The following is a 57,671-nucleotide window of genomic DNA, read 5'->3' as shown; positions in this document are numbered from 1 at the left end:
GGGCGACCGACAGAACAGAAGGAGGCAATGCCAATGAGCCAATCTCTCGCTGGCAAGCGCGTGGCAATACTGGTGACCGACGGCTTCGAGCAGGTCGAGCTGACCGGGCCGAAGGAGGCGTTGGAAAATGCCGGAGCGACCGCGGAGATCGTTTCTGCCAAGAATGGCGAAGTCACCGGTTGGAATCACACCACACCGGCCAGCAAATTTCACGTGGACAAGACCTTCGACGACCTCGTTATGAATGACTATGACGCCGTGCTGCTGCCCGGTGGCGTGGTCAATTCCGATACCATTCGTACCGACGAAACCGCGCAGCAGCTGGTGCGCGATGCCGCTGCAGCGAACAAGCCGATCGCGGTGATCTGCCATGGCGGCTGGCTGCTGATCTCGGCCGGGCTGGCCAAGGGCAAGCGCATGACCAGCTGGCCCTCGCTCACCGACGACCTGAAGAACGCCGGCGCCGACTGGGTGGACCAGGAGGTGGTGGTAGACGGTCAGTTGATCAGCAGCCGCAAACCGGATGACATCCCGGCGTTCAACCAGGCGCTGATCAAGGCCCTGTCCGCCTGACCGGACGATGCGTGGCGGGCGCTGCGAGATTTTCCGGCAGCGCCGGCGCGCGTGGCCTGCCGCTCGTTTAGAATGCCCGTCTTTTTCCCGGAGCCCCGCCGATGTCCCTGCCCAGCCTGCGCCTCAAAGCCAATGCCGATCGCCGCCTGCGCGCCGGCCATCTGTGGGTCTACAGCAACGAGGTGGACACCGCGGCCACGCCGCTGACCGGCTTCGTCGCAGGGGACCAGGCCGTGCTCGAAGCGGCCGGTGGCAAGCCGCTGGGCATCGTCGGGATTTCGCCGAACAACCTGATCTGCGCGCGGCTGCTGTCGCGCGATCTCAAGCACAGCCTGGACAAGTCGCTGCTGGTGCATCGCATCCAGGTCGCGCTGTCGCTGCGTGATCGCCTGTTCGATCAGCCCTGCTATCGCCTGATCTACGGTGATTCCGACCTGCTGCCGGGCCTGGTGGTGGACCGCTTCCATGATCACCTGGTGGTGCAGCTGGCTTCGGCCACCATGGAGCGCAACAAGGATGCCGTGCTCGAGGCGCTGGTACAGGTACTCAAGCCCCGCGGCGTACTGTGGAAGAACGACTCCAGTGCCCGCGATGCCGAAGGCCTTGAGCGCTACGTCGATACCGCCTTCGGCGTGGTGCCGGAATGGGTCGCGCTGGAGGAGAACGGCGTGAAGTTCGAGGCGCCGGTCATGCAGGGCCAGAAGACCGGCTGGTTCTACGACCACCGCATGAACCGCGCGCGCCTGGCGCCCTACGTGAAGAGCAAGCGCGTGCTCGACCTGTTCAGCTACATCGGCGGCTGGGGCGTGCAGGCGGCGGCCTTCGGTGCCAGCGAGGTGTTCTGCGTCGACGCCTCGGCCTTCGCGCTGGACGGTGTCGAGCGTAACGCCGCGCTCAATGGCGTCGCCGAGAAGATGACCTGCGTCGAGGGTGATGCCTTCGAGGCAATGAAGGAACTGAAGAACGCCGAGGAGCGCTTCGATGTGGTCATCACCGACCCGCCGGCCTTTATCAAGCGCAAGAAGGACATCAAGAACGGCGAGGCCGCCTACCGCCGCCTCAACGAAGCCGCGATGCGCCTGCTGAACAAGGACGGCATCCTGGTCAGCGCCAGCTGCTCCATGCACCTGGAAGAAGACCACCTGCAGAACATCCTGCTTGGCAGCGCACGCCATCTGGACCGCAACATCCAGCTGCTCGAACGCGGCGCCCAGGGCCCCGATCACCCGGTACACCCGGCGATCCCGGAGACGCGCTACATCAAGAGCCTGACCTGCCGCATCCTGCCTAATAGCTGATCGCCCCCCGGTTACGCAGGGCGGCGAGCCGCCCTGCGTTCCCCCGCCTTATTCGATGCCCTTGCGCTCCACACTCCAGAGCAGACTGCTGCACAACCGGCAGAGGCGCCCGTAGAAGGTACCTCGCGCGCTCTGGTCGTCCATCAGGTGATAACGGAACCACGCGGTAGTCGGTCCACGGTATTCGCCGCCGCTACCCACCGGCTCGAAATGGCTGACATAGCGCCGCTCGCCCCAGAACACCGGAACGTTGGCGCGGGTATAGACCGGCTGGGCGTTCAGGTAGGGCACGGCGATGGTGTCCGCGCCGCCGGACATGAGGAACATCGGTCCGCGCTGGTTGCGCTGTGAAGACGAGTTATGCCCGAGTCCGATGGTGTAAGGCTGGATTGGCGCAGTAACCCGCACGCGGTCGTCCTGTCCGGCCATGATCGATCCGCCGCCACCCTGGGAATGGCCCGATGTAGCGACCCGTCCGGTATTCAGCACGCCGACGTAGGTGCCGTACGTGCGATTGCTCTCCTGCACGAGATAATCCAGACAGGCCAGCATTTCCCGGCCGGTGCCGGCGTTGGAGGTTTCTGCCGCGGCGACCACGAAGCCATGGCTGGCCCAATGGGTCAGCAGCCCGGAGTAGGTCGTCGGCCCGGTACCGGTGCCATTGCCCCAGAGGATGATCGGGTGCCTGACACCGTTCTGGCCCAGCGTGCGCGGCCGGTAGACCCGGCAGCTCGGCCCTTCGCTCTGACTGCTGACGGCATAAGGGCCGGCGTTGTCGAAGCTCGAAACCGCGGGGAATGCCGTCCCGGGTGTATCCGGCAATGGCGCAGCCATGGCGGAAGCGGAGAGGACCAGCAGAGCGGCAGCCCCGAGGTATCCACGTGCGAATGTGTGCATCTGTCTTCCTCATTCTTGTCATTGGTATCAGGATTCAACGCCAGCAAGCATTAACCGCTACCTCCGCAAAACGGGTGCTCGTGGCGAGTGACCACGCGCCGGTGACTGCGCAACCCAAAAGGCACGGCAGCCGGCGGCACGGTCGAAAATGGACTCTAGCGAGCGATCCCTGACCCGCCAGCCAAGCGGACCGGCGGTCATGGACCGGAAAAAAGGTACTGAACGGCAGCAGCAACGGCGCCCGGGCAGCGCCGGCCGGCTAGCACGCGGGCTGGCGCGAGACCGGCAATCGACCCGCCTGGCTCGCGCACGGGAACGTGCGTAGAATCGGTGATATCTCGCCATTCACCACACGGCGGACTCTGAGCCCAGGCCCTACGAGCGTCTACCCGCCTCGACCCGGCCCCTTCCGAACGCACGGTCATCCTCCGTTGCATCCGGCACAGGCGTTGCTCACCATACGCATACCTCCGATTACCTGATTAGCCGCAGGAACCGTCATGCCTGATTACCGTTCGAAAACCTCCACGCACGGCCGCAACATGGCCGGTGCCCGCGCGCTGTGGCGTGCCACCGGGATGAAGGACGAAGACTTCAAGAAGCCGATCATCGCCATCGCCAACTCCTTCACCCAGTTCGTCCCCGGTCACGTGCACCTGAAAGACATGGGGCAGCTGGTCGCCCGCGAGATCGAGAAGCACGGTGGCGTGGCCAAGGAGTTCAACACCATCGCGGTCGATGACGGCATCGCCATGGGCCACGACGGCATGCTCTATTCGCTGCCATCGCGCGAGATCATCGCCGACTCGGTCGAATACATGGTCAATGCGCACTGCGCCGACGCCATCGTCTGTATCTCCAACTGCGACAAGATCACCCCCGGCATGCTGATGGCCGCGCTGCGCCTGAACATCCCGGTGGTGTTCGTCTCGGGCGGCCCGATGGAAGCCGGCAAGACCAAGCTGGCCAGCCATGGTCTGGACCTGGTCGACGCCATGGTGGTGGCCGCCGACGACTCCTGCTCCGACGAGAAGGTCGCCGAATACGAGCGCAGCGCCTGCCCCACCTGCGGCAGCTGCTCCGGCATGTTCACCGCCAACTCGATGAACTGCCTGACCGAAGCCCTCGGCCTGTCCCTGCCGGGCAACGGCACCACGCTGGCCACCCACGCCGACCGCGAGCAGCTGTTCCTGCGCGCCGGGCGTATCGCCGTCGAGCTGTGCAAGCGCTACTACCAGGACGGCGACGAGTCCGTGCTGCCGCGCAACGTGGCCAGCCGCAAGGCCTTCGAAAACGCCATGACGCTGGACATCGCCATGGGCGGCTCGACCAACACCATCCTGCATCTGCTGGCTGCAGCCCAGGAAGCCGAGGTCGATTTCGACCTGCGCGACATCGACGCGCTGTCGCGCAAGGTGCCGCAGCTGTGCAAGGTCGCGCCGAACATCCAGAAGTACCACATGGAAGACGTGCACCGCGCCGGCGGCATCTTCTCCATCCTCGGCGAGCTGGCCCGTGGTGGCCTGCTGCACACCGATGTTCCCACCGTGCACAGCCCGAGCATGGCCGCTGCCATCGCCGAGTGGGACATCACCCAGACCCAGGACGATGCGGTTCACCACTTCTTCAAGGCTGGCCCGGCCGGCATCCCGACGCAAACCGCCTTCAGCCAGGCGACCCGCTGGGACACCCTCGATCTGGATCGCGCCGAAGGCTGCATCCGCAGCGTCGAGCACGCCTACTCTCAGGAAGGCGGCCTGGCGGTGCTCTACGGCAACATCGCCCTCGATGGCTGCGTGGTGAAGACCGCCGGTGTGGACGAATCCATCCACGTCTTCGAAGGCACGGCGAAGATCTACGAAAGCCAGGACAGCGCCGTGAAGGGCATCCTTGCTGACGAAGTGAAGGCTGGCGACATCGTCATCATTCGCTACGAAGGCCCGAAAGGCGGGCCGGGCATGCAGGAAATGCTCTACCCGACCTCGTATCTGAAGTCCAAGGGGTTGGGCAAGGACTGCGCCCTGCTCACCGACGGCCGCTTCTCCGGCGGTACTTCGGGCCTCTCCATCGGCCATGCCTCGCCGGAAGCGGCTGCAGGCGGCGCCATCGGCCTGGTGCAGGACGGCGACAAGGTGCTAATCGACATCCCCAACCGCAGCATCCAGCTGCAGGTCAGCGATGAAGAGCTGTCCCACCGCCGCATCGAGCAAGACAAGAAAGGCTGGAAACCCGCCCAGCCACGCACCCGCAAGGTGACCACGGCGCTCAAGGCCTACGCCCTGCTCGCCACCAGCGCCGACAAGGGCGCGGTGCGCAACAAGGCGATGCTGGACGGCTGATCACCTGTCGCAGCCGCAACAGAAAAGCCCGACCTTGTGTCGGGCTTTTTCATGGGTGCTATTCGGTAATCGCCGGCTCCAGCCGTATGCCGTCGATCTCCAACGCATTGAAACGCGGCGCCACCACCCGCCAGGCACCGCGCTCGACCTGCTCCTTGAGCGTCTCGCCGTCTAGGGTCTGCTCGTCGGCGCTGCGAAGGTGGCCGATCCAGCGCCAGCTGCCGTTCGCCTCACGCCCCAGCACCGTCACGATCCGCGGCCGCGCACCGCGCAGCAGCAGCACCTCGGGCTGGCTGTCGTCATCCAGATCGACGGCAAACAGGGCGCAGTCCCCGTCACAGCCCTGGGTCGCCATGGCCTGGGCCAGCGCGCCACCGGCATCCCCGAGAGGCTCGCCGATCCATGGCACGGGAGCGGTGTTGGCCATGTCGTGCGCGTGTCGCCAGTTCCAGTAGTTGTCCGCGCCGTCCAGTCGTTGCAGGTCCGCCTGCAGTTGCTCCCGTCGCGCATCAGCGAGGCCCGGTTGGCTCAGGCGCTGGCGCAGTTTTTCGAGATGGTCGCGACCGGGTTGCCCCAGCTGAAAGCGCAGTGCGCCGAGATCGGTGCGTTCTGCCGGCACCTGCTCGTCGAGCAGGCGCTGGTACTGGTTGGCTGCGCTGAGCTGCAACGGGCTCAACGGTGGCAGATGCATGAGCAGCAACAGCGCCACTGAAACCAGCGCCAGCAGCGGGTTGCTCCGGCGCAAGCCCGCCAACCAGCCATCCCGCCGTTGCAGCACCGCTGCCATCAGCGCCAGCGCATGCAGCAGGGCAACCAGCGTCGCACCGACCGCCACCACCCGATCAGGCGTGAGTCCGTACTGACCGATCCGCAGCCACAGTGCGTAAACCGCAAGACCAGCCAGAAGCGGCAGGCACAGGGAGCTGGCGTCGACCAGCACGCGCAGCGCACGCGGGTAATGCACCGCCTGCCGGCCATCCTGAATGACGCCGTTGAGCAGGGCGACATGGGCGAACACCATGGCCAGCAGGATCGGCGTCGCGTGGCGCGTTTCCCACAACGGCTGCAGGCCGGTGAACGGCAGGCAGACCACGAAAATCAGCAGGATCAGCACCGTCAGCGGCAGCAGGAAGCGACACATCGCCTGCAGCACGTTGCGCAGCGCATCGACCACCTGGCCACGCTCGAGACCGATCCACAGTCCGATGGCGACGACTGTCGCGCTGGCCACCCAGATAAAGCCGGACGACTCGAACAGCGTTGCGAAAATCCTGATGCCGACCAGCTTGAACAGGCCGGCCCAGAGCCAGATCAGCAGCCAGAACGCCGCCAGCATCAGCAGCGCCATGAACAGCAGCAGGCCGTTGTTGATGGCATGCCGGTATAGCGCGGCGTAGTCGACACGCCAGCGATGATCGATATCCCGCGCCTGGATGAAGGGTGTCAGCACATAGGCCAGGACAAGGTTGCTCCAGAGCAACAGGGTGCCGACGGGTTCACCCAGGTAATACCAGCGCGGCTGCTCGAACTGCAGCGCGAGACCGCCCGCCAGCACGGCCGGCAGCGCGGCAGCGGCAAGCACCAGGCGCCAGCGTCCGGCCTCGCACAGCCCGCCCCAGAGCAGCTGCACCTGCCAGCCGCCTATCACCGTGAAGGCCAGCAGCGCCGAACACAGAATCCGCCAGCCAGCAGCGTGCGGCCAGGCCTCGCTGGCCGCCCAGAGCGCCAACCCCTGCAGCAATCCGACCGCCAGATAGACTTTCAGCGGGCGGGCTTCGCCTGTCAGTTCCATGCACGTTCCTTTTGCCGGTGATGCGCCGTCCGATCGCGGCGGGTTGCAGTGTGCGGCCCGTCCGCACGGGCCGCAACGCGAGCGCGACAGCCCGTGATCAGGTCGCCAATGCCGTGGGCTCGAGCTGCCCAAGGACGTGTTCGGCAATCGCCAGGCAGGCAGTCAGGCCCGGCGACTCGATGCCGAACAGGTTCACCAGCCCGGCGATGCCGTGCTGCGCCGGGCCATCGATGCGAAAGTCCGCGGCCGCCTCGGCGGGGCCGCTGATCTTCGGGCGGATGCCGGCGTAGGCCGGTTGCAACGAAGCGTCCGGCAACGCCGGCCAATAACGGCGGATCGCGGCGTAGAAGCCCTCGGCCCGTTCCGGCTCGATGCGATAGTCGAGCGCCTCGACCCACTGCACGTCCGGGCCGAAACGCGCCTGGCCGGCCAGATCCAGGGTCAGGTGCACGCCGAGGCCGCCGGGCTCGGGCAGCGGATAGACCAGATGGCGAAACGGCGTGCGCCCGCTCAGGCTGAAGTAGCTGCCCTTGGCGAAGAACTGCCACGGCCGTGCGGCCGGGTCCAACCCGGCGGTGCCCGCGGCGAGGATGGGCGCACCATGCCCGGCGCAATTCACCACTGCGCGGGCCAGCAGCTGCAGCGGGTCGGCGCCGCCCACCTCGACCTGCAAGCCTGCGCTGCCAACCGTGATCGCCGTTACCGGCGCGTTCAGTGCCAGCACCGCGCCGTGGCGCTCGGCATCGCCCAGCAGTGCCAGCATCAGCGCGTGGCTGTCGATGATGCCGGTGCTTGGCGAGAGCAGCCCTGCCACCGCATGTAGCTGCGGTTCCAGCGCCAGCACCTCGTGGCCATCCAGACGCTGCAGATCGTCGACCCCATTGACCTGCGCGTGCCGCTGCAATTGCTCCAGCGCAGCGATCTGGGCCTCGTCGGTGGCGACGATCAGCTTGCCACAGCGGCGATAGGCCACGCCGTGGCTGTCGCAGAAATCGTAGAGCTGGCGACGCCCGGCCACGCACAGCCGGCCCTTGAGCGAGCCCTGCGGGTAGTAGATGCCGGCGTGGATGACTTCGCTGTTGCGCGCGCTGGTGGCGCTGCCAAAGGCCGCCTCGGCTTCCAGTATCAGCACCTCGCGGCCGGCCAGCGCCAGCGCACGTGCCACCGCCAGCCCGACCACTCCCGCACCCACCACCACGCAATCCACCCGATCCATGCCAGACTCCTCGACCCGAACAGCCCAAGCCTGCCGCAACCACAGCGGTCGGCCAAGGGGTCGGCTGACCTAGCGAAGACTTTTCAAGGGAACACCGGCATGCGCATCGGCCTGATCTCCGACACCCACGGCCTGCTCCGCCCCGAGGCAGTAGCGGCACTGCAGGGTTGCGCGCAGATCATCCACGCCGGCGATATCGGCAAACCGCAGGTGCTCGACGGGCTGCGCGTCATCGCGCCGCTGGAGGCGATCCGCGGCAATATCGATACGGCCGACTGGGCGCAGGTGCTGCCCGAACGCCTCGACCTGCGCATCGAGGGTCTAACCCTGCACGTGCTGCACGACCTCAAGCAGCTGGATATCGACCCGCTTGCCGCCGGCGTCGACGTGGTGATCGCCGGCCACTCGCACAAACCGAAGGTCGAGCGGCGCGATGGCGTGCTCTACGTGAACCCGGGCAGCGCCGGTCCGCGACGCTTCAGCCTGCCGATCAGCCTGGCGCTGCTGGAGCTGAACGACGGCCAGGCGCAGGTCGAGCTGATCAGCCTCAGCTGACGCCCATGTAGCGATCGGCGCGGTGATTGATCGCCAGCACCAGATTCAGCGCCACGGCGCCGAGCACCGACAGCAACACCTTGTCCACCGGTACGACGAACACCGCGGCCATGACGATCAGCGCGTCGATGCCCATCTGGAAGGTACCGGCACGTAGCCCGAAGCGCTCCTGCAGAAACAGCGCCAAGATGTTCACCCCGCCAAGACTGGCGCGATGGCGGAACAGGATCAGCAGGCCGACGCCGATGGCAAAACCGCCGAACACCGCCGCGTAGACCACGTTCAGCTCGGCAAAGCGCATCCACTGCGGCGTCAGTTCGGCAAACAGCGAGACAAGGCCCACCGCGCAGACGGTGCGCAGGGTGAACGGCCAGCCCATGCGCCAGATCGCCAGCGCGTAGAACGGCAGGTTGAGCAGGAAGAACACCGGGCCAAACGACCAGCCGGCCAGGTACTTGAGCAGAAAGGCCAGTCCAACGGTGCCGCCGGTGAGCAGCCCGGCGTGGCTGTAGAAGGCAATGCCAAGGGCGACCAGCGCGGTGCCGGTGAGCAGCGCCAGGCCATCCTCCCACAGCGGATGGCGAACGAAGATCGCGGCAACGCGCTCGGCTTCCGGGGCGTCGGATTTGTCAGGTTGCATGAGAGTTCTCGTTACGACAGCGACGGGCCAGCATAGAAGCTGCGGCCCGTTAAGGATTTGGCGCCGATCAAGCGAAGCGGGTGCCGGTCAGCTATGTTTTTGCCAGGTCTCGAAACGATACGCTGGCGCCTCGCCCTCCGCCGCATGTGGCTGACTGTCAACGCACTGCCACTCAGCCTCGTCGAAGGCTGGAAAGAACGCATCGCCTTCGGGAGCAGCATCGATTCGCGTGAGGTACAGCCGCTGCGCCTGCCCCAACGCCTGGGCGTACAGCTGCGCACCGCCGATCAGCATCAGCTCGTCGACGCCCTGCTCACGCGCCCACTGCTCGGCACGCACCAGCGCGGCGTCCAGATCAGTGAAGGTTTCCGCCCCTTCGAGCTGCAGATCCGCCTGGCGACTGACCACCAGGTTGAGACGCCCCGGCAGCGGGCGGCCCAGCGAGTCCCAGGTCTTGCGGCCCATGATGATCGGCTTGCCGAGGGTCATGGCCTTGAAATGCTTGAGATCGGCTGGCAGGTGCCAGGGCATGCGGTTGTCGAGGCCGATCACGCGGTTCTGCGCGAGCGCGGCGATCATGGCGAGGGGAAGGCGGGTCTGATTCATGGCGGCGAGAATAGCAGAGCGATGCAGCTTGCCGAAGCGTCAGCCGTTCGTCGGCTTCATCGCTTTGCAATACAGGCGGCAACGCAGCGTCAACGTCCGGTCATGCAAGTGGCGCAGGCTGTGACATCCAAACCGAGGAGATGCCGAAATGGCCCGCAAGACCACCGCTTCCCTTCGCCGCTGGCTGACCGCCTGCACCCTGTTGCTACCGCTCGCCGGCTTCGCTGCGCCGGATGAACACGCCGCGAAACACCAGGCTGCGCGGGGCGAGCCGACGCCGCTGGTGATCGCTCACCGCGGCGCCAGCGGCTACCTGCCGGAGCACACCCTGGCTGCCTATGCACTGGCCGTTTTCCAGGGCGCCGACTACATCGAGCCGGATCTGGTGATGACCCGTGACGGCCAGATCGTCGCCCGCCACGACAACGAGCTGGGCCTGACCACCGACGTCGCCCAGCGCCCCGAGTTTGCCGATCGCAAGCGCACCCAGCAGGTCGATGGCGTCACCCTCACCGGCTGGTTCAGCGAAGATTTCACCCTCGCCGAGCTGAAGACCCTGCGCGCCATCGAGCGCATCCCGGATATCCGCCCGGGCAACGCACGCGTCGACGGCAGCCTGGAGATTCCGACCCTGCAGGAGATCATCGACCTGGTGAAAACCCTGCAGCTCAGTCAGGGCCGGCGCATCGGTCTGTACCCGGAAACCAAGCATCCGACGCACTTCCAGCAGCTCGGCCTGGCCATGGAGAAGCCGCTGGTGCGCATCCTCACCCGCAACGGCTACGTCGGGCGCCAGGCGCCGGTGTATATCCAGTCGTTCGAAGTGGACAACCTCAAGACCCTCAGCCGCCTGACCCAGCTGCGCCTGGTGCAGCTGTTCAGCTCTGGCCAGCCATATGACCAGCAGGTACGCGGCAGCAAGCTGACCTACGCGCAGATGGCCACGCCGGCCGGGCTCAAGGACATCTCCCGCTACGCCGCCGGCGTCGGCCCGGAGAAGAGCTACATCATTCCGCGTGACGGCAACGGCAACCTTGGCACGCCGACCGGCTTCGTCGCCGCCGCCCACGCCGCGGGGCTCAAGGTCCACCCGTACACTTTCCGCGCGGAGAACGCCTTCCTCCCGGCCAGCCTGCGCAGCAGCGACAAGCGCCACGAACGCGGCGACAGCGAAGCGGAGATCCGCGCCTTCCTCGATGCCGGCATCGATGGCCTGTTCATCGACCAGCCGGATATCGCCGTGCGCCTGCGCAACGCCGACTGACGGCCACAGCGGGGAGCCGCAACGGCTCCCCGTTTCCCCGTTCCGCGCGGCAGCGGTTATCCTCAGGGCTCGACCCGCCAGCGAGAAGCCGCGTGACCGTCCGCCCCTCTCCCGATCTCACTCCGCTCGACCGAATCTGGCTGACCGAAGCCGTGCGCCTGCGCGAAGAGCATGCCGGGCCGCTGGAGGATGACGAGGCCAACCGCCAGGCCCGTACCCAGGGCGGCGATCTGCCGGCGCTGATCGAGCGCCGCGCGCTCTGGCTGGCGCACCGTGACGGGCTCATCGAGGCGCTCCGGCACTGGCGTCAGGGCGCCCGCCTGGGTGCGTTCGTGCTGATCCTGCTGGCGCTCTTCACCGGTGCCGGTCTCGCCTTCGCCGCGCTGGGCGACGGGCAGCGACCGGTCAACGTGTTCTGGGCGCTGGGCAGCCTGCTCGGGCTGAACCTGCTGACCCTGCTCGGCTGGCTGCTCGGCCTGCTGCTGACCGGTGACAGCAGCGGCGCGCTGGGGCGACTGTGGCTCTGGCTGAGCGAAAAGCTCGCCCGTGATGCCCGCGCCGCGCAGCTCGCCCCAGCCCTGCTGAGCGTGCTGCATCAGCGCCGACTCGGCCGCTGGTTGCTGGGAACAGGCGTGCACGCCCTATGGCTGCTGGCGATGGCCAGCGCCCTGCTCACCCTCCTCGCCCTGCTGGCGACCCGCCGCTACGGCTTCGTCTGGGAAACCACCATCCTCGGCGAGAACGCCTTCGTCGGCCTGACCCAGGCCCTCGGCGCGCTGCCGGCCCTGCTCGGCTTCAGCGTGCCGGATGTCGAGCAGATCCGCGCCAGCGGCGCACTCACCGGCGATCTGGACGGCGCCCGGCAACGCTGGGCCGGCTGGCTGGTCGGCGTGCTGCTGGTCTACGGCCTGCTGCCGCGACTGCTGCTGGCGAGCCTCTGCCTGTGGCGCTGGCGGCGTGGGCGGGCTGCGCTGACCCTCGATCTGAACCTGCCGGCCTACCGCCTGCTGCGCGAACGCCTGCAGCCACCCAGCGAGCGCCTCGGCATCCGTGATGCGGCGCCCGCCCAACTGCACGCACCGACTGCCGGCGCTCAGCTCGATGGCAGCGCTGGCGCCGTGCTGGTGGCCATCGAGCTGGACGGCAGCCGCCCCTGGCCGCCGGCTCTGTCCAAGGGTATCGCCGATGCCGGCATCCTCGACGACCGCGAGGGGCGCCGACGGCTGCTCGATCAACTGACCCGCTTTCCGCCGGCACGCCTGGCCGTCGCCTGTGATCCGCGACGCTCACCCGACCGCGGCACGCTGGCGCTGATCGGCGAGCTGTCGCGCTGCGCGGCGGCGACCCGCGTCTGGCTGCTGCAGGCACCACCGGGCGAGGCGCTGGACAGCGCGCGCCTGGAAGACTGGCATCAGGCGCTGGATACCCTGGGGCTGGCGCATTCGAGCGGCGCCCCGCTGCGCTGGCTGAAGACAGGCCATGACTGAAGCGCTGAAACTGGCCGTGGTCGGCCATACCAATGTCGGCAAGACCTCGCTGCTGCGCACCCTGACCCGTGACGCAGGCTTCGGTGAGGTCTCGCACCGGCCGAGCACCACCCGCCACGTCGAGGGTGCGCGGCTGTCGGTGGACGGCGAGCCGCTGCTGGAGCTCTACGACACCCCGGGCCTGGAAGATGCCATCGCCCTGCTCGACTACCTCGAACGGCTGGAGCGTCCCGGTGAGCGCCTCGACGGCCCGGCACGCACCGCGCGCTTTCTCGACGGCAGCGAGGCACGCCAGCGCTTCGAGCAGGAAGCCAAGGTGCTGCGTCAGCTGCTGGCCAGCGACGCCGGGCTCTACGTGATCGACGCCCGTGAGCCGGTGCTGGCCAAGTACAAGGACGAGCTGGCGGTGCTCGCCGGCTGCGGCAAGCCGCTATTGCCGGTGCTCAACTTCGTCGCCCAGCCGGGGCACCGCGACGAGGAATGGCGTCAGGCCCTGGCCCGCCTCGGCCTGCATGCACTGGTGCGCTTCGACAGCGTGGCGCCACCCGTGGATGGTGAGCGCCGGCTGTACGAAAGCCTGGCGCTGCTGCTGGAACAGGCGCGCCCCAAGCTGCAGCGACTGATCGAGGACCATGAAGCCCAGGCTGCCGCACGCCTGGCCAGCGGCCAGCGACTGATCGCCGAACTGCTGGTGGATGTCGCCGCCTGCCGACGCAGCGTGGCCGCACAGCCGGAACTGGAGCGCGGCGCCATTCGTGAATTGCACGATGCCGTGCGCCGCCGCGAGCAGCGCTGCGTCGAGGCGCTGCTGCGCCTGTATGCCTTTCGCCAGGACGATGCAGCGGCCAGTGATCTGCCGCTGCTCGACGGGCGCTGGGGCGACGACCTGTTCAACCCCGAAACCCTCAAGCAGCTGGGCGTGAAGATCGGCGGCGGCATGGCCGCAGGTGCCGCGGCCGGTGCCGGGGTCGACCTGATGGTCGGCGGCATCACCCTCGGCGCCGCGGCGCTGCTCGGCGCCATTGCCGGCGGCGGCGCGCAGACCGCGCGGCACTATGGCAATCGCCTGCTCGGCAAGCTCAAGGGGCAGCGCGAGCTGAGCGTCGACGACGCCGTACTGCGCCTGCTAGCCCTGCGCCAGCGTCAACTGCTGGCCGTGCTCGCGACTCGGGGGCATGCCGCCACCGAGGCGATCCGCCTGGCCACGCCGCAGGATCAGGGCTGGCGCGAGGGCAAGCTGCCCGAAGCCCTGCAACGCTGTCGCGCGCATCCCGAGTGGTCCTCGCTCAACCCCGGCGCCCGCCTGCAGGACGGCGAGCGCCAGGCGACGCTGGACGAGCTGCAGGCCGAACTGCGCCAGAGCTGACCGGCCTGCCGCTTCACCGTGACTGCACGCTAGGCACGGGCCGGCGCCCCACCGCCGGCGGTGCTCGGCGCCGGCTGGCGGCCGATGCCCAGGGTGCACAGCGTTGCCAGCATGATCAGCAACCCGCCCGCCCAGCCCATCGGCCCCAGCCGCTCACCCAGCCAGACACCAGCGATGATCGCGCCGAACAGCGGTTCGGAGCCCATCAGCAGCGACACCCGCGTTGCGCTGCTGCGCCCCAGCGCGCGGTTCTGCGCGAACATGGCGAACAGCGTGGCGAACAGCACCAGATACAGCGTGCCGAACCAGAAGCCCGGCTCCACCGGCAGCGCCGGCAGCCCGCCCGGCAGCGACACGCCGAGCAGGATGCAGCCCGCCGCGACGACTCCACTCTGCACCGCGGTCAGCGCCAGTGCCGGGATTTCCCGGCCGGCCGTCAATCGCCGGGTCAGGCAGACCAGCACCGCGCGCAGCAAGGCGGCAGCGAGCATCAGCGCATCGCCGAGATTGAGCGACAGCTGCGGCCCGCCGGTCAGCAGCCAGACGCCCGCCAGCGACAACGCGCAGGCGAGGAACAGCGTGTTGTGCGGCCGCTGGCGCAGCAGCAACCATTCCATGAACGGTGTAATCACCACGCACAGGCTGATCAGAAACGCCGCATTGCTGGCACTGGTCAGCATCACGCCCCAGGTCTCGCAAAGAAAGATCGCCAGCATCACCAGCCCCAGCGGCAGGCCGGGGCGCAGCGCCCGGCGACCGGCGCCACGCAGTTGCGGCAGCAGCAGGACAAAGGTCAGGCCGAAGCGGATCGCCAGAAAACCCAGCACCGGATAGAACAGCAGCGCCTGCTTGGCCACCGCATAGCTGCTGCCCCAGATCAGCGCCACCGTCAGCAGCATGCCATCGGCCAGCCACAGCCCCTGTTTCAACGTACCTTTCATGTTCGAGCCCCGCACCAACGATCAGGCGCTGATTGTCGGGCCTGTCGCCGCGGTCGATAATCCAGCGAAACAGCACAGGACCTGTTCCGCATGGGAACGAATGACAGCGCAGCCCTGCTGCCCTACATGGCCGTGTTCGTACGGGTGGTCGAGGCCGGCAGCTTCTCCGGCGCCGCGCGCCTGCTGGGCAGCACACCGTCGGCGGTGAGCCGCCAGGTGGCACGGCTGGAGCAGACCCTGGCGCTGCGCCTGCTGGAACGCACCACACGCCAGCTGCGGCTGAACGAGGCCGGGGCGGAGTTCTACCAGCATTGCCGGGACATGCTCGATGCGGCCGATGCCGCCGTCGCCATCGGCGAGCGGCTGATGCGCAGCCCGCGCGGGCTGGTGCGCCTGAGCGTGCCGAAGGCCTATGGCAAGTTCGTTGTCGGACCGTTGATGCCGGCCTTTCTCCAGCGCTACCCCGAGGTCGATGTGCAGCTGCGGATCAGCGACCAGAGCCCGGACCTGATCGAGGACGGTTTCGACCTGCTGGTGCAGGTCACCGACAACCCACCCGAAGGCCTGGCCGGCAAACCGCTCGGGCCGGTGCGCCAGCTGCTCTGCGCCAGCCCCGACTACCTGCAGCGCCACGGCGAGCCGCAACATCCGCAGGACCTGCTGCGCCACAGCTGTCTGTATCTGGGGGAAACGGCGGGAGACAATCGCTGGCACCTGCGCCGCAGCGAGCAACAGGAAACGGTGACGGTGCGCGGTCGCTACATCAGCAACCACAGCGAGGCCCGGTTACTGGTGGCGCTGGCAGGCCTGGGCATCACCTGCCTGCCGCATTTCACCGCTGCCCAGGCGCTGGCCGACGGGCAGCTGCGCGAAGTGCTGCCGCAGTGGCGCTACACCGGCTCCTACCAGGGCGCGGCCTGGCTGCTGTGGCGACAGAATCACCACCTGCCGCCGAAGACACGGGCGCTGATCGACTACCTGAGCGAGGCGCTGATAGCCAGCTGAGCGCAACGCGCATCCGCAGACAGCGGGCTGGCGCCCACCGCTACCGGCGCGCCTGTCAGCGCTCCTTGGTGCCTTCCACTTCCTCGGCCATGCGCGCCAGGCCGAGGTGGCGCACGTCGGTGCCGCGCACCAGGTAGATCACCAGTTCGGCGATGTTGCGCGCGTGGTCGCCGATGCGTTCCAGCGAGCGCAACGCCCAGATCACGCTGAGCACGCGGGAGATCGAGCGCGGGTCTTCCATCATGTAGGTGACCAGCTCGCGCAGGGCGGTCTTGTACTCGCGATCGACGGTCTTGTCGTACTGCGCCACCGACAGCGCAAGGTCCGCATCGAAGCGGGCGAAGGCGTCGAGCGCTTCCTGCACCATTTTGCGTACCTGGTCGCCGATGTGGCGCACCTCGACATAGCCCTTGGGCGACTCGCCTTCCTCGCACAGCTGGATGGCGCGGCGGGCGATCTTGGTCGCCTCGTCACCGATGCGCTCGAGGTCGATCACCGACTTGGAAATGCTGATGATCAAACGCAGGTCGGAGGCCGCTGGCTGACGGCGGGCGAGAATGCGCACGCACTCCTCGTCGATGTTGCGCTCCATCTGGTTGATCTGGTCGTCCACCTCGCGCACCTGCTGGGCGAGGCCCGAATCGGCCTGGATCAGCGCGGTGACCGCGTCGTTGACCTGCTTCTCCACCAGACCGCCCATGGCCAGCAGGTGGCTGCGCACCTCCTCCAGCTCGGCGTTGAACTGCTGGGAAATGTGTTGGGTGTGGCTGTCTTTGCTGATCATTGCTCTCGCTCCGAGGAGACTGCCGCTAAGCGGCTCTGGTGCGCAGCGCACCCAGGTAGATTGAATCCCACGCAAGCCCGTGTGGGCTTTGGCAGAGTGTGTCAGGCAAGGAGGCGGAACGCAGACAGTACGATTTGTACGGCAAGTTCCGCCGACGCCGCCTGGCGCGCTCTGACATGGCCAGACTAGCCGTAGCGGCCGGTGATGTAGTCTTCGGTCTGCTTCTTGGCCGGGTTGGTGAACAGCGTATCGGTGTCGCCGTACTCGATCAGTTTGCCCATGTACATGAACGCCGTGTAGTCGGACACCCGCGCGGCCTGCTGCATGTTGTGGGTGACGATGACGATGGTGTACTTGGCCTTGAGCTCGTAGATCAACTCTTCGACCTTCAGCGAGGAGATCGGGTCGAGGGCCGAGCTTGGTTCGTCGAGCAGCAGCACTTCCGGCTGCACGGCGATGGTGCGGGCGATCACCAGGCGCTGCTGCTGACCACCGGAGAGGCCGAGGGCAGACTCGTGCAGACGATCCTTGACCTCCTCCCACAGTGCCGCGCCCTTGAGCGCCCACTCGACGGTTTCGTCGAGCACGCGCTTCTGCTTGATGCCCTGGATGCGCAGGCCGTAGACCACGTTCTCGTAGATGCTCTTGGGGAACGGGTTGGGCTTCTGGAACACCATGCCGACGCGGCGGCGCAGGTCGGCCACGTCCTCGCCCTTGCGGTAGATGTTGGTGCCGTCGAGGTTGATCGCGCCTTCGATGCGGCAGCCGTCGACCAGATCGTTCATCCGGTTGAAGCAGCGCAGCAGGGTCGACTTGCCACAGCCGGACGGACCGATGAAGGCGGTCACGCGCTGGCGCGGGATGTTCATGCTGACGTTGAACAACGCCTGCTTCTGGCCGTAGTACAGGCTCAGATCCGGCACTTCGATGGCCACCGGCTCTTTGGCCAGGTTCAGGCTGCGCTTGTCACGACCGAGGGCCGAGATATCGATGGAATGCGTGTTGGTTTGCATGTGTTCGCTCCGTTCGCAGCTGCCAGCTGCAAGCTACAGGCTGCAAGTCCAGGCCAGCGCCTCGTTCTCCCGAGGCCGCTGGCTTGAACTCGCCGCTTCAATTAGTGATCCAGCGCCTTGTACTTCTCGCGCAGGTGGTTGCGAATGTAGATCGCGCTGAAGTTGAGCGTGGCGATCACCAGTACCAGCAGCAGTGCGGTGGCATAGACCAGCGGCCGCGCCGCTTCGACGTTGGGGCTCTGGAAGCCGACGTCGTAGATGTGGAAGCCCAGGTGCATGATCTTCTGATCCAGATGCAGGTAAGGGTAGTTGCCGTTGAGCGGCAGGTTCGGTGCCAGCTTGACCACACCGACCAGCATCAGCGGCGCCACTTCACCGGCGGCACGCGCCACGGCGAGGATCAGGCCGGTCATCATCGCCGGGCTGGCCATCGGCAGCACCACCTTCCACAGCGTCTCGGATTTGGTCGCACCAAGGGCCAGCGAGCCTTCGCGGATCATCCGCGGGATGCGCGCCAGGCCTTCCTCGGTGGCGACGATCACCACCGGCAGGGTGAGGATGGCCAGGGTCAGCGAGGCCCACATCAGGCCCGGCGTGCCGAACACCGGTGCCGGCGCCGCTTCCGGGTAGAACAGGCGGTCCAGCGAGCCGCCCAGCACGTAGACGAAGAAGCCCAGACCGAACACGCCGTAGACGATCGACGGCACACCGGCGAGGTTGTTCACCGCGATGCGGATGATGCGGGTCAGCAGGCCCTGCTTGGCGTACTCGCGCAGGTAGACCGCGGCGATCACACCGAACGGGGTGACGATCACCGCCATGATCAGGGTCATCAGCACGGTGCCGAAGATCGCCGGGAACACGCCGCCTTCGGTGTTCGCCTCACGCGGCTCGTCGCTGACGAACTCCCACAGCTTGGCGAAGTAGAACATCAGCTTCTGCGGCGTCGACATGGCATTGGGCTGGAACGCCCGCACCACCTTGCCGAGGGTGATCTCCTGCTCGCGGCCGTCGGCGGTGCGCACGGTGATGCTGTCGCGGTTGAACTGCTGCTGCAGGGCGATCAGCTTGTCTTCCAGCACCCGGTACTCGGCGTCCCACTGGGCGCGCTCGGCATCCAGATCGGCCTGGGCGACAGCGTCCAGGCGATCGTCCAGCTCCAGCTTGCGGGTCTTCAGACGCAGGCGTTCGAGGCCGTGGTTGATACGCCCGATCTCCACCTTCTCGATACGCGCGATCTGCGCATGCAGTTCGTCGACCCGATCGATGCGGCGCTGCAGCTCGCCCCAGGCGGCATCGCCCTCGGCGACCAGCTGGCCGGCTTCCTTGACGTTGAGCAGATAGCCGTAGAAGTTGCCCCACTCGCGACGCTCCAGCACCACCAGCTCGGCCGGCTTGCGCTGGTTGCTCAGCCACTCACCGACTACCCAGGAGAAGTCGGCGCCGTACACCTCGCGGTTGCCGACCTTGAGCAGCTCGCGGGTCATGAACTCGCCGCCCTCGACATTCACCGGCAGTCCGCTGGCAGCCAGACGTGCACGGGGCACTTCCTCGGCCTGCACCACCTCACCGGCCAGCACGCGCATCTCGGCGCCCGGCATGCTGTAGTCGGCGACGATCACGTCGGCCGGCCAGAAGTGCGCCAGACCACGCACGGCGATGATCGCCAGCAGCCCCAGGGTCATGATCACGGCGATGGACACCGCACCGGCGTTCATCCAGATCCAGGGTGTGCCGCTCTTGACCCAGCTGTTCAACGAATCCTTTTTCACGGATCGATACCTTTTGCGAAATCTGGTTTACAGGCTGGCGTACTTGCCACGCAGACGCTGACGAATCAGCTCGGCGAGGGTGTTCATCACGAAGGTGAACATCAGCAGCACCATCGCGGCGAGGAACAGCACACGGTAATGGGTACCGCCGACTTCGGATTCGGGCATCTCCACCGCGACGTTGGCGGCCAGGGTGCGCATGCCTTCGAAGATGTTGGCTTCCATGATCGGCGTGTTGCCGGTGGCCATCAGCACGATCATCGTCTCGCCCACCGCGCGACCCATGCCGATCATCAGCGCCGAGAAGATGCCCGGGCTGGCGGTCAGCAGCACCACGCGGGTCAGCGTCTGCCAGGGCGTCGCGCCCAGGGCCAGCGAGCCCAGCGTCAGGCTGCGCGGCACGCTGAACACGGCGTCCTCGGCGATCGAATAGATGGTCGGGATCACCGCGAAGCCCATTGCCAGGCCGATCACCAGGGCGTTGCGCTGGTCGAACGGAATGCCCATGTCATTGGACAGCCACAGGCGCATGTCACCGCCGAAGAACCAGTTCTCCAGGTGCCCGCTGATCTCCAGCGAGCCGAAGCCGACCAGCAGGATCACCGGGATCAGCAGCACGGCTTCCCAGCCATCCGGCACGGCAAGGCGCACGCTCTGCGGCAGGCGGCTCCAGGTCCAGGCGGCAAACAGGATGCCCACCGGCATCAACAGCAGCAGGGCGAAGATGCCAGGCAGGTGGTTCTCCAGGAACGGCGCGAGGAACAGGCCGGCGAAGAAACCGAGAATCACCGTTGGCAGCGCTTCCATCAGCTCGATGACCGGCTTGACCTTGCTGCGCAGCCTGGGCGCCATGAAGTAGGCGGTGTAGAACGCCGCACAGATCGCCAGCGGTGCCGCCAGCAGCATCGCGTAGAAGGCGGCCTTGAGCGTGCCGAACGCCAGCGGCGCAAGGCTCAGCTTGGGTTCGAAATCACTGTTGGCCGACGTCGACTGCCAGACGTAATCCGGCTCCGGGTAGCTCTCGTACCAGACCTTGCCCCACAGCGCGCTCCAGGAGATCTCCGGGTGCGGGTTGTCGATGACGAAACGCTGCAGGCCCTGCTGCGACTCCACCAGCAGACGGGTAGCGCGAGGCGACATGGCGGCCAGGGCGGTGCCTTCGGCGACCTGCTCCTTGACCAGCGTGCGATGGGCGGTGCTGTGGAATACGCCTAGGTTGCCGCTGTCATCCAGCGCGAGGAAGCCTTTGCGGCGCTCTTCCGGGAGGATCTGGCGGATCGGGCTGCTGCCCAGCTTGAAGTTGCGCACGTTCTTCAGTTCGGCCTGGCCATCGGCCGCGCGCACCATGAACCATTGGCCGATGGTGCCCCTGGAGTCGCCGACCATCAGCGAGATGCCGCCCAGCAACGGGCTGACGCTGGTGATCTCGCTGCCATCGCCGACCAGCTTGTAGCGGCCGTTGAGCTGCTTGCGGCGCAGGTCGAAGACATCCGCGCTGGCCTTGCCACTGATCGCGTAGAGCCACATATGCCGCGGGTCGATCAGCAGCTGGCGAATCGGCTCGGCCATCTGCGGCAGGTTGAGGCGCTCCTGCTCGAGGGTCACCTCGCCGGTCAGCAGGTTCTCGCTGCTGGCGATGCGCTGGGCATGCAGAGTGGTGCCCGTGGCGCCGGCAACCAGCAGCGTCTTGCCGTTCATGCTGATGGCCGCACGGTCAATGGCGCGACCTTCCGGATCGAGCTGCAACGGCTCTTCGCCGAACGGGTAGGCCAGCTCCGGCGTGATGGTCTTCTGGTTGTTCGGATAGGTGAGCTTGTAGTTGTGCTCGACCACCAGCGCCTGGCCATTATCCAGGCCCAGCACCAGTCGACGCGTACCGGGCGTGTCCTGGCCCACCGAGACGATGCGGCTGCCTTCGGGCAGCGGCAGCGCCTTGCTCGACAGCAGTGCACCGTCGCGCAAGCCGAAGAAGCGCGCCTGACCGTCACTGCCCAGGCGCATGGCGACCTGGTTCTGCTCCTCGATGGTCAGCAGCAGCGGCTCGCCGGCATCAGCCAGCCAGGCCGGCTGCTGGACCGCGCGGCTTTCCAGTTCGGCGCCCTGGAACATCGGCAGCACGACCTGCGCCAGATAGAAAAAGATCAGGGTGATGGCACCCAGCACCGCCAGGCCGCCGATGGATACGTACCAGCGCGCCAGGTGGTCTTTCAGCGCGCGGATGCGACGCTTGCGCTGCAGCGCCGGCGTGTTGAAGTCCAGCCGTTGCACATCGGAATTCGCGCTCATGGTCTCGATATCGTTCATGCGAGGGTCCTGGCCACTCAGGCCGTTTAAACCGCCGCGCCGCGTTGGCGCGAGCCTCTTCCGGGCCTGGTGGCCGGTTCGGCGCCTAATTTACTGCAGCCGTGTGACAGAAAAATTACATAGAGGTGACACGACGACGCCCGCCAACGCGTAAGCGTGGCGGGCGTCTGCTCAGCTCGCGATAACTATCGCAAGGCGGGCATCTGCGCTCAGTTGAGACCCAGATCCGTCATGGTCTTGTCGACCACCTTCTTCGGCAGCGGGATGTAGCCGTCCTTGACCACCACTTCCTGGCCCTGCTTGGAAAGCACCAGCTTCAGGAACTCGGCATCGATCGGGCTCAGCGGCTTGTTCGGCGCCTTGTTGACGTAGACGTAGAAGAAGCGCGCCAGCGGGAACTTGCCGGCCAGAGCATTCTCTTCGCTCGCCTCGAAGGCTTCGCCGCCCTTGGACAGCGGTACGGCACGGACGCTGGAGGTCTTGTAGCCGATGCCGGAGTAACCGATGGCGTTCAGGGTGCTGGAGATCGACTGCACCACCGAAGCGGAACCCGGCTGCTCGTTGACGTTGGACTTGAAGTCGCCTTTACACAGGGCTTCTTCCTTGAAGTAGCCGTAGGTACCGGATACCGAGTTACGACCGAACAGCTGGATCGGCTTGTTGGACCATTCGCCGGTCATGCCCAGATCACCCCAGGTCTTGATGTCCTTCTCGCCACCGCACAGGCGGGTGCTGGAGAAGATGGCGTCGACCTGTTCGATATCCAGCGACTTGATCGGGTTGTCCTTGTGCACGAACACCGCCAGGGCGTCGATGGCCACCGGAACGGCCGTCGGCTTGTAGCCATACTTTTCTTCGAAGGCCTGGATCTCGTTGTCCTTCATGGGGCGGCTCATCGGGCCCATGTTGGAGGTGCCTTCGGTCAGAGCGGGCGGCGCAGTGGAGGAACCGGCAGCCTGGATCTGAATGTTGACGTTCGGATAGCTGCGCTTGAACTCTTCGGCCCACAGGGTCATCAGGTTGGCCAGGGAGTCGGAGCCAACGCTGGACAGGTTGCCGGATACACCGGAGGTCTTCTGGTAGCTCGGCAGGGCCGGGTCTACAGCAGCGACCGCGCTTGCAGCGCCAACGCCAGCGGCTACAAAGGTCAGGGCCGCCATCAAACGATTCAGTTTCATACCTTGCTCCTAGCAGGTGTGTGCTCGAGTGTGTTGGAACGGGGGCCAGTATCTGCAGGCCGTGTGAACACTCTATGAAGCAAGTGTGACAATCTGATTACGGAGCGGCGCATTGACCGGCCGCGGTCGCTGTGCGACTGCACAGCCGCTATACTCGGCGCCGTCGCCCGCGCTAGTACGGGCATTTCGCGCCAAAACAACAATCGCGCCGCGAGTCAGACCGAATGAAAGAGTACGAACAGGAAGATCCGATTCCGCAGGGCGACCTGGCCCTGCAGCTCACCGCATTGCCGCGCGAAACCAACGGTTTCGGCGATATCTACGGCGGTTGGCTGGTGTCGCAGATGGATCTGGCCGGCACCGCAATGGCCAGCCGCGTGGCAGCCGGGCGGGTCGCGACGGTTTCCATCGATCGCATGGCGTTCATGGTTCCGGTGGCGGTCGGCGCGCAGCTGTCCTTCTATACCCAGACGCTGGAGGTCGGGCGCAGCTCGATCCGCATGCTGGTGGAAGTCTGGAGCGACGATCCGCTGTCCAGCGAATGGCGCAAGGTCACCGAAGCGGTGTTCGTCTTCGTCGCCATCGATGGCAGCGGCCGCACCCGCTCGGTACCACCGCGCCGCTGACGCGAGCGGCTAGCGATCCGGCAGGTCCGAACGCGGCTGCGCCGCCGCCACCGCGAAGCGATTCTTGCCGCTGGTCTTGGCCTGGTACAACGCGGTATCGGCGCAATGGTAGAGCTGCTCGGGCTGCTGCCCTTGCTGCAACGTGGCGATACCGATGCTGACCCCCACCCGCGCGATGGCGTCCTGCGGGTGCCTGATGTCGAGCGCAGCCAATGCGCTGATCAGCTGTCGCGCAATACGCTGGGCCGCGGCATTGTCGCAGTTGTACAGCAGCAGCGCGAACTCCTCGCCGCCCACCCGCGCGGCCTGATCCAGCGGTCGCCGCGCATAGCCGGCCAGCAGTTCACCAAAGGTGCGGATCAAGGCATCACCGGCCGGATGACCGAACTTGTCGTTGTAGGCCTTGAAGTCATCCAGATCGAGCAACAGCAGGCTTAGCGGCCGGCGGTCCCGGCGCGCCTGGGCGACCCGCTGACGCAGCGCCAGGTCATGGCTGCGCCGATTGGCCAGACCGCTCAGGGCATCGTGCTCGGCGACCCAGCCCAGCAGCTTGCGCATCAGAAACTGTTCCCGCTGCGAATACTCGTGCACGTAGCGACTGATGGCACCGATGATCAGCAGCAGTACGTAGTAGCTGACCGCGATCCAGTGCTCCGGCATCCGCTCGGCCGGAAGGATCAGACTGGCCATGAACACATCGGCCAGCACGATCAGTACCGCGCACAGCAACGCCCACCAGAAGGTCACGCCAAGAAAGAAGAATGAGCTGACGATCAGCAGGCCCGCGCCGTAGCGGAAGTTCAGCTCGGTTTGAAGCGCTTCGAAACGGATGTCGATCAGTGCAGCGAGAATGCCGACCGACACCAGCAATACCGGAAAAACCCGGTTGGCCTGCGCGCGAAACCTGCGGCTGTAGAATGTCAGCACCAGCACGGCGACGCCTGGAAGAATCTGCAGGCCCCGCAACAGGGTCAGCGTCGTCAGCCAACCCGTGCCGCCCAGATCGAACAGCCGCAGCTCGCAGTACAGATAGCCGGAGACGACGAGAATCAGCAGCAGCGCGGCAAGGCGCTGCGAGGCCCGGGCGTGCCGGTCCAGGTAATGCCGAAACTCCCGCTCCAGCGCCGGCTTGAAGCACAGCAACCGAAAGCCGGCATGCAGTTGCCGGCCATAGGGCGTATCGCGCAAGCCCTCGGTGGAGGAGTAGTCGGTGGTATGTGGCATCGGTGGCCCGTCGTTTCAGCGATCAAAATGATATCACCAGGCCACTACTGAATTGACGACAGTCCGACCGGCGTAACCTCTGCATGAACCCGACAGCTTGGACAGGAGACTTGCACTGGACGTTTCCAGCATTGAAGATCCCTTTCACATGCATAGCTGGATGTATCCGTGACAGCCCTTCTGCTGGCCCTCTGGCCCCTCTTCGCTCTTATCGTTGCCGGCTATTTTCTGCGCTTGCGTGCCTTTCCCAGCGTGGAGTTCTGGCCAGGCGCCGAACGCATCAACTACTTCGTCCTGTTTCCAGCGCTGCTGTTCAGCAGCCTGGCCACCGCGCCGCTGGACAACCCTGCCCTGCCGCAGCTGGCCGGCGCGGTGATGCTCGGCCTTGGCCTCGCGTGGATCGCCCTGCTGCTGATGAAGCGCCTGCGCGGCTGGTCCGCTGGCCGCTTCGGCGCAATCACCCAGGGCGTGCTGCGTTTCAACACCTACCTCGGGCTGGCGGCGGTCGGCAGCCTGTTCGGCAAGGAAGGCCTGGCACTGGCCGCACTGATGCTGGCCTTGATGGTGCCCACGGTAAATGTCATGTCGGTCTGGGCGCTGACCGCCGAACGCGGCGTCAGCGTGCGTGGGTTGCTGCTGCCGATCGCGAAGAACCCGCTGATCCTGGCCTGCCTGACCGGCGCGCTGGTGAACCTGTCCGGGCTGGGATTGCCGGGCGGCACCGAGCGACTCCTCGGCCTGCTGGCCGCAGCCAGCCTGCCACTGGGCCTGCTCTGCGTCGGCGCGGCGCTCAAGCCGCAGGAACTGGGCGGGGAAATCCCGGCGCTGGGCTGGAACTGCGCGGTACGTCTGCTCGCCGTGCCACTGCTGGCCTACGCTGTGGCGCGGGTACTCGGCTTGCCACCAATGGAAACGACCATCCTGGTGCTGTTCTTTGCCCTGCCCACCGCCCCTACTGCCTATGTGCTCACCCGCCAGCTCGGCGGCGACAGTCATCTGATGGCCGGCATCATCACCTTGCAGACCCTGCTGGCCGCGGCCAGCCTGCCGCTGGTGCTCACCCTGCTGAACGGCTGATCAGCGCGCGACCTGTCCACGCAACAGACGCAGCAGCATCAGCGCCAGGCCGATGCCCAGCGCAGCAAGCACCAGCAGCGGCCCCAGATAACCGAGGACGTCCTGCAGCCAGCCGAGCAGCAGGTGCAGCCACTCGGTGTGCAGCGAGGCCTCGGCAGCGACGTAACCACCCTGCTCCCAAATCTGATATGCCGCGTGCAGCGGGATCAGCGTCAGCGGCAGCAGGATCAGGCACAGCCAGTAGCCACTGCGCCGGTAGGCGCCCAGCAGTCCCCAGGGCAGGTAGGCGGCGCGGATAAGCTGGAAGAAGCAGACGATGTAATAGACCACCAGCAGCAGCGCGAAGCCGCTGGCCAGCGAGGGCTCGAGCCACACCGCGCGCAGCGCCGCGGTGCTGATCGTCAGGCTGAGCAGGCCCCATAGCAGAAGGAAGAAGGTTCTCATCGCAAGTCCCGGTCGGCTTTTGGCGAACGCGCATCGGAACAGAATTCCTTGCGCCATACCCACAACCGCTTCACGAAACAGGTGGCGATGCGCCGCGAACGTGCCGGCTTCGAGCAGCAGTGCACGCTCAGAACAGGCTGAGCTGATCACCTTGGGGGTCGGCCGGCCTGGCGCTGGGTAACGTCTCGCTGGCGCGGCTGGTGCCCTCAGGTAGTGCAAGCCGCTCGGCCAGTCCGGCGGCGCGCTCGGCACGGGTGCTGACCGCTTCGGCCAGCCGTGCCGGCAGCGCCCAGATCTCCACCCGGCGCTTGGCACGGGTGATGCCGGTGTAGCACAGCGCGCGGGTCAGCAGCGGGCTCGGCTGATCCGGCAAGGCCAGCAGCACCTCGGTGAATTCCGAGCCCTGGCTCTTGTGCACGGTCATGGCGAAGGCGCTGTCATGGCTTGGCAACCGCGCCGGGGCGAAGCCGCGATAGCCCTCATCCCCTTCGAAGAACACCCGCAGGCCCTGCTCGGTTTTCAGGCACAGGCCGATATCGCCGTTGAACAGCCCCAGCGCGTAGTCGTTCTGCCGGACCATCACCGCACGGCCGGGATACCAGCGCTCGCGGGCCGGCACGCCGAGGCGACGCCTGAAGCGTGTTTCCAGCGCCTCGTTGATGCCGGTCACGCCGAACGGACCCTCGCGTTGCGCAGTCAGCGCCCGGAAACCGTTGAAGGCCTCGAACGCCGCGCCTGGATCGCCCTGCCGCGCGGCCTGCAGATAGGGCGCGTAGCCCTGCTCCAGCCGCTCGATCAAGGCGGTCGCGCTGGGCGCCGCGTTCCAGGCGAGATCCGCACGACCTTCCTGCAGCAGCGCGACGGTGCCCCTGGCATCGCCGGCGTTGATCCGCCGCGCCAGCTCGCCGATGCCGCTGTCGCCGGCGAAGCGATGGCTGTGGGTGAGCAGCACCACCGCATCGCCGAGGCGCGAGCGCGGCATCTCGACCGGCACGGGCTGGCCGGTGATGCGCTCCAGCTCGCTTGCCGCCCGGGCATCGAAACCGCGGCCTTCGCAGAGTTCGGCGAACACCGCGCCGGCCTCCACGGCGGCCAGCTGATCCTTGTCGCCGAGCAGGATCAGCCGCGCCTTCGGCGGCAGCGCGGCGACCAGCTTGGCCATCAGCGCCAGGTCGACCATCGACGCCTCGTCCACCACCAGCACGTCCAGCGCCAGCGGGTTGGCCGCGTCATGGCGCACACGCGGACTGTCGCCGCGGCTGCCGAGCAGGCGGTGCAGGGTCCGCGCCTCGTCCGGCAGGGCCTCTTTCACCGCATCGCTGACCGGCAGCTCGGCCTTGGCGTTGCGGATCGCTTCGGCCATGCGCGCGGCGGCCTTGCCGGTGGGTGCAGCGAGGCCGATGGCCAGACGTTCGCCGCCGGGCTGCTCGAGCAGCGCCGCCAAGAGGCGCACCACGGTGGTGGTCTTGCCGGTGCCGGGCCCGCCGGAAATCACCGCCAGGCGCCGGCGTACCGCCTGCGCAGCGGCCAGGCGCTGCCAGTCGGGACGCTGCTGGTTGAAGGCGAACAGCCGCGCCAGGCTCTCGGCGAGCCGGACTTCGTCCACCTCGGGCGCATCGCCGGCGCGGGCCAGCAGCTGTTCGGCCAGCTGCTGTTCGTAGGCCTGGTAGCGGGCCAGGTAGAGACGCTCGCCGACCAGGGTCAGCGGCGCATAGTCGTCTGGTGTCCCGACCAACAAAGAGGCTTCGAGCTGTGCGCGCCAGACGGACAGCGCCGGCAGGCTGAGATCGACATCGGGCCAGGGCCGCCTGCCAGCCAGGCGCGCCAGCGGCAGACAGACGTCACCCGACGCCAGCGCCTCGCAGCACAGCGCGGCGGCGAGCAGCACCGCTTCGGGCGCCTGCGGTTCCAGGCGCTGCAGGCTGGCGACAAAGGCGCGCTCCAGCGGGGCGAGGGGCAGATCGGCAAGGGTCATATATCGCTCCTGGTCGGCAGGTAAGCGCTGCCACGCCCATTCTCGCGGCCAAGACCGCCAAAGCGCACCATCACCGTCCCTCCTCGAACAGTCGATCCAGCGCATCGAGCAGCGCATCGTCCGGCCGCGCGAAGTAAACGCCGGCCTCGGGCATGCCGCGCAGGAACAGGTAGAAGGCGCCGCCCAGCTGCTCGTCGCGAAAATCCGCCAGGCGCTGGCGCAGGAAGCGGCGCAGCGCCACCAGGTAGATCAGGTATTGCAGGTAGTAGTGCTCGCCCGCCAGCGCCTGCAGCAGCCGCTCGCCGCCGTAGTAGCTGGCGTCCGGGCCGAGCCAGTTGGACTTGTAATCGGCGATGTACCAGCGGCCGCCGTGCTCGAAGGTCAGGTCGATAAAGCCCTTGAGAAAGCCCTTGAGGCTGTCGAATTCCAGCCGCGCTGCGGCCTCGCGCAGCGGTGCGGCCAGCCCGTTGGCCGGGTCGGTCAGCAAGGCGCGCAGGCGCGCCACGTCCAGATCCCGCACCGGGAAGGTAAAGCCCAGTTCCGGCAGGCGTCTGGCCGATTGCAGCGCGGCGAGGGTGAGGCCGGCGCCATCCATATCGGTTTCCAGCACCTTTTGCAGATGCGCCGTGGCGATCTCCTTCCATTCCAGCGGCAGGCCGTAGGCCTTGAGCGCCGGCTCGACCAGCGCATCCAGCTCGCCCTTGCCCCGCGCCCAGTCCTCGAGGATGGCATGCAGACAGGTACCGGCCCGAGCGCCGCGTGGGAAGGCGAAGAAGCCGCTGCCCGGCTCGCCGGCATCGGGCATCGCCAGGGCGTCGCGGTCCGGCGCTTCCATGTGCATGCCGGCGGCGAGGCCGGAGAAGCTGCCGATGCGCCAGGCGCTGTAGAGGCTGCGGTTGAGCTGCGCCAGGTGCTCGGGCGGCGCTGCGCGGCCGCTGCCCTGGGTGCTGGCCTCACGCGACTCGAGCGGCAGGCAGGCCATGCGCCCGTCGCTCGTGGCGACCAGGCGCTCGATGGCCAGGCGCAGGCTTCCGCCATTGAGGTCCGCCAGATGATTGCCCAGCTCGCTCAAGGGGTGCTCGCCAGGGAGATCCCGGCCGTGCAGCAGCCAGGCCAGCGCGCTGCTGTGCAGGCCTTCATCGGCCAGGCTGCCGTCCTTCTTCGGCTTGCACAGGTTGACCGGCCCCCAATGCAGCCAGAGCCGGTCACGGGCGCGGGTCAGCGCAACGTAGGCCAGCCGCAGCTGTTCGGCGAACACCTCCTGACGGGCGCGTTCGAGATTGTCCTCCAGCTCGCCGCTGCCCAGGTCCAGCAGCGGCTGGCCATCGGCATCGTGACAACGGGCACTGTCGCGGTTCTTGCCGAGCAGCTTGCCATCCCAGAGGAAAGGGCAGAACACCAGCGGGTATTCCAGCCCCTTGCTGGTGTGGATGGTGACGATCTGCACCCGTTCGGCATCGCTTTCCAGGCGCAGCAGCGCTTCCTCACCGGCGCCTTCGCTGCCGCGCTGGGCATTGAACCAGGCAAGCAGCGGCTCGAGCCCGGGACGCAGCAGGCTCTCGGCCTGCAGCAACTCACCCAGATGCAGCAGGTTGGTCAACCGCCGTTCGCCATCCACCCGCGCCAGCAGGCGTTCGGCCACCGCCTGCTCGTCGAGCCAGGCGCGGAACACGCGCATGAAGCCCTGCTGTTGCCAGAGCTGGTGATAGCGCTCGGCGGCTTCGCGCTCGGCGTCCCATTCATGCTGGTCATCCTGGCAGCGGGCGAGATCGGCGGCGCTGCGACCCAGCAGGCGCGTCGCCAGGGCATGCCGCAGCAGACCCTCGCGTCCCGGCTCGGCATAGGCGGCGAGCACCGCGGCCAGTTCGGCGGCCTCCTCGCTGCGCCAGACGCTGTCGCGCCCGCGACGCACGCTGGGCACGCCACGCGCGGCCAGCTCGTCGGCGATCATCCCGGCCTGGCGGTGATTGGCCACCAGCACGGCGATATCGCCGCCCTTGAGTGGGGTGAACCGGTCGCCCTGCTCGAAGCCGGCGCGGCCCTCGGCGGCGCCAGCCAGCTGCACGGCGATGCGTCGCGCCGTGTCGCTCGCCGCCAGTTGTGCGGCCTCGCCCTTGCCCAGCGGATCGTCGCCGAGCCAGACCAGCGACAGCGGCGCCGCCCCGCCTTCCTCCAGCAGCCGCAGGCGAGCGCGCGGCTTGTCGGCCGCGCCTACCGCTGGATAACGCAGGTCGGGTTGGGCGAACGGCTGCGGATGGTCGAACAGCTGGTTGAGCGCGGCGATCAGCTCGGGCGTCGAGCGGTAGTTGGTCGGCAGGTTGAAGGGCTCGCGATCGGCCTGTTGCTTGGCCGTCATGTAAGTGGCCAGGTCCGCGCCGCGAAAGGCGTAGATCGCCTGCTTGGGGTCGCCGACGAAGCACAGCGAGGCATCACGGCCCTTGGCGTAGATGCGGTCGAAGATGGCGTACTGGATCGGGTCGGTGTCCTGGAACTCGTCGATCAGCGCCAGCGGATAGGTGGCGCGCAGCGAGGCCGCCAGGTCCTTGCCGACCGGCCCCCGCAGCGCCTGATCCAGACGATTGAGCAGGTCGTCGAAGGCCAGCAGCCGCTGCGCCGCCTTGCGCTCGGGCAGCTCGCGATCGAGCCGCTCGAGCAGCGCGACCTGCAGCGCGATCAACCGCTGCTTGCCGGCCGGCAGTGCCTCGGCGACCTGATCCGCCAGTTCATCCAGCGCATGGGCCAGCTCGCACACCGGCGCGTCATGGCCCTTCTTGCAGGCCTTGCTCAGTGCACGGACGCCGAACTTCGCCGCACCCTCGGGGAGGTCGAACATTGTCGCCGGATCGGCGAAATACGCATCCAGTTCCGCCTGCCAAGAGGAAAACTTGATGCTCTTGTGGGTGCTCTGACTGAGGCCGCCGTGGCCCGAAAGCGCTGCGACCCAGGAAGCGCCCGCTTCCTGCCAGAGCGCCGCGGCACGCTGCCAGGCCGCCTCGACCGGGCGCAGATCGGCCGCCACCACGCCTCCCTGCGGCTCGACGCGCAGATAGGGCTTGCCCAGATGACTGCGCAGCCGCTGGCGCAGCCACACGGGTGTGATCCGGCTCTTGGCGAGGAAACGCGCCCAGGCCGGGTCGGCATCGGCCAGCTCGCTGCGCCAGGCATCGGCGAGCAGCGCGTCGATGATCTCGCGGTCATCGGCGGTCAGCTCGCTGTCGAAGTCGCCGCCGGCCTCGAAGGCGGCGTCCTGCAGGGCGCGCTGGCAGAAGCCGTGGATGGTGAAGATCGCCGCCTCGTCGAAACCGTGCACGGCGAGCAGCAGGCGCCGCCGCGAGGCTTCGTCCGGGTAGCGGGCGTGCAGGCGATTGAGGAAGTCATCGCTGCTCGGCGTGCCGTCATAAACCGCCAGCAGATCGGCCAGTCGCGCGCGGATGCGCTCGCGCAGCTCGGCGGTGGCGGCGGTGGTGTAGGTGACCACCAGAATCTGCCCTACGGACAACTGCCGCTCCAGCAGCAGACGCGCATAGAGCGCGGTGAGCGTCCAGGTCTTGCCGGTGCCGGCGCTGGCTTCGATCAGCGAGCGGCCGTCGAAGGGGGAGTCGAGGAGGTCGAGTTTCATTCTTCCTGCTCCTCATCGGCCAGGGCATCCAGGGCTGGGCCGATCAGCTGTTCGGCCAGGGTTTCGAAACGCTCGTCCAGCGGATCGCGATCGCGGAAGGCCAAGGCGTTCCAGGGGTCTTCGGCCTCGGCGGCGATGGGACTGAACTCGGCGCCGAGCCAGGCCTCTCGGGCGCGCTTGCGGGCGCAGTCGAGCGGTTCACTGCCGCGGGCCGGCTTGCGATAGCCCTTGGCGAAGGCATGGCTGCTACGCGGCAGCAACGGCAGCGGCTCGCGGATCGCGCTGCGGTAGGCCACCAGCCAGGGCTCCAGCAGCTCGGCGGCATTGGCCAGCGGCCCCAGCTGCCAATCACCGGCCGGCGAAAGCATCAGGCTGTGGCGCTCGATGCCGGGCGTGGCGCACAGGTTGAGCAGCAGGTGGCGTAGCCAGAACGGCGGCAGGTCCCATTCGCCGAGGCGGCCGAGCTTCCAGCCGAACAGCCCGCCCGGCGTCACGCCGTCGAGCCAGCCATGTATGCGCACGCCGGCCAGGGTAATGTCCACCGGCAGCGGCTCGGGCACGGCGTCCGGGCGCAGTTCGAACAGCCGCGGTGCAAAGGCACGCACAGGTCCGCGCAGTTTGCCCCACAGCGCCTGGCCCAGCTCGCCGGTGGGCAGCCAGCCCGCCGCGCAGGCCATGCGCCGCTCCTCCTCGTCGCTCCAGCCCTGTTCCATCGCTTGCAGCGACAGGCGGCGCAGGCCGTTCCAGGCCGGCATTTCCAGATCGAACGGCTCATCACTGGCAAGCGATTCCTGATCATCGGCCAGGCGCAGACCGAGGCGCTGTTCGAGCAGGAAGCGCGCCGGGTGGCGGAAGCACTGCAGCAGCTGCGACGGCTCGATAGTCAGCCAGGCCTCATCGGGTTCGGCAAGCAGACTGGCGAAGGGTTGCGCCTGCGCCTGTGGTGGCTCGGCCAGGCGCTGGGCGGCGCGGAACCAGGGCAGCGAATAGCCGGCACAGGGCGCTTCGCCGAAATTACGCGGCGAGAACGGCTGCAGCGGATGCGCGATGAGGATCTTCTGGCTGACCGGCCGCGCCCCGTCGGCCGGCACGGCAGTCATGGCCACTGCCTCGAGCACCTCGCTGAGCAGCACCGAGGGCGGCAGCACGGCGTTGTCGCGCGGGTCACGGCCGACATAGGACAGGTACAGCGCCTGGCGCGCCGAGAGCAGCGTCTCCAGCAGCAGGTAGCGGTCGTCGAGGCGCCGCGCCCGGTCGCCACGGCGCGGATGCCGGCCGATCAGGTCGAAGCCCGACGGCGGCGTGCGCCGCGGGAAGGCGCCATCGTCCAGGCCGAGCAGGCAGACCACGCGGAACGGCAGGCTGCGCATCGGCACCATGGTGCAGAAGGTCACCGCGCCGGTGAGAAAGCCCGAAGCGCCGCCGCCCTGCTGCAGCGCGGCGCTGAGCTGCTGGTGCACCAGTTCCAGCTCGATGGGCCGGGTGAGGTCGGCGGCCTGGGCCTGATCGCGCAGGGCGGCGCAGGCCTGGGAGAGCAGCAGCAGCGTCTCGCCGGCCTCGCGCTCGTCGAACAGCGTATCGATCAGCACTTGCAGGTCATCCGCCCACTCGGCCAGCGGGCGCGGCCTAGCCAGTTGATCGGCCAGGCTGCCGAGTCGCTCGACGAAGTCCACCAATCGCCCGAGCAACTGCCCGCGCGCGCCTTCCAGCGCATCCAGCGGCCAGTGCTCGCCAAGCAAGGGCGCGCGGTCGCCGGCCAGCTGCGGCGGTGCAGCGAAGCCCAGCAGCAGGCGGTCCAGCCCCTGGCGCCAGGTAAAGGCCGGCTCGGCCGGCAGGCCCAGCCGTGCGCGCTGCTCGCCATCGCGGCCCCAGCGCACGCCGGCCTCGCGCAGCCAGTCGCGCAGCAGCGGCAGGTCTTCGCTTTCGATGCCGGCGCGGCGGGCGATGGCCGGCTGCTCCAGCCAGGCGAGGATTTCCTCGGCTGCGAAACGGCTCTGCGCCAGCAACAGCAGTTCGAGAAAGGCCTCGATCAACGGTACCTCGGCGCGCAGGCTGCGGTCGGCGAGGCTGTAGGGAATCCGCGGGCTGCCCTCGCGCGGGGCGAACACCGCCTCGATGAAGGGCGCATAACGTTCGATGTCGGGGGTCAGCACCACCACCTGGTCCGGCGTCAGCGCCGGGTCGGCGGCGAAGCGCGCCAGCAGCTGGTCATGGAGGATTTCCACCTCGCGCAGCGGCGAGTGGGCGATATGCACCTCCAGCGAACGGTCGTTCTCGGCCAGGGTGATCCGCTCATCGGGCAGGCGGGTGCGCAGGCGCAGGATGTCGTTCTGCAAGGCATGCAGCAGGCTGTCGTCGTGCAGGTCCTCGTCTTCGGAATACAGGCCGAATTCCTGACTGCCTTCGCTGGCGGTGAGGCTGAACAGCGAGTCGAAAAAGTCGCGGCCCTGCTTGCCGAGACTGGCCAGCAGCGGATGGCCGACGTCCAGATACCAGTCATCGACACCGCTCTGCGGTTGCCTGGCCAGCTCGCGGATATCGCGAATCTCGCCCCAGGCCTCGCGGCTCGGGTTGAGTGCGCAGACCACCACGTCGATATGCCGCGCCAGGCCATCGAGCACGCGCAGGTGGTGCGGCGGCAGGCTGCTGATGCCGAACACCAGCAGGCGCTCGGGGAGGCCCGGCAGCGGCTCGTCGCGGTACAGGCGCTGCAGCAGGTCGCCGAGCAGGCGCGCGCGGTGCGGGTGGCCGTCCTTGGTCAGTTCGCGCCAGAGCAGCGCCTGCCAGGCTTCGTCGGGACCGAGATCGAGGGTTTCGCCACGCTCCCAGGCCGCCAGCCAGTCGTCGCGATAGAGCAGGTACTGGTCGAAGACGTCGGCGATCTTGGCCGCCAATGACAGCCGCCGGCGCTCATCGCCGCCATCGAGGTACTGCGCCAGACGCGGCGCCAGCTCGAGATTGGCCGGCTCGCAGAGCCAGCCGTAGAGGCGCCAGGTCAGGGTGGTCGGGGAGAACGCCGACTGCTCGGGCAGGCTGCCCAGTACCGTGCGGCTCAGGTCCCAGACGAACTTGGCCGGCAGCTGAATCTCCAGCTGCATGGCGATGCCCTGCTTGCGCGCCAGCTCCAGCGTCAGCCAGCGACCCATGCCCTGGCTCGGCACCACCACCAGCGCCGGGGCGAAGGGGTCGGCGAGCGGCTGGGCGAGCAGGCGTGTGGCCAGTTCGCCGAGGGTTTCCAGATCAGGGGCGTGGTAGAGGCTGAGCATGAGTGCACCGCGTGAACAGAAGTCGCTAGGTTACAGGCCGCCCCGCAGGGGAGCGAGCCGGCGATTTCAGCTTGCACCCGCCATGCGACAACTCGTGTCGCCGTACATCTCCTCCTTTCGCCCTGCCCTTTTGCTTCTCTCGACCAATATCAATTACGCCGCGGCTGCCTAGCATGGGGATACGGGGCGGCCGCTTAGTCGCCCGCCATCAGGTCAGGAGTCGTTCATGAACCGGAACCGCAAGAAGCTGCTCGCCCTCTCTCTATCTGCCACGCTGGGCGCCGTGCCGCTGCTGCTGCACGCACAGGAACCGGCCCAGCAGCGGACGCTGGGCTCGGTGGAGCGCAGCCACGCCAGCCAGGCCCGCGCCCTGCTCGACCAGGCCGTGCTGACCTTCCAGGCCAAGGGCCCGGAGCAGGCGCTGGCCGCCTTCAACGACCGCAGCGGCGAATTCGTCCACGGCCAGTACTACATCTTCGTGCTCGGTGAGGACGGCACCATGCAGGCCAGCAGCGGCCCGTCGGCCAGCCTGGTCGGACTGAACGTCGCAGACCTCAAGGACGCCTCCGGGAAATCATTCATCCGCGAAATCCTCGACAAGTCGGCCAAGCAGGACAGCGGCGACGTCGAGTACAAGTGGCTCAACCCCGCCGACAACAAGGTCGAGAACAAGATCAGCCAGTTCCGCAAGATCGGCGACCATGTGCTCTGCGTCGGCTATTACATCCCCCGCGCCACCGCCGAGCATGCCAAGGCGCTGCTCGACCGCGCCGTGCAGCAGGTCAGGGACAAGGGTGCCGAGGCCGCCTTCCGCAGCTTCAACGACCCGCGCGGCGGCTTCGTCTTCCAGGACGAGTACGTCTTCGTCATCGGCCTGGACGACGGTCGCTACCGCGCCAGCGGCAGCTCGCCGAACCTGGTGGGCGTCGATGTGCGCAACGTCAACGATGCCGCCGGCAAGCCGCTGTTCAAGGAGATGATCGAACTGGCACGCAAGCAGGGTTCGGGCACGGTGGATTACGTCTGGCGCAACCCGGCGACCAATGCGGTCGAGCAGAAGCACACGCTGATCCAGCGGGTCGACGACGTGCTGCTGGGTGTGGGCTACTACACCCGCCCCTGAGGCGTTCGCGGGGTTTGTGACGGTTCGGTGAACGGGGCCGGCGGGCCAGGGTCAATCGATTATCCCCGGTGCAGATCTGCGTCTTCATGACGCGGGCTGTCGTCGTTGCCGCGCGCCGGGGCAGGAGCCCGAACCATGCTGACCCTGCTGCACCTGCTGTCGTCCATTGCCCTGCTGGTCTGGGGTACGCACATCGTGCGCACCGGGATCATGCGGGTGTATGGCTCGCACCTGCGGCGCATGCTCGGCCAGAGCATGGGCAACGCGCCGCTGGCCTTCGGCGCCGGCATCGGCGTCACCGCGCTGGTGCAGAGCAGCAATGCCACCGCGCTGCTGGCCATTTCCTTTGTCGCTCAGGGTCTAATGGCGCTGCCCACGGCACTGGCGATCATGCTTGGCGCGGACGTCGGTACCGCGCTGATGGCGCGGGTGCTGACCCTCGACCTGTCCTGGCTGTCGCCGCTGCTGACGCTGGTCGGTGTCAGCCTGTTCCTCTCGCGCAAGCAGAGCCGCACCGGCCAGATCGGCCGCGTGCTGATCGGCCTCGGCCTGATCATCCTCGCCCTGCAGCTGATCGTGCACGCCGCCGAGCCGATCACCGAGGCGCGCGGCATGCAGGTGCTGTTCTCTTCGCTCGCCGGCGACACCCTGCTGGCGGTGCTGGTGGGTGCGCTGTTCGCCGTCCTGTCGTATTCCAGCCTGGCGGCGGTGCTGCTGACCTCGACGCTGGCCGGCGCCGGCCTGATCAGCCTGCCGGTGGCACTCGGCCTGGTGATCGGCGCCAACATCGGCAGCGGCCTGCTCGCCTGGTTCAACGCCAGCCTGCAGCCGGCCTCGGCGCGGCGGGTGGCACTGGGCAACCTGCTGTACAAGCTCGCCGGCCTCATCGTGCTGCCTTTCCTCGTACCGCTGGTGGCCTGGATGGACACCCTCGGCTACAGCGCGCAGACCCAGGTGATCGGCTTCCACCTGGTCTACAACAGCCTGCGCTGCCTGCTCCTGCTGCCCACCGTGCACCCCATGAGCCGGCTGTGCGAGCGCCTGCTGCCCGAGCGCCAGCTGGACAACGGCGTGGCGCAGCCGCGGCACCTCGACCCGGCGGCGCTGGACACACCGAGCCTGGCGCTGGCCAATGCAGTGCGCGAGACCCTGCGCATCGGCGACATGGTGGAGCTGATGCTGGCGCGCCTGCTGGAAGTGCTGCGCGAGGACCGTGCCGAACCGGGCGAGGAGATCCGCCGCCTGGACGACGACGTCGATGCGCTCTACAGCGGGGTCAAGCTCTACCTGGCGCAGATGCCCCGCGAGGACCTGGCCGAGCAGGAAGGCCGGCGCTGGGCGGAGATCATCGAACTGGCGATCAATCTGGAGCAGGCCGGCGACATCATCGAGCACATGGCGAGCAAGGTGCAGAACCTCAAGACCGCCAAGCGCCGTTCCTTCTCCGACAGCGGGCTGGAGGAACTCGGTCAGCTGCACGCCCAGCTCAGCGCCAACCTGCGGCTGGGCCTGTCGGTATTCATCTCCGGCGACTCCCACGGTGCGCGCCAGCTTCTGCAGCAGAAGCGCCAGTTCCGCAAGCTGGAGCGCGAACTGGCCCATTCCCACGTGCAGCGCCTGCACCAGCAGGTGGTGGAAAGCATCGAGACCAGCGCGGCGCATCTGGAGCTGATTGCCGACATGAAACGGCTCAATTCGCTGTTCTGCAGCGCCGCCTATCCGGCTCTGGAAGGCCCGGGCAAGCCGCGCACTGCCGGCGACACCAACCGTGAGGTGCTGCCCAGCGAGCCGCACCTGCCGGGGCGTCCCGCCTAGCCTGCGCGGCGCTGCCAGAGGCGGAACAACGGCTCGGCGAGGAACATCACCAGAAACAGCCTGAGCACCTGCACCGCGGTAACCAGCGCCACCGACAGCTGCAGGGCTTCGGCGGTCAGGCACAGCTCGGTGATGCCGCCGGGCATCATGCCGAGCATCAGCGACACCTCGTCCAGCGCCGTCAGCCAGCCCAGTGCACCGCCCAGCGCGGCGGCGACCAGCATGGCCAGCAGGGTGAACAGCAGGATGCGCAGCAGGAAGGCCGGCGCACTGCGGAAGAACGGCCGGTCGAAATGACAGGCCAGCGAGCAGCCGATCAGCCACTGGCCGAGCGCGCCGGCCCAGCCCGGCAGGCCGATGTGCAGGTCGAACGCCACGCTGGCCAGAGCGCAGGCGGTCAGCGGGCCGAGCATCCAGGGGTTGGGCTGGCCGAGACGCTTCCAGAGCAGCGCCAGCAGGCCACCGGCCGGCAGCAGCACGGCGAGCCAGGGCCAGCTCACCGGGGCCGCGGGCGGCGCCGCGACGGTCGGCAACCCCCAGGTGAACAGCGCCGGCACGACCAGCACCACCAGCAGCAGGCGCAGGCTGTGCGCCGCCGCCACGCTGGCCGCCTCCGCCTGGTGCCGGTTGGCCAGCACCACCATCTCGCTGGCGCCCCCCGGCATGCTGGCGAAGAACGCGGTGGCACGGTCGCTGCCGCTGCGCAGCAGGATGAAGATGCCGATCAGCCCCAGCAGCAGGGTGCCGACAGCGCCGGCGAGGATCACGCCGAAGTGCGCCAGCACCTCGCGCATCACCTCACCGGTGAAATGCAGGCCGATGGCGCTGGCGATGATCCACTGCCCGACCTGCCGGCCGCGCGGCACTTCGCTCACCAGCCAGCCGCTGCAGCGCACGGCGATCACCGCCAGCAGCGAGCCGACCATCCACGGCAGCGGCCAGTTGGCCAGGCTCGCCAGCCAGCCGCCGAACGCACCGATCAGCGGCGTCGCCCACCAGGCCGGCAGCCGCTGGCGCATATCAGGCCTGTGCCTCGACCGCGTTGCCGCGACGGCGCTTGAGGTACCAGCGCAGCCCCGGCATGGCCAGCATCGCCACGGTCAGCGCCCACAGCGCCAGGGTGATCGGGCTGCCGTAAAGGATGCCCAGCTCGCCGTTGGAGATCGACAGCGCGCGGCGCAGGTTGTCTTCCATCATCTCGCCGAGGACGAAACCGAGGATCAGCGCTGACAGCGGGAAGTCCAGCTTGCGCAGCAGGTAGCCGAACACGCCGAGGCCGACCATCAGCACCAGGTCGAACACGGTGCTGTGCACCGAATACACACCGACCATGCTGATCACCGTGATCGTCGGTACCAGCACCCAGTTCGGCACGCTGAGCATGCGCGAGAACAGGCCGACCAGCGGGATGTTCATGATCAAGAGGATCACGTTGCCGATGAACAGCGAGGCGATCAGGCCCCAGACCACGTCCGGCTGCTGTTCGAACAGCAGCGGGCCCGGGGTGATGTTGTACAGCGTCAGTGCGCCGATCATCACCGCGGTGGTGCCCGAACCCGGCACGCCGAGGGTCAGCATGGGGATCAGCGAGCCGCAGGCCGAGGCGTTGTTCGCCGCTTCCGGTGCCGCCAGGCCGCGCAGGTCGCCGTCGCCGAAACGGCCCTTGTCGCCCGCCATGCGCTTCTCGCTCATGTAGGTCATGGCGCTGGCGATGGTCGCCCCGGCGCCCGGCAGGGTACCGATGACGAAGCCGGCCACGGCACTGCGCACCATGGTCCAGAAGGTCAGACAGAACTCCTTGAAGTTGAACAGCAGCCGGCCGCTGGCCTTGACCGCCTTCTGCCCGCTGTGGGTCTTTTCGAGCATCAGCAGGATCTCGCTGACGCTGAAGAAGCCGATCACCACGATGACGAACTGGATGCCGTCGGACAGGCTGACGCTGCCGAAGGTGAAGCGGTAGACGCCGGTGGTCGAGTCGACACCCACGGTGGCCAGCGCCAGGCCCATCAGCGCGGCCATCAGGGTCTTCACCGGTTTGTCGCCGACCATGCCGCCGAGGCAGGCGATGGCGAAGATCATCAGCACGAAGTATTCCGCCGGGCCGAAGGCCACCGCCCACTTGGCCAGCAGCGGAGCGAACAGCACCACGCCACAGGTGGCGATGATGCTGCCGACGAACGAGCTCACCGCCGACAGCGACAGGGCGATGCCAGCCTTGCCCTGACGGGCCAGCGGGTAGCCGTCGAGGGTGGTCATCACCGCCGCGGCGTCGCCCGGCACGTTGAGCAGGATGGCCGAAATGCGGCCGCCGTACTCGCAGCCGAGGTACACCGCAGCCAGCAGGATCAGTGCGGTCTCCGGCGGCAGACCGAGGGCAAAGGCCAGCGGCAAAAGCAGTGCGACGCCGTTGATCGGGCCGAGGCCCGGCAGCAGGCCGACGACGGTGCCGACGAAGGCGCCGAACAGCGCCACCAGCAGGTTGGTCGGCCGGGTGGCGACATCGAAGCCCTGCATCAAGAAATTCAGTGTTTCCATTTCAGCTCTCCAGCAGACGCAGCAGGCCAAGCGGCAGCGGTACGTCCAGCAGGTAATCGAACAGCCCGTAGAGCAGCACGCCGAGCAGCGCACCGCTGATCACGCTGGGCCACAGGCGACCGTTGAACAGCAGGCCGAGGGCGAAACCGGCCAGGGCAGTGCTGATGACGAAGCCGAGGATTTCGAACAGCAGGGCGTAGGCCAGCAGCGCCAGCACGCAGAGCACGGCCCGCTGCGCCTTGGCACGATCGAACGCTGGCGTCGGCTCGCCATGCGGCTTGAACAGCAGCCACGCCGCGCCGCAGGCCATCAGGAACAGCAGCAGCAGCGGATAGGCGCGCGGCCCGACCGGGTCGTAGGCGAAGGGCGCCTCGAAGCCCCAGGCGAGCAGGGCGAGGCCGGCGCAGGCGAGCAGCCACACCGCGGCGAAGACACGTACGTACATGACGGGATACCTCAGGGGTTCGGCGACCCGGCAGCTGCCAGGTCCGCCGTGCGGCCCGCGGGCGCGGGCCGGTTCGCGTTACTTGACCAGGCCGAACTCGCCGGCCAGCGCCTTGTAGTCCTGCACCTGCTTCTCGACGAAGGCTTTCAGCTCATCGCCGGTCATCGACAGCGGGAACAGGTCGCGCTGCTCGCGCAGCTTGGCGAAGTCCTCGTCGGCCAGCAGGCTGTCGAACTGGCTCTTCCACCAGTTGAAGTCCTCGTCGGAGACTTCCGGCCCCATGTAGAAGCCGCGGATCACCGGCCAGCTGATGTCGTAGCCCTGCTCCTTGGCGGTGGGGATGCCGTTCAGCTTGCCCGGCAGGCGCTCGTCGGAGAGCACGGCGAGGATGCGGATCTTGCCGGCGTCGAGCTGCGGGGTGACTTCGCCGAGGCCGCTGGAGGTGACCTGCACATGGCCGCCGAGCATGGCGGTGAGCGTCTCGCCGCCGCCCTCGAAGGCGACATAGCGCAGCTTCTGCGGATCGACCCCGGCGGCGCGGGCGATCAGCGCGGTCTGCATCCAGTCCTGCCCGCCGATGGTGGCGCCGGCGCCGAACACCACGCTGCCCGGGTCCTTCTTCACCGCGGCGATGAGGTCGTCGAGGCTCTGGTAGGGCGCATCGGCACGCACCGAGATGGCGCCGTAGTCGGTGCCGACCGCGGCCAGCCAGCGCACCGCGGTTTCGTCATAGCGACCGAACTTGCCTTGCGCGAGGTTGAGCAGCGAGCCGCTGGAAAAGGCGGTGATGGTCCCCGCCTCCGCCGCACGCTGGGCGACCACGGCGTTGTAGGCCACCGCGCCGACGCCGCCGGGCATGTAGGTGACGCGCATCGGCGCCTTGAGCAGGCCGGCGTCCTTCAGGCCGCTCTGGGCCAGCTTGCAGGTCAGGTCGAAACCGCCGCCGGGCTTGGCCGGGGCGATGCACTCGGGGCGCTTGGGCTCGGCCAGCAGCTGGCTGGAGAGCAGCAGGCAGGACGACAGCAGGGCGATACGGCTGAGTCTGGTTTTCATCAGGTGTTCCTCGCGTTCTTGTTCTGTTTACCAGATCGGCAGGCTGTAGCTGACGATCAGACGGTTCTCGTCGGCGTCGCGGGCGAAGTCGGAGCGGAACATCGCGTTGCGCCAGCGCACCGCGACGTTCTTCAGCGGGCCGCTCTGCACCACGTACTTCAGCTCGATGTCGCGTTCCCATTCGCTGCCGTTGCTGCCGCCCGCGTATTCGGCGTTGTCGCCGGAGATGTAACGGGTCAGGAAGGTCAGCCCGGGGATGCCCATGGCGGCGAAGTTGTAGTCGTAACGGGCCTGCCAGGAGCGTTCGTCGGCGTTGGCGAAGTCGTTGATCTGCACGAAGTTGACCAGGAACGGATCGCTGCCATCGATATAGGCATAGCCGGTATCGCCGCGCATCTGCTGGTAGCCGAGGCTGACCTTGTGCCCGCCGAGGCTGTAACCGAGCATGCCGTTCCAGGCCTGGTTGTCGATCTTGCCGGCGTTGGCCGCGCCGGTGTCGTCGCTGAACATCACGCGCAGATCGGCGCTCAGCGCGGAGTTGTCGGTCAGCGGCTTGACCGCCAGCAGACCGAAGAAATGCTGGCGGTACACGTCATCCAGCTCGCCGTAGTAGTAGCGGCCGGTGAGGTTCTTGTTGAAGGCGTATTCGGCCCCGGCGAAGGTCAGGTGGTCGGCCTCGGCGGCACTGGCGAAGCGGCTGTTCTTGTTGTTCAGCTGCAGGTTCTGGGAGTTGGTCGAGGCGCGGTCGATGACCTTGTCCAGGCGCCCGCCGATCAGCGTCAGCCCTTCGATATCCTTGGAAGTGGCGGTGCCGCCTTCGAACACCTGCGGCAGCGTGCGGCTGTCGCTGGCCTTGACCACGGGCATCTCCGGGATGTGCGAGCCATAGCGCAGCTCGGTCTCGGCGATCTTGGCCTTGGCGGTCAGACCCAGGCGGCTGAACTCGTCCGGGGTGCCGCCATCGTCCTGCACCGGCAAGAGGTCGGTGCCGGCGCGGCCACCGCCGGAGTCCAGCTTGACGCCGAGCATGCCGAGTGCGTCCAGGCCGACGCCGACGGTGCCTTCGGTGAAGCCGGACTGCACGTCGAGGATGAAACCCTGGGTCCACTCTTCGCGCTTGGACTGGGCGGTGCCTTCGCGGAAATCGCGGTTCAGGTAGATGTTGTGGGTCTGCAGGGTTGCACTGCTGTCTTCGATGAACGCGGCCTGGGCGAGCGGCGCCAGCGAGGCGGCGGCAACGGCGAGAGCGAGACGAGCAGGAGCGGGTGAGCGTCTGACGGCAGTCAGCATCGGGGTATCTCCACTATTGTTTTTGTTGTGACGGCGCATGCGCCGCGCGAGGTGGATCGAGCCACCTGTAAGCGATCCTATGGGGTCAAGCTTTCGCCAGCCTTTCAGCGTCGAAAGCCTGCGGCGACTCTTGCCGTCTGCCGCTACACTGGCGCCCCGTCGCAATGGCAGAGGACAGGCAATGCGGATTCTTCTGGTCGAGGATCACCCCCAGCTGGCCGAGAGTGTGGCGCAGGCGCTGCGTGGCGCCGGCTGGACCGTGGACCTGCTGCACGACGGCATCGCCGCCGACCTGGCGCTGGCCAGCGAGGACTATGCGCTGGCGATTCTCGACGTCGGGCTGCCGCGGCTGGACGGCTTTCAGGTGCTGGCGCGCCTGCGCGAGCGCGGCAAGACGCTGCCGGTGCTGATGCTCACCGCGCGCGGTGAGGTCAGCGATCGCGTGCACGGCCTCAACCTCGGTGCCGACGACTACCTGGCCAAGCCGTTCGAGCTGTCCGAGCTGGAGGCGCGGGTCAAGGCGCTACTGCGGCGCAGCGTCGGCGGCGGCGAGCGCCAGCAGCGCTGCGGTGTATTGGTCTACGACCTGGATGCGCGGCGCTTCAGCCTGGCCGACGAGCCGCTGACCCTGACCTCTCGGGAACAGGGTGTGCTCGAGGCACTGATCGCCCGTCCCGGCCGGGTGATGAGCAAGGACCAGCTGGCCGCCCAGGTGTTCGGCCTGGACGAGGACGCCAGCGCCGAGGCCATCGAGATCTACGTCCACCGCCTGCGCAAGAAGCTCGAGGGCCAGCCGGTGCGCATCGTCACCTTCCGCGGCCTAGGCTACATGCTCGAGGCGCTCGATGGCTGAGCCGGAGGTCGCCGGCAGCCTGCGTGCCCGGCTGCTGCGCCGGCTGGCGATCCTGCTCGCGCTGCTGCTGCTGTTCAGCGGCTGGAGTGCCTACTGGAACGGCCGTGCCGCTGCCGATACCGCCTACGACCGCACCCTGCTCGCCTCTGCCCGAGCCATCGCCGACGGCCTGGTCACTCACGAGGGCGTGCTGCGCGCCAACGTGCCCTACGTGGCGCTGGACACCTTCGCCTATGACAGCGCCGGACGCATCTACTACGGGGTGCTGGACATCCAGGGGCGCCTGGTCAGCGGCTACGAGAACCTGCCCGCCCCTGCCGCCGACACCCCGCGCACCGACGATTACCCGGCCCTGGCGCGCTTCTACGATGGCGAATTCCAGGGCCAGGGCGTGCGCCTGGTGAGCCTGCTGCAGCCGGTCAGCGAGCCGGAGCTCAACGGCATCGCCGAGATCCGCGTGGCCGAGACCCTCGGCGCCCGGGAGCGCATGGCACGCAGCCTGCTCACCGATACCCTGTGGCGGGTCGGCCTGATGGCCGTCGCCGCGCTGCTGCTGGTGTGGCTGGCGGTGAGTGCCGCGCTGCGGCCGCTGGGCCGGCTCAGCGAGGCGGTGCAGGAGCGCGCACCGGACGATCTGCGGCCGCTGCCGCTGGTCAGCGTGCAACGCGAGCTGCGCCCGCTGGTGGTCGCGCTCAACGGCTTCACCGAACGCCTGCGCGGCCAGTTCGAACGCCAGGCACGCTTCATCGCCGACGCCTCCCACGAGCTGCGCACACCGCTGGCGGCACTCAAGGCGCGCATCGAGCTGGGCCTGCGCGACGCGGACCCCGCCGCCTGGCGCAGCACGCTGGAGGACGCCGGGCAGAGCACCGACAAGGTCATCCACCTAGCCAACCAGCTGCTTTCCCTGGCGCGCATCGAAAGCGGCGCACAGTCCATCGCCGAGGGCGGCGCGCAGCGCCTGGACCTTTCGCAGCTGGCCCGCGAGCTGGGCCTGGCGATGGCGGCACTGGCGCACAAGCGCGGCGTCGCCCTGGCCCTGGAAGCCGAGGCGCCGGTGTGGATCGACGGCGAACCGACGCTGATCAGCGAACTGCTGAGCAACCTGCTGGACAACGCCCTGGCGCACACCCTCGGTGGCGGCAACGTGGTGCTGCGGGTGCTCGACGGCGCCGTGCTGGAGGTGGAGGACGACGGCCCTGGCATTCCGGTCGCCGAGCGCGATCGCGTCTTTGCCCGCTTCTACCGCCGCGACACCAGCGGCCATGGCGCCGGCCTGGGGCTGGCCATCGTCGGCGAAATCGTCCGCGCCCACCGCGCCGAGATCAGCCTCGATCAGGGTGCGCTGGGCGGGTTGCTGGTGCGGGTGCGCTTCATACCGGTTGAGGAGGGCTGAAGCGGCGGCACCTCAGGCAACAATGATTGCGCCATCCGGACTGGACTTGCCTGCCTCGACAACGCAGTTGCGGCCGCTGCGCTTGGCCTCGTAGAGCGCGCGGTCTGCCGCACCGAGCAACTCCAGCGGCGTCGCGGCGGCTTGCGGATCGAGCGTCGCCACGCCAAAACTGATGGTCAGGCTGACGCGCTCGCCGTCGCAGTCGAGCTCCAGGCGCTCGACCTCCCGCCGCATCCGCTCGGCCAGCAGCACCGCCTGCGGCCCGCCGGTTGCCGGCAGCGTGATGACGAACTCCTCACCACCATAGCGCGCCGCGAGATCCCCGGCTCGCTGGCAATGCTGCTGGAGTATCGCAGCGACCCGGCGCAGGCATTCGTCGCCGAAAGGATGGCCGTAGGTGTCGTTGATTCGCTTGAAGTGATCGATGTCGCCCAACAGGACTGTCAACGGTGCGCCGTTGCGGCGTCCGCGGCGGACCTCGTCTTCGAGCAGCTGATCGAACTGGCGACGATTGGCGAGGTGAGTCAGAGAATCGGTGGAGCTCAGCCTGAGCAGCTCGGCATTCGCCAGCTCCAGTCCGTGACGGACCTCCTCGAGCGCCCTGGTACGCGCCACCACCCGGCTTTCCAGCTCCTCGTTGGCGCGCTGCTGGATCAGCAGTGCCTGCTGCTTGGCCTGCAGATGCTGCTCACGCTCGTCAGCCAGGTTCCGCGAGGCCTCCAGCGCCAGCTGCTGGGCGGCGATGCGCTGATTGCGCTCCAGGTTGATCCGTTCGGCAAGCGCCATCGACAGCAGGACGAACTCGATGAACATGCCTATCAGCTGGCCATGCAGCGTCAGCCGATTGAGCGGCATGTAGCCCCACAGCGCCAGGAGGTGAATGACGGTGAAACCCAGCAGGGTTATCCAGGCGATGCTGAACAGCCGCGCCGATACATTGCCGCGGGCCCACAACGTGAGCGTCACCGCCAGGCTGATCAGGCAATAGGGCAGCGCCACGTACTCCATGAACAACCAGTGCGCATGTTGGGGAATCAGCAGCACCGCCAACAGCATCGTTATCCAGTAGCAGCCCAGCACCCAGGTGACGTGCCAGACCCAGCCGCCGTACTGACGAACCTGCAGAAACCGCACGACGAAAAGCAGTGGAGTTAGGAAACACAGGGTCGCCGAAAGCGTGTAGAAGCGCGCCGAGAAGGGCGGTGCGCCGGGCCACAACACCAGCTGGCCGAAGCCGCTCATGGTGGCGACGTAGAACATTGCGCTGAGCAGATACAGCACGTACAGCAGATAGCTGAGATCGCGGGTGAAAATCAGCAGGCTCAGGTTGTACAGCACGATGACGATCATGCCGCCGAAGAACAGGCTGAACAGCGCCGTATCGAGCACCTTGCCCTCGATGAAGCTCGTCTCGTCGACCAGTTCCAGTGGCAGCACCATCAGTTCGCTGGCCTCAAGTTGTAGATAGACCACCGCCTGCTCGCCGGGCTGCAGGTGCAGCGGGAAGACCAGGTTGTGATCGACCACCGGTCGCTGACTGACCGCCAGCGTATCGCCAGCGACCATGGGCTCGCCCCATCGCTCCTGCTGCGGGTAGTAGAGGCGCAGCGTAACGCGGTCGAGCACGGGCCACTTGAGCACCAGATACCAGCTGCTGGCGTTCGTCTGGAGGTTGTGCACGGGGAATCGTACCCATGCCCCTGCTGGCGGGCGGCCCAGATTGGGTACATGCATTGGCTGCCAGCCCCAGTCGTCCCCGCGCGCCCGGTCGAAGCCTGCCTCCAACCGGCCAAGCGCGTACTCCGGTTGCCCAACCTGCAGCCCAGGCGCGTGCCGACTGTCGATTAATACGCTGTTCTCAGCCACGGCCCGGCCCGGCGTAGCGCCGAATAGCAGCATGAAGCACAGGATCAGCAGCGCATTGAAAGGCATCGAATTCTCATGGCCGGGAGCACCGTCTGAATTCGAGACGGGAGCGCTTCAGAACGACGTGGCGACGTTGGCGCGGCTCCGGCGGGTGACCGGGGCTTGAGGCGAGCCATTGTATGTAAATTTTTGTATTTAGGCGCGCGCTAGGCGTTCCCTGTTTTCATTGCGCTCAAGCACGCCGCCAGCCATCGACATGCGAAAGGCTGAGGGCGAGAGCGTTTCACAATGATCACGCGTTGAGGACCCGAGCCTGCTCGCCAGCGTTGATTCCACAGGCCAAGACCACCTGATTGCGGCCGCCATTCTTGGCTTGATAGAGGGCCGAATCCGCCGCTGCCAGCAGCTCGGCTGGCGCGACGAGCGCAGGTGTCAGCGTGGCGACGCCGAGGCTGATGGTCAGCGCCACCGGCTGGTCGCCATGCTGCAGCTGCAGGTTCGCGATCGTGCAGCGGATCGACTCCGCCAGGGCGAAGGCCTGCTCGGCGTCAAGCCCCGGCAGCAACACGACGAACTCCTCCCCGCCATAACGCGCCGCCACGTCACCGGCACGCTGGCAATGCGCCGCGAGCACCGCCGCCACCTGGCGCAGGCACTCGTCACCGAAAGGATGCCCATAGCTGTCGTTGACCCGCTTGAAGTGATCGATATCGGCAAGCAGTACCGACAGCGGGCTGCCGCTGCGTCTGGCGCGGCGAATTTCCTCGTCCAGCAGGCGATCGAAACGCCGGCGGTTGGCCAGTTGCGTCAGCGCGTCGGTAGTGCTCAGGCGCATCAGTTCGGCATTGGCGGCCTCCAGCCCCTGCCTCACCTCCTCCAGCGCTCGAGTGCGCTCAAAGACCCGCGCCTCGAGCAACTCGTTGGTGTGCAACTGGAAGTCCAGCGCCGCCTGCTTGGCCTGCAGATGCAGGGCGCGTTCTTCGGCAAGCGACTCCGAGGCCTGCAGGGCCAGCTGCTGCGCGGCGATACGTCGATTGCGCTCAACGTTGATACGCTCGGCCAGCGCCATGGAGAGCAGGACGAATTCGGTGAACATGCCGATCAGCTGGCCATTCAGCGTCCAGGCATTGAGCGGCAGGGTGCCGTTGAGTGCCAGCAGGTTGATCACCGTGAACGCCAGCAAGGTGCTCCAGGCGATGCTGAACAGCCGCGCCGACGGGTTACCGCGCGCCCACAGATTGAGCGTCACCGCCATGGTCAGCACGCAATGCAGCAGCGCGACGTGTTCCATGAACAGGTAGCGCGCCAGCAGCGGCGCCAGCAGGATTGTCAGGGTGACCAGCCCCCAGTAGCAGGTCAGCGTGATGGACACCGTCCAGACCCAGCCGCCGTAGCGTCGAATGCCGAGAAAGCGCAGGGCGAAGAGCATCGGTGTGAAAAAGCACAACGCCGCGGAAAGTCCGTAGAAGCGCGCCGACAGCTCGGGTATTTCCGGCCACAGGTAGAGCTGACCGAAGCCGGTGATGGTCAGCACGTAGAACACGGCGCTCAGCAGGTAGAGCACGTAGAGAAAATAGCTGCGATCACGGGTGAAGATCAGCAGGCTGCAGTTGTACAACACGATCACCAGGATGCCGCCGAAGAACAGGCTGACCAGGGTGACATCGCGCAACTTGCCTTCGATCAGCTGCTTCTCGTCGATCAGCTCCAGCGGCAGCGCCAGGATTTCTCTGGCCTGCACCTGCATGTAGACCACCACCGGCTCACCCGGAGGTAGCTCGAGCGGATAGACGAAGTGATGATCGGCCAGCGGACGCACGCTCAATGCCAGCGCATCGCCGGCGAGCATCGCCGTACCCCAGCGCTCGCTCTGCGGGTAATGCAGACGTACCGCGACGCGATCGACCACCGGCCACTTCAGCAGCAGGTACCAGCGCTCGGCGTCATCGCCATGGTTGTGCAGGGTGAAGCGCAGCCATGCACCCTCGCGCTGCTTGCCGAGGTTGGGCTTGGTCAGTATCTGCCACTGCCGATCTGCAGCGGCTATATCGACGAAATCCGCTGTGGGCTCGCCAAGCAGATACTCCACCACGCCGACCTGCGGCGGCGCTTCGGTGCGCGTCTGCAGCACCGGCGCCTGCGCGGCCGCCATCACTAGGGCGGTCCACGGCAACGTAGTCAGGCAGACTATCAACAGCAAGAAGATGCGGATCATGCGCGGGCGTGCCTCGGTGGCGCTGGAACTGCCGGCAAACTGCCAGCAAACCGGCGCCATTATCTAAGCACCGACACGCGCATGATGCCACCTGGCCATCAAGCTGTCCTGCCCGGGCGACAGACTGCTTCCTTCAGCCCCGTCGCCTGGCCCAGAACTGCTGCACCAGCTCAAGCATGCCATCGGCCAGCAGGGCAACGCCGGTTGCATTGCGCTGGCTGTGCAGCCCGCTGGCGACATGGTCGTCGGAGCTGCCGCGGATACTGACAATGCTCTGACTGATCTCCTCACTGGCCGAGCTCTGCTGGTCGACGGCCGCGGCGATCTGGCTGCTCATCGCACAGATCTCGTTGACCCGGCTGTTGATCCCGCTGAGCGAATGCTCGGCCTGATCAGCATGGCTGACACTGTGCTCTGCCTGCTCCCGGCTGCGCTGCATGACGTCTACGGCTTCGCGGGCGCCAGTCTGCAACGAGCCGATCATCCGCTGGATGTCGGTAGTCGCCAGGGATGTGCGTGACGCCAGCTGGCGCACTTCGTCGGCGACAACGGCAAAGCCTCGGCCCTGTTCGCCGGCTCGTGCCGCTTCGATGGCAGCGTTGAGCGCCAGCAGATTGGTCTGCTCGGCGATGCCGTGGATCACCTCGAGTACCCGGCTGATTTCCTGGCTGTGGTTTTCCAGCTGGTGGATGACCTCAGCGGCCTGCTGGATATCACTGGCCAGGCGGATGATGCTGCTGCCGGTGCGGCCGACCACCTCACGCCCCCTGGCCGCTTCGCTGTCGGCTCGCGCAGCCACTTCGGCGGTGCGCTGCGCATTCAGCGCAACCTCCTGCACGCTGGCGCTCATCTGCTGGATGGCGGTGGCGATCAGATCAGTCTCCTGGTGCTGACGCGCAGCGCTCTGGGTACTGCCATGCATGGCGCCAAGCAGGTCACGGGCGTGGTCGCTGAGCTGCCGGCTACTGTCGGCGATGCGTCCGACCATCGCACCCGCCTCGGTTTCCAGCATCTTCATGGCGAATTCGATCTGGCCGATTTCGTCCTTGCGTCCGGTATAGATCAGCTGGCTGACCGGGTTGTCGCCGACTTGCCGTGCCTGCCGCGCCAGGCGCGACAGCGGTAACAGGGTCATGCCTACCGCCACGGCGACCGCGCCACCAAGCGCAAGCCCTGCCAGCGTTGCTGCGATTGGCGACGCAGCCAGCACGGTGCCCACGACCACCCCGCCGGCAGCGCCAGCGGCGGCGAGCAGCGCCACCCGTTCGCGCAGATCAACCGTGCCGCGTAGTCTCGGCATGCCGCGGCCGTCACGCAGCTGAGCGTAAAGCGCCTCCGCCGCACGAATCTGCTCGGACTGCGGACGGGTGCGTACCGACTGATATTCCTTGACCTTGCCGTCACGGCTGACCGGCGTGGCAAAGGCACTCACCCAGTAGTGATCGCCGTTCTTGCAGCGGTTTTTCACCATCCCCATCCACGAGCGGTTCGCCTGCAGCGTTTGCCAGAGATCGGCAAAGGCCGCTTCGGGCATGTCCGGATGACGCACGATGTTGTGCGGCTGGCCAAGCAGTTCATCTTCGCTGAAGCCGGATATCGCGACGAAATCGGGGTTGGCGTAGGTGATTGTGCCCTTCAGGTCAGTGGTGGAGAGGATATTCGCGGTTTCACCGACGACGACTTCGCGGCCGCTGACCGGTTGGTTGAGACGCATAGACAGATCTTCCTTGGAAATGGGTCTGAATACGCAAGGCAGGACTGGCGCCGCTTCTGGTGGCGGCGCTCTCGAAGAATGCGATCAGCATCCTGTAACAGTGGTGTGACGAATCGGTGCTCAGTCCTCCTCTTTTTCCCCCGCATCGGTTTCCAGTTGTTCAAGCAGATCGATCAGGCGTCGGCGCAACTGGCCGAGCTCCCGCGACTTGAACGAACGGCGGGTACGCTCCAGTACCTGGATGGTTTCTTCCAGGGCATCGCGCAAGGTTTGTTCGCTCAGCATTGGTTCTTCTTCGTGCACTCATATGCAGGTTGGGTGCCGGTTCCGTCAGTCCGAACCGGCCGATTTTCAAGCCAAAAAAAAAGACGCCCGGCGTACATCCCTGGCGGGGTGTCACGGCGGGCGCCTTAGCTATCAGGTCCGGTTGTCCTGAGCGGTAAAGCAACTTTCGCAAAATGCGAAACTGGTAGCATTTTGCCTACGCCTGATCGCCGGAACAAGCCTGTCGATTCAGGCATACAACGGTAGCTCTGCCGATGCACCGTTGCGGCGCACGGCGGTACCCCTCAACTGCGACGGCGGGTCCAGAACTGTTGCACCAGCACCTCCATGCTGTTGGCCAGTTCGGCGACACCGGAGGCACTGTGGCGGCTGCGCAGGCCGTTGGCGACGTGATGATCGGAACCGCCACGGATACTCACGATGTTCTGATTGATGTTCTCGCTGACCGCGCTCTGCTGCTCGACCGCCGCGGCGATCTGCTGGCTCATTTCACTGATCTCATTGACGCGGCTATTGATGCCTTGCAGCGAGCGCGCCGCCTGGGCGGCGTGCTCGACACTCTGCATCGCCTGCTCGCGGCTGCGCTGCATGACCTCCACCGCCTGACGCGCCCCGCCCTGCAGCGCGCCGATCATGCTGTTGATTTCCTGGGTCGATTGCTGGGTGCGCGAAGCCAGGCTGCGCACCTCATCGGCAACCACCGCAAAACCTCGCCCCTGCTCCCCGGCACGCGCAGCTTCGATGGCTGCGTTGAGCGCCAGCAGGTTGGTCTGCTCGGCAATGCCACGGATGACGTCCAGCACCTTGGTAATGTCGTTGCTGTGCGCTTCCAGTTCATGAATCACATCACCTGCCTGCTGGATATCCTGGGCCAGCTGGCCGATGGCGGCCCCCGTGCGATTGACCACCTCGGTGCCGGTTGCGGTTTCGCTATCTGCACGACTGGCAGCTTCGGCGGTGCGCTGGGCGTTGTTCGCCACTTCCTGCACGCTGGCGGCCATCTGGTTGATCGCCGTAGCCACCTGATCGGTTTCGCTCTGCTGGCGGGACGCGCTTTGCGTGCTGCTTTCCATTGCACCGAGCAGTTCATGAGCATGCTGGCTGAGCTGGCGGGAGGCATCGCCGATCCGGCCGACCATGGCGCCGGCCTCGGTTTCCAGCATTTTCATGGCGAAGGCGATCTGGCCGTACTCGTCACGCCGGCCGGCGTAGATCAACTGACCCACCGGGTTGTCGCCAATCTGACGTGCCTGCTCGGCGAGTTGCTGCAAGGGCGCCAGTGCCAGGTAGGCCAAGCCGCCGGCACCCAAGGCGGCTACCGCTGCGGTAGCCAGGGCGATGGCAAAGCCAGCGCCGCCCAGCAGGCCGCCCGCGACGACGCATGGCGCTGCGCCCAACGCGGCGAACAACGCGACCCGGCTGCGGGCACTCAGCGGCTTGCGGCGCAATGCGGCCGGTGCGCGCTTGTCGCGCAGCTGCGCATACAACTGCTCGGCGGCGGCGATCTGGGCCGGTTGCGGCTTGGTGCGTACCGACTGGTACTCCATGACCCGCCCATTGCGGCTGATCGGCGTGACGAACGCACTGACCCAGTAGTGGTCACCGTTCTTGCAGCGGTTCTTCACCATGCCCATCCAGGACTTGCCGCCACGTACGCTGCCCCACAGATCGGCGAAGGCTTCGGTGGGCATGTCCGGATGCCGGACGATGTTGTGGTGCTGGCCTATCAGCTCGCTTTCTTCGAAGCCGCTGATCTTGATGAAATCCGGATTCACATAGGTGATGTCACCGTTGAGATCCGTGGTGGAGAGGATATTGGCGGTCTCGCTGAAGGAAACGTCGCGGCCGGTGACCGGGAGATTCATGCGCATGGCGGGTCTCGTGAACAAGGCGAACGGTTGTTCTATTCCGCCGAGGACGTCTCGATCGATGCACCACGGTGCTTCGTGCGTTCCTTGCGTTGCGCGCCTTGCGACGATTCCCTGCTGTAGACGGCCAAGCGGGTCTGTGTATCGTTTTTGTTCTTATGCGACGGGGCGCAAAACAAGCGCCAGCAATGACTCACCTCCTGCGGTGATCCCTGTTGGCGCTTCGTTCGTCAGGCCCCTGGCCCTGTCCGACAGCACGCCTTCATGCCTGAAGGCTGATGGCATGATGCTATCACCCAGGAAACCCCACAATGCGACTGAAGTCCTACGCCTTTGGTCGGTTTCTTCAGCCAGTCATGAACGGACTTATCCTATACAAGAAAGGCATGATGTACAACTTATGAACAACAAAATACGGCCAGCCGCACGCAACCACTGCCAGCCGATCCGGTCCTAGCTGTGGGCGCGGAAACTAACGGATCGGAGAGACGGGTCCAAAGCTCCGGGCTGTTCCCGAGCCGGGCGCCTGCTAGACTCAAATTCCGCGCAGACTCACAAGGGATGCCCGGGAATCCGAAAACAACCAAAAAGGAGTGCATCCATGAAAGGCAAATCCTTGGCATGGATCTTTACCGCTGCTCTGGCGGGAACCGGCCTGAGCGGAGTGGTACAGGCGCAAGAGAAGTTCGTCACCATCGGCACTGGCGGCCAGACCGGCGTTTATTACGTTGCCGGGCAATCGATCTGCCGCTTCGTCAACCGCAATGCGGAAAACATCAAGTGCAACGCCCCGGCCAGCGGCGGCGGCGTAGCCAACGTCAACGGCCTGCGCAGTGGCGAATTCAACTTCGGCATCATGCAATCCGACCACCAGTACAAGGCAATGGAAGGCGTCGCCCCCTTCGAGAAAGAAGGGAAAATGGACGACATCCGTGCAGTGTTCTCCCTGCAGAGCGAGGTTTTCACCGTACTCGCCCGCCGCAGCGCCAACATCAAGGGCCTCGACGACCTCAAGGGCAAGCGCGTCAACATCGGCAACCCTGGTTCCGGCCAGCGCGACACCCTCGAAGAGATCATGAAGGTCAAGGGCTGGGATCAATCGGTGTTCTCCCTGGCCGCCGAGCTGAAGCCGGCCGAACAGGCCAGCGCGCTGGGCGACAACAACATCGATGCCATGACCTACTTCGTAGGCCACCCCAATGGCGCGATCCAGGAAGCGACCACCACCACCGATGCGGTGCTGGTGCCGATTACCGGTCCTGAGATCGACAAGCTGCTGGAAGAGAAGAGCTATTACACCAAGGCCGAGATCCCGGGCGGTCTGTACAAGGGCAACGACCAGGCGACTCAGTCCATCGGCGGCAAGGCCGTGCTCTCCACCACCTCCAAGGTCGATGCCGAAGTGGTCTACCAGCTGGTCAAATCGGTGTTCGAGAACATCGAGCGCTTCCAGCGTCTGCACCCGGCGTTCAAGGACCTGAAGCCGGAAGAGATGATCGAAGTCGGTCTGAGCGCGCCTCTGCATGAAGGCGCCGAGCGTTACTACAAGGAACGCGGCTGGTTGTAAGGCTCGCCGGGGTTGCCTCGCCGAGGCGGCCCTGATCGCTGCGATGCCTCGCTGAGAACCCGTGCGCCGGATGGCCACGGGTTTTCGCGGTTCCGTTACCTGAAAAAACAGGCCTCATTTCATGCAAGACAAACAACTGTCCACCGAGGAACTGATCGCCCAGGATGTCGGTGCGCGCTCACCCGTCGGGCCGATGGCCGCGGTAATCGCCGGGCTTGCGCTGCTCTGGTCGCTCTTCCAGCTGTGGATCGCCTCGCCACTACCGTTCGTTCTCGGCTTCGGCGTGCTCAACGACACCGAAACCCGCTCGATTCACCTGGCGTTCGCCCTTTTACTGGCATTTCTCGCCTACCCCGCATTCAAACGTTCGCCGCGTGATCGCGTGCCGCTGGTCGACATCGCCCTTGGCCTGGTCGCCGCAGCCAGTGCGGCCTACCTGTTCATCGCCTACTCGCAGCTGGCGCAACGCCCCGGCAACCTGACCACCATGGATCTGGTGACCGCCTGCATCGGTATTCCCCTGCTGCTGGAAGCCACGCGCCGCGCCCTCGGCCCACCCTTGGCGATCATCGCCCTGGTGTTTCTCATCTACAGCGTCGCCGGCCCCTGGATGCCCGGCCTGCTGGCCCACCGCGGCGTGAGCTTCACCGCACTGGCCAACCACCAGTGGATCACCACCGAAGGCGTATTCGGCATCGCGCTGGGGGTGTCCACCAGCTTCGTCTTCCTCTTCGTGCTGTTCGGCGCCCTGCTCGAGCGCGCCGGGGCCGGGCACTACTTCATCCAGCTGGCTTTCAGCATGCTCGGACATTTCCGTGGTGGCCCGGCCAAGGCCGCTGTCGTGGCCTCCGGCATGACCGGCCTGATCTCCGGCTCGTCGATCGCCAACGTGGTGACCACCGGTACCTTCACCATCCCGATGATGAAGCGCACCGGCTTCTCGGCAGAAAAGGCCGGCGCGGTGGAAGTGGCCTCTTCGGTCAACGGCCAGATCATGCCGCCGGTGATGGGTGCCGCGGCGTTCCTGATGGTCGAGTACGTCGGCATTCCCTATGTGGAGGTGATCAAGCATGCCTTCCTGCCGGCGCTGATCTCCTACATCGCGCTGATCTACATCGTCCATCTGGAGTCGATGAAACTCGGCCTGCAGGCGTTGCCGCGAGCCAACGTGGCCAAACCCTGGATGCAACGCCTGATCGGCTTCGCCTTTGGCGCCGCGCTGATTTCCGGCCTGTCGCTGGGCGTCTATTACGGCCTTGGCTGGCTCAAGCCGCTGCTCGGCGATTCCGCACTGTGGGTCATCGGTGCGCTGCTGGCACTGGTCTATCTCGGCCTGCTGAAGATCGCCGCGAGCAACCCGCCGTTGCCCCATGAAGACCCGAACATGCCGCTGGAAAAGCTGCCGGAAACCCGTCCGGTGCTGCTCTCCGGGCTGCATTTCCTGCTGCCGGTGGTGGTGCTCGTCTGGTGCCTGATGATCGAGCGCCTGTCGCCCGGCCTCTCGGCCTTCTGGGGCTCGGTGATGCTGGTGATCATCCTGCTGACCCAGCGCCCGCTGCTGTCGTGGATGCGTCATGACCGCAGCCATCGCGACGGCACCTTCATGGACGGCGTGATCGACCTGCGCGAAGGCCTGATCGCCGGCGCGCGCAACATGATCGGCATCGGCATCGCCACCGCAGCGGCCGGCATCATCGTCGGCGCCGTGTCGCAGACCGGGGTCGGGCTGGTGCTGGCCGATCTGGTCGAGCTGCTGTCGATGGGCAACCTGCTGCTGATGCTGCTGCTCACCGCCTTCCTCAGCCTGATCCTCGGCATGGGCCTGCCAACCACGGCCAACTACATCGTGGTGTCCAGCCTGCTGGCGCCGGTGATCGTTTCCCTGGGGCAGCAGAACGGCCTGATCGTGCCGCTGATCGCGGTGCATCTGTTCGTCTTCTACTTCGGCATCATGGCTGACGTGACACCACCAGTGGGCCTGGCCTCGTTCGCGGCGGCAGCCGTGTCCAAGGGCGACCCGATCAGAACCGGTGTGACCGCCTTCTACTACAGCCTGCGCACCGCAGCGCTGCCGTTCCTGTTCATCTTCAACACCGACCTGCTGCTGATCGGCGTGGACTTCTGGCACGGCGTGCTGATCTTCATCGTGGCGACGATCGCCATGCTGGTGTTTGCCGCGGGCACGCAGGGCTACTTCCTGGTACGCAGCCGCTGGTACGAGAGCCTGCTGCTGTTGCTGGTCGCCTTCACGTTGTTCCGCCCGGGATTCTGGATGGACATGATCCACGATCCCTACCAGGAGATTCCGCCGGCGCAGCTGGTCAGGGCCCTGGGCAGCGTCGACGAAGACAGCCAGCTGCGCCTGCGGGTGCTGGGCGAAGACGC

At 66.8% G+C, this 57,671-nt stretch carries 42 protein-coding genes and 1 pseudogene (1 of these 43 running past the window's edge); 16 read left to right on the top strand and 27 right to left on the bottom strand.

The genetic code is table 11. The features are described from left to right. The first annotated feature begins 33 nt into the window (after positions 1-33). On the top strand, positions 34-573 hold the full coding sequence (locus tag EA798_RS01050) for a type 1 glutamine amidotransferase domain-containing protein (RefSeq protein ID WP_106157254.1): 540 nt from the start codon (positions 34-36) through the stop codon (positions 571-573). Positions 574-674: 101 nt separating this feature from the next. Continuing rightward, positions 675-1,871 carry a class I SAM-dependent rRNA methyltransferase gene (locus tag EA798_RS01045; RefSeq protein ID WP_122097762.1) on the top strand — a complete coding sequence of 399 codons (1,197 nt, stop codon included), beginning with the start codon at positions 675-677 and terminating at the stop codon, positions 1,869-1,871. Between the two features lie 48 nt (positions 1,872-1,919). Here EA798_RS01045 and EA798_RS01040 read toward each other — a convergent pair whose 3' ends face one another. After that, positions 1,920-2,768, bottom strand: coding sequence for a poly(ethylene terephthalate) hydrolase family protein (locus EA798_RS01040; RefSeq protein WP_106157252.1), 849 nt, complete (start codon positions 2,766-2,768; stop codon positions 1,920-1,922). Between the two features lie 500 nt (positions 2,769-3,268). Between EA798_RS01040 and ilvD the strand changes: the two genes are divergently transcribed. Further along, on the top strand, positions 3,269-5,107 hold the full coding sequence (gene ilvD, locus EA798_RS01035; RefSeq protein ID WP_122097761.1) for a dihydroxy-acid dehydratase: 1,839 nt from the start codon (positions 3,269-3,271) through the stop codon (positions 5,105-5,107). A 58-nt stretch (positions 5,108-5,165) separates the two neighbouring features. Here ilvD and EA798_RS01030 read toward each other — a convergent pair whose 3' ends face one another. Together EA798_RS01030 and EA798_RS01025 are read right to left on the bottom strand one after the other, a co-directional pair. Beyond that, positions 5,166-6,899: a DUF4153 domain-containing protein gene (locus EA798_RS01030; RefSeq protein ID WP_122097760.1), complete on the bottom strand. Its 1,734-nt coding sequence runs from the start codon at positions 6,897-6,899 to the stop codon at positions 5,166-5,168. Between the two features lie 97 nt (positions 6,900-6,996). Continuing rightward, on the bottom strand, positions 6,997-8,115 hold the full coding sequence (locus EA798_RS01025) for an NAD(P)/FAD-dependent oxidoreductase (protein ID WP_122097759.1): 1,119 nt from the start codon (positions 8,113-8,115) through the stop codon (positions 6,997-6,999). A gap of 99 nt (positions 8,116-8,214) precedes the next feature. Here EA798_RS01025 and EA798_RS01020 point away from each other — a divergent pair, with 99 nt between their 5' ends. Further along, entirely contained in the window at positions 8,215-8,670 is a 456-nt protein-coding gene (locus EA798_RS01020) for a metallophosphoesterase family protein (RefSeq protein ID WP_122097758.1), read from the top strand. Here the strand turns inward: EA798_RS01020 and EA798_RS01015 are convergent. Together EA798_RS01015 and EA798_RS01010 are read right to left on the bottom strand one after the other, a co-directional pair. Beyond that, positions 8,663-9,310, bottom strand: coding sequence for a YitT family protein (locus EA798_RS01015; RefSeq protein WP_122097757.1), 648 nt, complete (start codon positions 9,308-9,310; stop codon positions 8,663-8,665). The two genes, EA798_RS01020 and EA798_RS01015, sit on opposite strands and share 8 nt — an antisense overlap. A gap of 87 nt (positions 9,311-9,397) precedes the next feature. After that, complete coding sequence (locus EA798_RS01010) at positions 9,398-9,916, bottom strand: dihydrofolate reductase (protein ID WP_122097756.1); 519 nt, start codon at positions 9,914-9,916, stop codon at positions 9,398-9,400. Positions 9,917-10,064: 148 nt separating this feature from the next. On the opposite strand from EA798_RS01010, the gene EA798_RS01005 reads away from it, so the two are divergent. From EA798_RS01005 to EA798_RS00995, 3 genes are all read left to right on the top strand, one after another. Next, positions 10,065-11,180, top strand: coding sequence for a glycerophosphodiester phosphodiesterase (locus EA798_RS01005; protein ID WP_122097755.1), 1,116 nt, complete (start codon positions 10,065-10,067; stop codon positions 11,178-11,180). Between the two features lie 92 nt (positions 11,181-11,272). After that, on the top strand, positions 11,273-12,667 hold the full coding sequence (locus tag EA798_RS01000) for a DUF2868 domain-containing protein (RefSeq protein ID WP_122097754.1): 1,395 nt from the start codon (positions 11,273-11,275) through the stop codon (positions 12,665-12,667). After that, positions 12,660-14,033, top strand: a complete 1,374-nt coding sequence (locus tag EA798_RS00995) for a DUF3482 domain-containing protein (RefSeq protein ID WP_106157244.1) — start codon at positions 12,660-12,662, stop codon at positions 14,031-14,033. The genes EA798_RS01000 and EA798_RS00995 overlap by 8 nt, the downstream gene beginning before the upstream one ends. A gap of 29 nt (positions 14,034-14,062) precedes the next feature. Here EA798_RS00995 and EA798_RS00990 read toward each other — a convergent pair whose 3' ends face one another. Beyond that, positions 14,063-14,974, bottom strand: a complete 912-nt coding sequence (locus tag EA798_RS00990) for a DMT family transporter (RefSeq protein WP_122097753.1) — start codon at positions 14,972-14,974, stop codon at positions 14,063-14,065. Between the two features lie 90 nt (positions 14,975-15,064). On the opposite strand from EA798_RS00990, the gene EA798_RS00985 reads away from it, so the two are divergent. Next, entirely contained in the window at positions 15,065-15,979 is a 915-nt protein-coding gene (locus EA798_RS00985; RefSeq protein WP_122097752.1) for a LysR family transcriptional regulator, read from the top strand. A gap of 55 nt (positions 15,980-16,034) precedes the next feature. Here the strand turns inward: EA798_RS00985 and phoU are convergent, their stop codons facing one another. The 5 genes from phoU to EA798_RS00960 form a co-directional block, all read right to left on the bottom strand. Beyond that, positions 16,035-16,763, bottom strand: a complete 729-nt coding sequence (phoU, locus tag EA798_RS00980) for a phosphate signaling complex protein PhoU (RefSeq protein WP_015275235.1) — start codon at positions 16,761-16,763, stop codon at positions 16,035-16,037. Between the two features lie 185 nt (positions 16,764-16,948). Beyond that, positions 16,949-17,776 carry a phosphate ABC transporter ATP-binding protein PstB gene (gene pstB / locus EA798_RS00975; RefSeq protein WP_102823989.1) on the bottom strand — a complete coding sequence of 276 codons (828 nt, stop codon included), beginning with the start codon at positions 17,774-17,776 and terminating at the stop codon, positions 16,949-16,951. Between the two features lie 101 nt (positions 17,777-17,877). Further along, positions 17,878-19,494 (bottom strand): phosphate ABC transporter permease PstA, encoded by a 1,617-nt coding sequence (gene pstA / locus EA798_RS00970; RefSeq protein ID WP_165362471.1) that lies wholly within the window; start codon positions 19,492-19,494, stop codon positions 17,878-17,880. Positions 19,495-19,575: 81 nt separating this feature from the next. Next, positions 19,576-21,852: an ABC transporter permease subunit gene (locus tag EA798_RS00965; protein ID WP_122097751.1), complete on the bottom strand. Its 2,277-nt coding sequence runs from the start codon at positions 21,850-21,852 to the stop codon at positions 19,576-19,578. 209 nt (positions 21,853-22,061) lie between these two features. Then, on the bottom strand, positions 22,062-23,030 hold the full coding sequence (locus EA798_RS00960) for a PstS family phosphate ABC transporter substrate-binding protein (RefSeq protein ID WP_015275231.1): 969 nt from the start codon (positions 23,028-23,030) through the stop codon (positions 22,062-22,064). A gap of 224 nt (positions 23,031-23,254) precedes the next feature. On the opposite strand from EA798_RS00960, the gene EA798_RS00955 reads away from it, so the two are divergent. Continuing rightward, a complete protein-coding gene (locus EA798_RS00955) occupies positions 23,255-23,656 on the top strand; it encodes an acyl-CoA thioesterase (protein WP_003303235.1) in 402 nt (133 codons plus the stop codon). Between the two features lie 9 nt (positions 23,657-23,665). Here EA798_RS00955 and EA798_RS00950 read toward each other — a convergent pair whose 3' ends face one another. After that, positions 23,666-24,880, bottom strand: a complete 1,215-nt coding sequence (locus EA798_RS00950) for a GGDEF domain-containing protein (RefSeq protein WP_122097750.1) — start codon at positions 24,878-24,880, stop codon at positions 23,666-23,668. A gap of 156 nt (positions 24,881-25,036) precedes the next feature. Here EA798_RS00950 and EA798_RS00945 point away from each other — a divergent pair, with 156 nt between their 5' ends. Further along, positions 25,037-25,957, top strand: coding sequence for an AEC family transporter (locus EA798_RS00945; RefSeq protein ID WP_167462881.1), 921 nt, complete (start codon positions 25,037-25,039; stop codon positions 25,955-25,957). Here the strand turns inward: EA798_RS00945 and EA798_RS00940 are convergent, their stop codons facing one another. The 4 genes from EA798_RS00940 to recC all read right to left on the bottom strand — a co-directional run bounded on the left by EA798_RS00940 (position 25,958) and on the right by recC (position 35,261). Next, complete coding sequence (locus EA798_RS00940) at positions 25,958-26,401, bottom strand: hypothetical protein (protein WP_122098164.1); 444 nt, start codon at positions 26,399-26,401, stop codon at positions 25,958-25,960. It lies immediately after the preceding gene. A 127-nt stretch (positions 26,402-26,528) separates the two neighbouring features. Beyond that, the gene (gene recD, locus EA798_RS00935) at positions 26,529-28,376 is read right to left on the bottom strand and encodes an exodeoxyribonuclease V subunit alpha (RefSeq protein ID WP_122097748.1); all 1,848 of its coding nucleotides are present in this window, start codon (positions 28,374-28,376) and stop codon (positions 26,529-26,531) included. Between the two features lie 70 nt (positions 28,377-28,446). After that, a complete protein-coding gene (gene recB, locus EA798_RS00930; protein ID WP_122097747.1) occupies positions 28,447-31,995 on the bottom strand; it encodes an exodeoxyribonuclease V subunit beta in 3,549 nt (1,182 codons plus the stop codon). Beyond that, a complete protein-coding gene (gene recC, locus EA798_RS00925; protein ID WP_122097746.1) occupies positions 31,992-35,261 on the bottom strand; it encodes an exodeoxyribonuclease V subunit gamma in 3,270 nt (1,089 codons plus the stop codon). The genes recB and recC overlap by 4 nt, the downstream gene beginning before the upstream one ends. A gap of 226 nt (positions 35,262-35,487) precedes the next feature. Here recC and EA798_RS00920 point away from each other — a divergent pair, with 226 nt between their 5' ends. Together EA798_RS00920 and EA798_RS00915 are read left to right on the top strand one after the other, a co-directional pair. Next, positions 35,488-36,384, top strand: coding sequence for a cache domain-containing protein (locus EA798_RS00920; protein ID WP_122097745.1), 897 nt, complete (start codon positions 35,488-35,490; stop codon positions 36,382-36,384). Positions 36,385-36,519: 135 nt separating this feature from the next. Continuing rightward, complete coding sequence (locus tag EA798_RS00915) at positions 36,520-38,199, top strand: Na/Pi cotransporter family protein (protein ID WP_122097744.1); 1,680 nt, start codon at positions 36,520-36,522, stop codon at positions 38,197-38,199. On the opposite strand, the gene EA798_RS00910 is transcribed toward EA798_RS00915, so the two are convergent. The 5 genes from EA798_RS00910 to EA798_RS00890 form a co-directional block, all read right to left on the bottom strand. Continuing rightward, positions 38,196-39,218: an AbrB family transcriptional regulator gene (locus EA798_RS00910; RefSeq protein ID WP_122097743.1), complete on the bottom strand. Its 1,023-nt coding sequence runs from the start codon at positions 39,216-39,218 to the stop codon at positions 38,196-38,198. The two genes, EA798_RS00915 and EA798_RS00910, sit on opposite strands and share 4 nt — an antisense overlap. 1 nt (position 39,219) lies before the next feature. After that, positions 39,220-40,734 carry a tripartite tricarboxylate transporter permease gene (locus EA798_RS00905; protein ID WP_122097742.1) on the bottom strand — a complete coding sequence of 505 codons (1,515 nt, stop codon included), beginning with the start codon at positions 40,732-40,734 and terminating at the stop codon, positions 39,220-39,222. Position 40,735: 1 nt separating this feature from the next. After that, entirely contained in the window at positions 40,736-41,179 is a 444-nt protein-coding gene (locus tag EA798_RS00900) for a tripartite tricarboxylate transporter TctB family protein (protein ID WP_122097741.1), read from the bottom strand. Positions 41,180-41,257: 78 nt separating this feature from the next. Next, positions 41,258-42,232 (bottom strand): tripartite tricarboxylate transporter substrate binding protein, encoded by a 975-nt coding sequence (locus EA798_RS00895; RefSeq protein WP_122097740.1) that lies wholly within the window; start codon positions 42,230-42,232, stop codon positions 41,258-41,260. 27 nt (positions 42,233-42,259) lie between these two features. After that, positions 42,260-43,522 (bottom strand): OprD family porin, encoded by a 1,263-nt coding sequence (locus EA798_RS00890; RefSeq protein ID WP_122097739.1) that lies wholly within the window; start codon positions 43,520-43,522, stop codon positions 42,260-42,262. Positions 43,523-43,703: 181 nt separating this feature from the next. On the opposite strand from EA798_RS00890, the gene EA798_RS00885 reads away from it, so the two are divergent. Continuing rightward, positions 43,704-44,375 carry a response regulator gene (locus EA798_RS00885; RefSeq protein ID WP_106157230.1) on the top strand — a complete coding sequence of 224 codons (672 nt, stop codon included), beginning with the start codon at positions 43,704-43,706 and terminating at the stop codon, positions 44,373-44,375. Next, positions 44,368-45,771, top strand: a complete 1,404-nt coding sequence (locus EA798_RS00880; RefSeq protein ID WP_122097738.1) for a sensor histidine kinase — start codon at positions 44,368-44,370, stop codon at positions 45,769-45,771. Before EA798_RS00885 ends, EA798_RS00880 begins: the two co-directional genes overlap by 8 nt. A 12-nt stretch (positions 45,772-45,783) precedes the next feature. On the opposite strand, the gene EA798_RS00875 is transcribed toward EA798_RS00880, so the two are convergent. The 6 genes and pseudogenes from EA798_RS00875 to EA798_RS00860 form a co-directional block, all read right to left on the bottom strand. Next, a complete protein-coding gene (locus tag EA798_RS00875) occupies positions 45,784-47,703 on the bottom strand; it encodes a sensor domain-containing diguanylate cyclase (RefSeq protein ID WP_244221247.1) in 1,920 nt (639 codons plus the stop codon). A 226-nt stretch (positions 47,704-47,929) separates the two neighbouring features. Continuing rightward, positions 47,930-49,852 (bottom strand): sensor domain-containing diguanylate cyclase, encoded by a 1,923-nt coding sequence (locus EA798_RS00870; RefSeq protein ID WP_122098162.1) that lies wholly within the window; start codon positions 49,850-49,852, stop codon positions 47,930-47,932. A 133-nt stretch (positions 49,853-49,985) separates the two neighbouring features. Continuing rightward, positions 49,986-51,032 carry a methyl-accepting chemotaxis protein gene (locus tag EA798_RS00865; RefSeq protein WP_420849500.1) on the bottom strand — a complete coding sequence of 349 codons (1,047 nt, stop codon included), beginning with the start codon at positions 51,030-51,032 and terminating at the stop codon, positions 49,986-49,988. A 252-nt stretch (positions 51,033-51,284) separates the two neighbouring features. After that, positions 51,285-51,566 (bottom strand): annotated as a pseudogene (locus EA798_RS20855) (PAS domain-containing protein); the annotation flags it as partial. A 120-nt stretch (positions 51,567-51,686) separates the two neighbouring features. Then, positions 51,687-51,851, bottom strand: coding sequence for a hypothetical protein (locus EA798_RS20595; protein WP_015275213.1), 165 nt, complete (start codon positions 51,849-51,851; stop codon positions 51,687-51,689). A gap of 284 nt (positions 51,852-52,135) precedes the next feature. Beyond that, the gene (locus EA798_RS00860) at positions 52,136-53,722 is read right to left on the bottom strand and encodes a methyl-accepting chemotaxis protein (RefSeq protein WP_106157228.1); all 1,587 of its coding nucleotides are present in this window, start codon (positions 53,720-53,722) and stop codon (positions 52,136-52,138) included. A 598-nt stretch (positions 53,723-54,320) separates the two neighbouring features. On the opposite strand from EA798_RS00860, the gene EA798_RS00855 reads away from it, so the two are divergent. Together EA798_RS00855 and EA798_RS00850 are read left to right on the top strand one after the other, a co-directional pair. Continuing rightward, positions 54,321-55,286 carry a TAXI family TRAP transporter solute-binding subunit gene (locus EA798_RS00855; RefSeq protein WP_015275211.1) on the top strand — a complete coding sequence of 322 codons (966 nt, stop codon included), beginning with the start codon at positions 54,321-54,323 and terminating at the stop codon, positions 55,284-55,286. 121 nt (positions 55,287-55,407) lie between these two features. Next, on the top strand, positions 55,408-57,671 hold the 5' portion of the coding sequence (locus tag EA798_RS00850) for a TRAP transporter permease (protein ID WP_122097736.1). Its footprint extends 289 nt past the window's final position; the window shows 2,264 of its 2,553 coding nt (coding positions 1-2,264); it begins with the start codon at positions 55,408-55,410; its stop codon lies off the right edge, out of view.

The sequence above is a fragment of the Pseudomonas songnenensis genome (assembly GCF_003696315.1).
Taxonomy (GTDB): domain Bacteria; phylum Pseudomonadota; class Gammaproteobacteria; order Pseudomonadales; family Pseudomonadaceae; genus Stutzerimonas; species Stutzerimonas songnenensis.
This window is presented reverse-complemented; position numbering and strand designations above follow the sequence as displayed.

What these genes read in the sequence shown, in the direction of transcription:
- EA798_RS00875 (WP_244221247.1), bottom strand. Translation starts at nt 47,703, where the DNA reads ATGCCTTTCAATGCGCTGCTGATCCTGTGCTTCATGCTGCTATTCGGC.
- EA798_RS01030 (WP_122097760.1), bottom strand. Translation starts at nt 6,899, where the DNA reads ATGGAACTGACAGGCGAAGCCCGCCCGCTGAAAGTCTATCTGGCGGTC.
- recD (WP_122097748.1), bottom strand. Translation starts at nt 28,376, where the DNA reads ATGACCCTTGCCGATCTGCCCCTCGCCCCGCTGGAGCGCGCCTTTGTC.
- recB (WP_122097747.1), bottom strand. Translation starts at nt 31,995, where the DNA reads ATGAAACTCGACCTCCTCGACTCCCCCTTCGACGGCCGCTCGCTGATC.
- ilvD (WP_122097761.1), top strand. Translation starts at nt 3,269, where the DNA reads ATGCCTGATTACCGTTCGAAAACCTCCACGCACGGCCGCAACATGGCC.
- EA798_RS00990 (WP_122097753.1), bottom strand. Translation starts at nt 14,974, where the DNA reads ATGAAAGGTACGTTGAAACAGGGGCTGTGGCTGGCCGATGGCATGCTG.
- EA798_RS01010 (WP_122097756.1), bottom strand. Translation starts at nt 9,916, where the DNA reads ATGAATCAGACCCGCCTTCCCCTCGCCATGATCGCCGCGCTCGCGCAG.
- EA798_RS01020 (WP_122097758.1), top strand. Translation starts at nt 8,215, where the DNA reads ATGCGCATCGGCCTGATCTCCGACACCCACGGCCTGCTCCGCCCCGAG.
- EA798_RS01025 (WP_122097759.1), bottom strand. Translation starts at nt 8,115, where the DNA reads ATGGATCGGGTGGATTGCGTGGTGGTGGGTGCGGGAGTGGTCGGGCTG.
- EA798_RS01040 (WP_106157252.1), bottom strand. Translation starts at nt 2,768, where the DNA reads ATGCACACATTCGCACGTGGATACCTCGGGGCTGCCGCTCTGCTGGTC.
- EA798_RS00955 (WP_003303235.1), top strand. Translation starts at nt 23,255, where the DNA reads ATGAAAGAGTACGAACAGGAAGATCCGATTCCGCAGGGCGACCTGGCC.
- EA798_RS01045 (WP_122097762.1), top strand. Translation starts at nt 675, where the DNA reads ATGTCCCTGCCCAGCCTGCGCCTCAAAGCCAATGCCGATCGCCGCCTG.
- EA798_RS00965 (WP_122097751.1), bottom strand. Translation starts at nt 21,852, where the DNA reads ATGAACGATATCGAGACCATGAGCGCGAATTCCGATGTGCAACGGCTG.
- EA798_RS01015 (WP_122097757.1), bottom strand. Translation starts at nt 9,310, where the DNA reads ATGCAACCTGACAAATCCGACGCCCCGGAAGCCGAGCGCGTTGCCGCG.
- EA798_RS01005 (WP_122097755.1), top strand. Translation starts at nt 10,065, where the DNA reads ATGGCCCGCAAGACCACCGCTTCCCTTCGCCGCTGGCTGACCGCCTGC.
- EA798_RS00940 (WP_122098164.1), bottom strand. Translation starts at nt 26,401, where the DNA reads ATGAGAACCTTCTTCCTTCTGCTATGGGGCCTGCTCAGCCTGACGATC.
- EA798_RS00995 (WP_106157244.1), top strand. Translation starts at nt 12,660, where the DNA reads ATGACTGAAGCGCTGAAACTGGCCGTGGTCGGCCATACCAATGTCGGC.
- EA798_RS00920 (WP_122097745.1), top strand. Translation starts at nt 35,488, where the DNA reads ATGAACCGGAACCGCAAGAAGCTGCTCGCCCTCTCTCTATCTGCCACG.
- EA798_RS00870 (WP_122098162.1), bottom strand. Translation starts at nt 49,852, where the DNA reads ATGATCCGCATCTTCTTGCTGTTGATAGTCTGCCTGACTACGTTGCCG.
- EA798_RS01050 (WP_106157254.1), top strand. Translation starts at nt 34, where the DNA reads ATGAGCCAATCTCTCGCTGGCAAGCGCGTGGCAATACTGGTGACCGAC.
- EA798_RS00900 (WP_122097741.1), bottom strand. Translation starts at nt 41,179, where the DNA reads ATGTACGTACGTGTCTTCGCCGCGGTGTGGCTGCTCGCCTGCGCCGGC.
- phoU (WP_015275235.1), bottom strand. Translation starts at nt 16,763, where the DNA reads ATGATCAGCAAAGACAGCCACACCCAACACATTTCCCAGCAGTTCAAC.
- pstA (WP_165362471.1), bottom strand. Translation starts at nt 19,494, where the DNA reads ATGAACGCCGGTGCGGTGTCCATCGCCGTGATCATGACCCTGGGGCTG.
- EA798_RS00905 (WP_122097742.1), bottom strand. Translation starts at nt 40,734, where the DNA reads ATGGAAACACTGAATTTCTTGATGCAGGGCTTCGATGTCGCCACCCGG.
- EA798_RS00960 (WP_015275231.1), bottom strand. Translation starts at nt 23,030, where the DNA reads ATGAAACTGAATCGTTTGATGGCGGCCCTGACCTTTGTAGCCGCTGGC.
- EA798_RS00855 (WP_015275211.1), top strand. Translation starts at nt 54,321, where the DNA reads ATGAAAGGCAAATCCTTGGCATGGATCTTTACCGCTGCTCTGGCGGGA.
- EA798_RS00890 (WP_122097739.1), bottom strand. Translation starts at nt 43,522, where the DNA reads ATGCTGACTGCCGTCAGACGCTCACCCGCTCCTGCTCGTCTCGCTCTC.
- EA798_RS20595 (WP_015275213.1), bottom strand. Translation starts at nt 51,851, where the DNA reads ATGCTGAGCGAACAAACCTTGCGCGATGCCCTGGAAGAAACCATCCAG.
- EA798_RS00985 (WP_122097752.1), top strand. Translation starts at nt 15,065, where the DNA reads ATGGGAACGAATGACAGCGCAGCCCTGCTGCCCTACATGGCCGTGTTC.
- EA798_RS00880 (WP_122097738.1), top strand. Translation starts at nt 44,368, where the DNA reads ATGGCTGAGCCGGAGGTCGCCGGCAGCCTGCGTGCCCGGCTGCTGCGC.
- pstB (WP_102823989.1), bottom strand. Translation starts at nt 17,776, where the DNA reads ATGCAAACCAACACGCATTCCATCGATATCTCGGCCCTCGGTCGTGAC.
- EA798_RS00860 (WP_106157228.1), bottom strand. Translation starts at nt 53,722, where the DNA reads ATGCGCATGAATCTCCCGGTCACCGGCCGCGACGTTTCCTTCAGCGAG.
- EA798_RS00915 (WP_122097744.1), top strand. Translation starts at nt 36,520, where the DNA reads ATGCTGACCCTGCTGCACCTGCTGTCGTCCATTGCCCTGCTGGTCTGG.
- EA798_RS00895 (WP_122097740.1), bottom strand. Translation starts at nt 42,232, where the DNA reads ATGAAAACCAGACTCAGCCGTATCGCCCTGCTGTCGTCCTGCCTGCTG.
- EA798_RS00950 (WP_122097750.1), bottom strand. Translation starts at nt 24,880, where the DNA reads ATGCCACATACCACCGACTACTCCTCCACCGAGGGCTTGCGCGATACG.
- EA798_RS00910 (WP_122097743.1), bottom strand. Translation starts at nt 39,218, where the DNA reads ATGCGCCAGCGGCTGCCGGCCTGGTGGGCGACGCCGCTGATCGGTGCG.
- EA798_RS00885 (WP_106157230.1), top strand. Translation starts at nt 43,704, where the DNA reads ATGCGGATTCTTCTGGTCGAGGATCACCCCCAGCTGGCCGAGAGTGTG.
- recC (WP_122097746.1), bottom strand. Translation starts at nt 35,261, where the DNA reads ATGCTCAGCCTCTACCACGCCCCTGATCTGGAAACCCTCGGCGAACTG.